A 57,671-nucleotide genomic window follows, 5' to 3' on the forward strand; every position below is an offset into this window, starting at 1 on the left:
AGAGAAGCGGCTACGTTTCATGTCCTGGTCCTCTCGATGGGCCAGAACGAACTTCAAACCGGATTAGATCAGAGGGGCAAGGTCAGGACGTCTCGCGAAGTTGGTCTGATATTTTCAGGCATCATGATGGTTTCCTAGTTCACAGCAATTGCCGGCTGACGGCCGCAGTGCGACCCATCAGGGGCGAGCTTCTCTCGTTTGGGAGGCTATGGATCACCATATGGTGTTGGCAGCACCGTCAATGAAGCCCGACGCCCTGCTTCTGAAGCCAATAGTTTGCGACTTAAGGCCACACCCATAAACGCATTGGCGATCTACCATCGTGTCCCCGAGGCACTCGCCCGCCGCGGTTTGCCGGCGGCGGGGTGGCACTGGCTTGTGGGGCCCTAGGCCCACTCGCGGCGCTCGCACTGGATCTCGGTGCGGGTTTCCCTTGTCTCATCGCCCTGTCAGCGCCTTGCAAATGAGCGAAACCAAGCTGTCGCGCGCTCGCTCGTGGAGTGCGCCTTTCGGCCGCCATGCAAGGAAATCATCAACGCTCATCCAATCAGCCGGGTTTGTGTCGGCGTCTGGCTGGCTGAATTCCACATACAGATGCAGTTCGTCCGGCACGAAGACGACCCTCCACAATCCTTCGATGTCATTGGCAAGGTTGTAGGCGAGGACGGTCATGGCGGGGCACTCCTTTCGCCGTGGAGCGTGCCTATCTCACGGGAAAATTCCATCACCAGAAGTTAGTATTGACGCTCGCGCTTTCTCACAAATCCAACGTCCGCGTGATGCCGAAAGGTGCAGCCAGCTTTTTGTGTATCTCGATTGGGAACACGGGACCGCCGCGAAAGTTCGGTGCACGCAGCGAATCCTCCCCCTCCAGGTATTGCTGCAGATCGGTATCCCGATCGGCCCGCGCTCCCCGCAAGGGCGCGGGCCTCGGCCTGTGGTGCTCATGCCATCTACTTCGATCCGCAAGATGGAATATGATCTGGATAGAAGGACCCTCTCGGTGTGGTTCGTCGCCAGCCGTAAACGATACGAGTTTGAGGGGGGTACCGCCGGAAACCTTTGCCGCGTTCCGGGCCGCGTTCGCCAAGGGCCGCTATTTCAACGACCACATCCGCAACAATTTCCGCTACCGTCTGGTTGCGAGCGATAGCGACCCGGGATGACCTGACCTGCCGGCGGCTCAATCGTCCTGTCGCTCCAACCGGCGGTTGGTGGACGCGTTGCCGCTGTTGCGCTTAGGGTTGGTTACGGTCCGCGCTCACCTGGCAAGCCCAACCCCCCGCATCCCCCCGCCTGGTGCAAAGCGTTTGATCGGTCCCGCCGTTCTGGCAGTGCGGCGGGACTTTTTGCGGTCCAGGTGGAACATCGGCGCGCGGGGAAGGCGCGGTGCACGCAGCACCCTTTCTCATCCAACGTACGTCGCTGGCGCTGAAGGGTCTCAACGTCGGTTTGCCGCCGGAGCTCAACTAGTGGACTATTGCTCGACCGGAAGCGGCTCGTGCTGCGGCTCAGCGTGGTGGAAGACCTGTCCAAGATCGCGCGCGTCGAACGTTTGGCCGCAGACTGGGCAGTAGACCAAGTGCTTCGACTCGTCCTCTACCGGCCCGTCATGCGGCCTGCCCTCATAGCCCGTCGCGATGTTGTCGGTTCTAATCCGGGGCAACGACAAGTGCCTTTCGTCGGTTTGGCGGCCGATATTTCTCGCTTGTCACGGTCGACCGTGACTAGTGGCCCGAGGTCGATCGTCGCGGTGTCCTCGTCGATGCGCGTGACCTCGCCTTTCAGGTCAATTTGCTGGCCTCGGTTCACCTTGGTGTGGTCGATGATGGAATGTGGGAACTCGTAACCTGGGATAGAGACGCTTACGCGGTCCTCTGTTATCCGCCTTCGAACCGTGGCAGTAATCGCCACTTGGTCACCAATGCCTATTCCCCGAGCCATGCCATGGATTCTGGTGCGGGCAGTGTCTTCTTCAAGAGGCTTCTAATATACGCCGGCCATCCTAAGGCTGACCTACGACCAGAGTTACAAAAGTTGAACTTCATCGGGGAACACTCCTTCTGTCTGCCTGTTCGATTTGGCCAGGCGCATCCCGCGCATTCAGAAAGGAGAAAGAAGATGAAACGCATCCTTTTGGCTTCGGCCGTGCTGGCGGTGTCGGCGGGGCTTTCCTTTGCCCAGACGACGAGCGGAACTTCGAGCGGAACCTCGACCACCACAACCATGCCCAGCACGACGGATCAGGGCACCGGCACGACCAGCAGCGGGACCAACATGTCCGGCGATCAGGGCACCGACACGACCACCACCAGCGGCACCACAAATCCGAACTCGGCCAGAGACTGCGCGCCCGGCCAGCAGACTGGCAGCGCTCAGCAGGCGGCGCCTGGTCAGCAGGACACGACAGCCAACACCGCCGCGCCGGGCCAGGTGAAAAAGACCGACGAAGGTTGCTGATTGGCACATCGGCTCAGGTTGGGAATCACCAGCGTGTGGCTGGCTGATCTCCCCCGACCACCGCCTGAACTCAACTCGGCTGGCGAGCAAGTTCCCGCCAGCTCAACGTTCTGATGCTGAAAATACTGGACCAGATCTATGCGGTCTCACCGTTAGCGCCAGCGAAGCGACGACACCGGGGCGGGACAGGCGGGGCCGCTACAGCTCCAGGCTTGTCTTCCCGGTGCGCACGGCGTCGACGACTTCGCGCATCGAGTCGAGGACGAGCTGCCGACGATCCGCATGCGGATCAGCAACTCAGGGTCGATCGAGGGACGGCCGACCGGGCAGGCCGCACCCTAATACCCAAGCGGAAAGGCCACGCCCACGCCTGGACACGGCCAGTGTATATCGGCGGGCTGCTTGCCAATGAGCTCTAGTGATGTCGAGCGCCCGCTGCGCCGATATGAGCGTGGAGGCCAACAACAGGCGTATCAAAGGTCTGGCCTGATCGCGCCGGCTGATGATGCGCATAAAGGCCTGGGGGCCAGGCATCAGCGGCTCGGCCGTCGCCACGATCTCGGCCTGCCGCCACTTGTAGAAGGGCGCCAGATACTGGCGGATGGCCTTTAGCGTAGCGTCATGCTGGAGCGCCAACGGATCGGGATCGATGCCGTCAAAGGCGACAAGACCAAGTACCCAGGACGGAAGCCAGCAGCGATGGGGAAGCGCGACAAGATCGTGAAGTTGGATGCCGAGGGCATGACCAGAACAGCGATAGCCAAAGGAACTGGGGGTCAGTGAGCGGAGCGTTTATCCGGCGCTTCAGGGGACCGGTGAGCGCCGATAGGTGACCACTAGGACTACGAGGCGAATTAGGCCCCACCAGACTATGAAACGCTCCTCTCCCAAGCTGACCCGCGCTCTTCCGTATCTTGACCCTCAGCTTCAGACGCCTGTCGAGGAAGTGTTCGACGCTGGCCATCACCCGTGCGCCCGCACGCTCGCTGCGAACATAGAGGGCAGTCGTCGGCGTAGCGAACGAAGCAGTGCTTGCGTCGCTCCAGTTCCTTGGCGAGTTCGTCCAGCATTCCGACTTTGAAACATGGCTGATTTCCACACAGTCGCGGCGGGGCAAGACCGGCTTTTAAGCGGTTGAGACGGATCATGGATGGTCGCTGGCTCTGGATGACGGAAACGGATCAAAACGACGGCTGGATGCTCTGCATAGCCAACGAGATCACAATCTGCGGCTTCGGAAGCGAGGCTAGTCTCCATGACGTCAGGGCACGCCGCCGCTTCCGGTCTGCCAGTCTGGCGCATGTGTCAACAGTTCCGAGCCGAAGCACTGCACCGCCCTCCCAGCCAAAGAAAGTTGGCTCGCCCGACTGGCAGAAGAAGGCCTCGATGCTTCGCGCCTTCGCGGGGCCGTCAGCCAGACCATCGCCGGTGAGCCGCCGAAGGAACGTGGCATCCTTGCCGCGCTGCGCCGATCCCGCTGCCGGAGCCGATCTCCAGGTCAAGATCTGATGCGACATCTGCTCGATACAAACCGCCTCGGAGCCCCTGCTCTAAAGGACGGCCCAACGAAACGACCATAATCTTTTCATCTCCTCCCTCACAGCCGTCGAATTCGTCGCGGTGTGCTTGAGAAGCCGTCGGGCAAGCGGCGTGACGAGCTCGAAAAATAGTTCGCGGCGTCGGACGGTGCACAGATGCTTTTTGCCGGCCGGGTCCTGTTGTACGACGAGAGGATGGTCCGGCTAGGCAAAGTGCCGGGCCCAAGGAGAGCCAGCTCAGCCTCAATCGAATCGGCCAGCGGTTCTTTGAATTCGCGGTAATCCACATTCATGCAACCACTGCCCTTGTCTTCGCGTTTAGCTGCGTTCAATCGTGGGGAGCGACAAGAATGCGGGCCTTCAGTCCAATTACAATCTGCCTCAATCGCAACCTGACGGTGGTCGCGTCCATAGCCGACGCAATGAAGGTGCTTCAGCAACCATGGCCTAGAATGGGAAAGCCGGGGCGGCTCAACGCGATCCGAATGGTCGAGGAGTCCCTCGCCGGGCATTGCAGCCAGCAAGCTGCGCTCGAGGCCTTCAAGGCGGCCGCGGCTGAACAGGGACTCCTTAGAACAAGAGGGACCACCGCAGGTCTGGGGAAAATTGCGCGGATGGTTGAAGATCTGATGTGAGGTCATGCCGGCCTCGCTAACACTGAAGAGCCGCCCCACTTGAAGCCCGAAATACTGCCTTCTCCCGCGGCAGCCGAAACGCCTCAAAACGGGCTATTAGCCTGGACGTGAGAAGGCCCTGGCTTCGTCCGGGACAGCCAGGATGCGGATTCCGACGTGAAGCCGGCCGCCATTCCGATCAAAGACCGGCCACCATTCCGATTTGAAGCCGGCCACCATTCCAATCAAAAGTCGGCCAGTTTTCGGCACTGAACATTACCTCCTGGGTCAGCAACTTTGGCATCAAATGCCCCGCGATGAACGGGGAGATTTTGATGCCGGCAAAGAGAAGGCTGACCATGAGACAGTTACGACAAATGCTGCGGCTTGCCGGAAGCGGGACCAGCTCCCGCGAGATTGCCGTCGTCTTGGGAATAGCGCGCAGCACGGTGCAGGATAATCTGCAGCGCGCAGCGGCGGTTGGATTGAGCTGGCCCTTGCCGGGCGAACTGACCGACGATGCGCTCGAGAACAAACTCTTCACTCGCAACGGCGTCAAACAGGGCACGAGAAGACGCACAGAACCAAACTGGGCCGATCTTGCCGTCGAGCTCAAGAAGCCCGGTGTCACCTTGCTCATCCTCTGGGAGGAGTATCGTGGGTCGCATCCCGAAGGATACGGCTACAGTCGCTTCTGCGAACTCTTTCGCAGTTTCGAGCAGCGGCTTTCGCCGACGATGCGCCAGGAGCATGCGGCCGGCGACAAGGTCTTCGTCGACTATTCCGGCAAGAAGATCCCGATTGTTGATCGCAAGACCGGTGAGATCCGCGAGGCAGAGATCTTCGTGGCAGTGCTCGGCGCATCCAGCTTCACCTATGCTGAAGCAACATGGACACAAACACTTCCCGACTGGATCGGCTCGCATGTTCGGATGTTTCGTTTCTTCGGAGGCGTTCCCCGGTTGGTCGTTCCCGACAATTTGAAGTCTGGCGTCAGCCGCGCCAGTTTCTACGATCCCGAGATCAACCGCAGCTACGGCATGATGGCATCCCACTATGGTGTCGGTGTCCTGCCGGCACGGCCGCGACGGCCGAAGGACAAATCCAAAGTCGAGAACGGCGTCCGCTTCGCCCAATCATGCATTCTGGGGCGGATGCGCAATCAGACCTTCTTCTCGCTGGCCGAGGCCAATGCCGCCATTCGCCAGGCACTCGATCGCATCAATGATCACGTCATGCGCCGGCTGGGCGTCAGTCGCCGGCAGCTGTTCGAGAGTGTCGAGCGCCCGGCTTTGGCCAGTCTTCCACTGGAGGATTACGAGTTTGCCGAATGGCGTTTGGCCCGCGTCTCGACGGATTACCACGTCGAGTTCAAGACCTTCTTTTATTCCGTGCCGCACAGCCTCATTCGCCAGCAGGTCGATCTGAGAGCAACGGCACGCACCATCGAGATCTTCCACCGCGGCAAGCGCGTCGCGGTGCATCAGCGCCGCTATGGCGGTCCTCGCCATGGAACCGATCCGGATCACATGCCCAGCTCCCACCGGCGCTATGCCGAGTGGACGCCAGATCGCTTCCGTCGCTGGGCCGCATCCGTCGGCCCCGAGACGGAAGGCTTGATTGTCGCAATCCTCGCCAGCCGCCCACATCCTGAACAAGGCTTTCGAACATGCCTGGGTGTCCTGCGCCTGTTTCGCGATGTCACACGCGATCGCGCCGAAGCTGTGTCAGCCCGCGCTGTCGAGATCGGTGGCCTGAACTGCAAGAGCATTGCCTCGCTTATCGCCAATCACAAGGCCGCAAGGCATTCCACCGAACCGACCGCCATCGTCGATCACGCCAATCTGCGTGGCCCTGATTACTTTCATTGAGGAGACACACCAATGCTTATCCATCCCACCATCGACATGCTGCGCGAACTCGGCCTTCATGGCATGGCCACCGCCTTCCAGGAGCTCGACGCACAATCCGAAGCACGCGGCCTCGAGCATGGCGAATGGCTTGCCATGCTGCTTGAGCGCGAGGCTACCATGCGCCGCCAGAAGCGTTTCGAAGCCCGCGCCAGGGCTGCAAAGCTGCGCCATGACGCACAGATCGAGAATGCCGACTTCCGTGCCGCACGCGGTCTTGACCGCAATCTGTTCATGGCGCTCGCCGGCTGCGACTGGATCAGAAAGCATCACAGTCTTCTCATCACCGGGCCGGCGGGCGTGGGCAAGAGCTGGCTGGCCTGCGCTCTCGGCCACAAGGCCTGCCGCGAAGACTTCTCCGTCGCCTATCACCGCGTTCCCAGGCTGTTTGCAACTCTTGCCCTTGCCAGAGGCGACGGACGTTATGGCCGGATCCTCAAGCAACTTGCCAAAACCGACCTTCTCATTCTCGATGACTGGGGACCGGAAAAACTCAATGATGACCAGCGGCGTGATGTGCTTGAGATCATTGAAGACCGCTACGAACGCCAATCGACAATCGTCACCAGTCAGCTGCCTCTGGATCGCTGGTACGAGATCATTGCAAACCCAACTCTGGCCGATGCCATCCTGGACCGCCTCGTTCACAACGCCTATCGCATCGATCTCACCGGTGAAAGCATGCGAAAACAGCGCTCGCCAAGAGCGTCTGAAACAGCTCAAGCTTGACCTGAAACGAAACCCAATCCAAACATCAACGAGACCCAGGATCAGTCCGAAAAATGGCCGGCTTCAAATCGGAACACCGGCCGGATTGAAATCGGAATGACCGGCCGGCTTCAAATCGGAATCGATGGCCGGCTTCGTCGGAATACGCAGCCAGGACCCAAGTCGCGGCGGTGGCAACTAATCTGGTGGTGGCCGTCAGATGGTTCAGCCAGGTCGGCACGAGAACCGAAGATAACCGGGACTGTGCCGGCGTCGGCATTCGCAAAGAGGGGCACTCTGCATCGTTCTCGATGGCTAATCAGCAGGAAGGAACGTCTTGGCCTCTTTGGCAGCAGCCTCGAAGGCCTGACGGACCTCCACCGGGGTCAGCCGCCCCTAAAATGCGTCGGCGCAGGACTGGATCGCCAGCTTCCACTTCGGTCCCCTCTTCGGCCACTTCATGTTCCTCGGCGGCTCCCTTGACGTGGCTCACCCCGTAGGTGAGCCCAGGTCGGTTGGCCCTGACGTAGACCGGAGGGGATAACCAGTGGAGTGCCATGAGGGGGAACTTAGGCGGGAAGAGCCCGTTGACCAACCCAGCTGTAGGCGCGGATAGGGGAACGATGTAGGCCCCTCGCGGGTTTAGAGGTTGCAGCGGTCGTTCTTCGGATGTGCAGCCGCTGTGGCGGGGGTCCGTCCTTGCTGGCGGCGGGCTCCGCAAAGCGCGGTGTTGGTCGGAGACAATAGAACCTTATACCGCAATCCAACTTAGCTAGTTGTAATGTCCCCTCCTCTTTTGCAGCAGCCAGGAATGCCCTGCAGGCCTCCTCCGGCTCCATCTGACGCTGCCCCCAGTTTCTATTCATTTTTGAGTTCCTCAGCCCTCCAGGAACGCCAGAAGCGCCGCATTCACCTCGTTGCTCTCTTCGCGTTGAACCCAATGCGTCCCCTTCTCGAAAGTCTGCAGGCGGCCATCGTCGCAAAGGGCGAGACTGCGCTTGGCCAGCCCGGATTCCAGAGCCTGGTCCCGCATCCCCCAGATTACAAGAGTGGGCGTCGTGATCCGCTCCTTCAGGCTCGGGCGAAAGCGCAGGGCGCGATACCAGTTGAGCATGTTGGTCAGCGCCCCCGGCCGCTCCCAGGCCTGCCGATATTCTGCAATCTCCTCTTCTTCGAAGGCGCCTGCCCGGCTGGATGTCCTGAGTGCTCGTGCGAGCAAGGCCGAGCGGCGCGCACCCAAAACGGCTTCGGGCAGCAAGGGATCTGGAAGAAAACCGCGTAACTGCTCCGCAGAAACTGCGTCGGAGATCGCAGGGCATGGGTAAACAGCACCTCGGGATGGGGCGCATTCAGGATGACGAGCTTGTCCAGGCGATGAGGCAAGTTTGCCCCGGCCGCCCAAGCGACGATGCCGCCCCAGTCATGGCCGACGAGGTGAAACCTTCCGATGCCGAGCGCGTCGGCCAGGGCGACGACATCGCCGAGGAGCTTGGGGAGCGTGTACTCGTGGATGCCCTCGGGCTTGTCGCTGGTGTTGTAGCCCCTCTGGTCGGGAACGATGACCCGATATCCGGCGGAAGCGAGCGTACGGATCTGCCGTCTCCAGCCGATCCAGAAGTCCGGGAACCCGTGCAGGAGCATGACCGGCTTACCCTCGGCAGGCCCGGCCTGAACGACATGAAGCCGAATGCTTCCGGCGTTGACGAACTGATGTTCAGGCGCGAGTGAGATCATGGCTGGTAACGTGGGTGTCGTTAAAGTGATCCAGCGCAATGAGGATTTAGATCAGGCTGCGTCGTCCCGACAACATGCACGCTCAGCCGTCGCATCCTCCGCCAGATGGGCATGGGAGCCGAAGGGCCAAGTGGGGATGGCGCAGGTGTTGGTACAGGCGGCGGATGTTTATTTGTAAGCGCAGGTCTGCACCTGCATCCTTTGGCGCTATTATACGTTTGCCCCGCGAAGAAGATGCTCCGGACCGGCGGCCATGTCGAAGAAAACAACCGAGGACGCTTACGAAGATCAAGTGCAACTTGAGCGGCGGGCCGAACGGGAGAGCCGCGGACGCAATGCCGAATGGCCGTCAGAAATTCCCGGCCGCGGCTGGAAGGACGTGCTGTGGCGGGTCTTTGCTGAGGTAACCGAGGACCGTGTTATGCTGATCGCGGCCGGGGCCGCATTCTATCTGCTTCTTGCCCTGTTTCCAGCGCTTGCCGCGTTCGTGTCCATCTATGGTTTCGTCGCCGATCCTCAGACCATCGCTCAGCACATTGCGTTCCTTGGCGGCGTACTGCCTTCGGGAGGTCTGGATATTATCAGATCTCAGCTTGCTTCCTTGGCCGCTCAGAAGGCTGGCGCGCTCAGCTTCGGCTTCATCTTCGGCCTTGCCGTCGCACTGTGGAGCGCCAGTAACGGCATAAAGACGCTATTCGAAGCCATGAACATCGCCTACGAGGAGAGTGAAAAGCGCGGTTTTATCCACCTGAATCTCCTGGCGTTGGGCTTCACACTTGGCGCCATCCTCATTGGTATCGGCTTTATCGTCTCGGTGGGGATTGTGCCAGCCATGCTTGTGCTGCTGAACCTCGGCGGCTGGACCGAAGCCCTTGTGCGGATCCTTCGGTGGCCGATGATGCTGATCATGGTCGGCGTCGGGATCACGCTGATTTACCGCTACGGACCCAGCCGGGAAAGGGCAAAGTGGCAATGGGCGACATGGGGCGCCTTCCTCGCGGCTGTGGTCTGGGTCGCAGTTTCGATAGGATTCTCCTATTATCTTGAAAACTTCGCCAACTACAACGCGACGTATGGAGCCCTTGGGGCAGTCATCGGCTTGATGATGTGGACCTGGATCTCCGTGATTATCCTGGTTGTAGGTGCGGAGCTGAATTCCGAGATGGAGCATCAGACAGCGAAGGACACCACCACAGGTGCGCAGCAGCCGATGGGTGCGCGAGGTGCCACGGTCGCCGACACGCTGGGCGAATCGGCCGATGCGGCCGACCAGCAGTCGCGTTCGAGCGAGCGCAACACTTAGCGCGCAGATCACTTTGCACGCCATCGTCAAGCGGCTGCAGCCGAGCGTGGCCCAGCAACGGCTCAAGTCGCTGGTCGCCGGCTTGCCCAATGACTGGCGATCTCACCATCCAGAAGCAACGCACAAGCACCGTCGCCGATGCCGAAACCTCGCCAGCCTCGACGAGGTCATTGTTTTGCTCAAGCGTCAGAGCCGCCGACTTGAAGGGCGAGATCGCCTCGCTAATCGACGACGATCCGCTGTGGGCCTGTCTCGATCAGGTCTTCGGTTCGGTCAAGGGCCCCGCGTACTCCTGATGGCCGAGTTGTCCGAGATTGACACCTTTCCAATAAGGCCATCGCCAAACTCGTGGGCTTGGCGCCGATCGCCAATGACAGCGGCAGGCGCAGCGGTCGAAGACCTGTGCGCGGCGGCCGTAAAGGTCCGCGCTCCATCCTCTTCCTCATCGCGCTCACCGTCGCCAGATATGATCCCCCCGCGCCTTCAGGCAGGAAAGGAAAAGATGATTATTCGCATTGCGCCCGCCCGCAAGCTACCCATCATTCCCAATGCAAAAGCACGCGATGCGCGCCACGAGTTCGCAAACGCAACTTGACACCCCAGATAGTCACTCATTGGGAACCAACGGGCCTTACCTCCGTTTGCTCCTCGAATGGAGGAAACCATGAACAACCGGAATTCTGAACGGCATCCCCCAACTGCGCTAAGAGCTGGTGACGGTACCCCGGAAGACATAGGAGCGACCGTAAGCGGCAGGTTATCCAAAGCGTCCGACATAGCGCAAGGGGCAGCGGAAACCGCCAAACGGGCGGCCGTTGGTGGCGCGTCCACCGTGACCAATCAGGTTAAGGAGATGTTGGACCGTCAGGTCGGCAGCGGCGCCGAGGTGATGGGCCAACTGGCGAGTTCGACTAAGCGTGCGGCCGAGGACCTCGACGCAAACGCACCGATAGTCGCTGGGGTCGTGCGCACTTTCGCGAATAGGCTTGATGGATACGCAGACGACCTGCGAGACAGGTCCGTCGATCAGCTGGTTCTTGCAGCGTCCGATTTGGCCAGGCGCAAGCCGGGTTTGGTGTTTGGGCTGGCCGCAGTAGCGGGCTTTTTGACGTTCCGCACACTGAAGAGCGCGCCTCCCGCACCAGAGTCCATCAAGGGAAGGCGGCAGGGAGCGAACTGATCTGATGGCACAGGAACAACTGAAGAATTCGCCTCTCCCTCAAGCACTGTCGGCAGTGTTGGCGGACGTCGCGGACCTCTTTCAAAAAGAGTTGCGCCTGGCGCATGCGGAGCTGTCCGCCAACGTCTCAACGAAGCTCCAAGCAGGTGTGTGGATGTCTGCTGCTGGCGTGCTGGGAGTGGTCGCCGCTCTGCTTCTAGTGCAAGCCCTCGTACTTGGAATAGCCAGCTTAGGGATGGCCCTGCACTGGTCGTGTCTGATCGTCGCGGCCGCAACGGCCGTCGCCGCCGCTTTCGCCTACTATCGGGGCCGCGCTGATGCGCAAAAAGAACTTCTGCCGACACACTCCATAAGCCAAATAAAGCAGGATATTGCGACAACTAAGGAGCAATTAACATGAGCCGCAATTCACAGGTCCAGGATTTTGGAACGAAAGAATGGCTTCTCAGCTCCGCTAGGAACAATCCCGAAGGCCTTCTGCTCGTCGCAGCAGGGTGCGCGTTGCTAATGCGCAGCCGCGGTTCAAGTGCCGGGCATCGCGAGCAATCCCGTGGAACCAACGGGCGCCAAAATGCTGCGCACGTACGCACCGCCAGCGGCGGGGCGTCAAAAGCGCAGGAAGAGGCTAGCGAGACAGCAGAGGCCATGCGCGACAATTTAGCCGGCATTGGGGAGAAGGTGAGTGAAACCGCAACTCAGTACGCATCATCCGCCGCGTCATACGCAGAACAGGCCGGTCGCTCCGTATCCGAGAAGTCAGGGCGCGTGGTGCAGCAAGCCCAATCAACGTTCCAAGACACGATTGGCCGCATGGTGGAAGAACAGCCATTGGCTTTTGTTCTGGCCGGCTTCGCAGCCGGTGCCGCTATAGCTGCTGCTTTGCCGGCCAGCGATGTCGAGAGGCGCACGCTCGGCCCAGCAGGAGAGCGATTGACGGATGCTGCTGAAAAAGCTGGGGAACGCTTGAAGTCCTCGACAGCAAAGGCGGGCGAACGGCTCAAAAGCGCCGCCGAGGAACATGGGCTGAATTCGGACGGCCTCAAGGAGGTCGCAAGGGACGTTGCGGGTGCCTTTGGGAGTGCCTTATCAGAAGAGCAATCAAGTGAACCCGTGCAGCCGTCTTCGCCAAGCCCAAGTGGATCGAGCGGTCCATCCACCGCCAAGCTGCAACCGGGCAGCGCCACCCCTTCGGAAGGAATAACGGCCAAATCGCAGCGGTCGGACAACCCTCGGTCGAGCAAACCTGCCCGCCCCGTTGGCAAGAGAGATTTATGATGGCCGATCCGCAACTTGAGCATCTTGAATACGAAGTTGAGGCTGCCCGGGCTAAGCTCGCCGAGGATTTGTCGACACTTCGGTCGCCAAACACGCTCTCCGAGTTTACCGATGATTTGAAACACGAAGCGCTTGAGGCAAAGGATGCGCTGGTAGAGAAAGCAAGAGCCTCAATGCAATCGGTGGCGCAGGCGACTATTGACGATCTCAAGGCCAAGGCGGCTGCCAATCCGAGCGCTGCTTTGGCGATTGGGGCCGGTTTGGGGTGGCGTTTCCTCCGCCATCCGCCGATCGCAACCGCACTCGTCGGAGCGGGATTGATCAGCTTGTTGCGGACCAATTCAGCCCGGCCACCCGGCGAGCAGCAGGTGGATCACCTATCGTACGCCAAGGAGCGCCTGAAGGAGCAATCTAGTGATTTGGCGGAAAGCGTCAGTGATTTCGCTCTTGAAACGGCTGGTAAAATAAAACGCGAAGCTGCCGAGTTGACCGGCGTGGCCAAGGAAACTGTTAAAGAGAAGACAGAACGTCTGGCTGCCGCTATCCGCCGTAGCGGCGATGGGCAGCACGAGGGCGAGACTGCCGCAAGAGCATCCGCGCCCTTCGATGAAGCGTCGTTAGCTCGCCAAGACGCATCGCGCGATGAGCATACCGAGGACAAACTCCTTCTGGCGGCAGCAGGTTTGGCAGTCGCCGCGGCTGTCGGCTTTGCCTATCAACGACGTCGGAATGAGCAGATGGACACCGACCGAACTGGAAGGGCGTAGACAGAGGTCATTGCAGAGAAACAGTCGTCCTGAAGGCAAAGTATGATGCCGCGCTCACATTTATCGAGTCCCGACGAGTTCAGCCATCGGGTTGCATATTCTGGAACCACGGACGGCGCGATGACGATGCGCACGGCGGAGAAGATCGGACAAAGGGGTCAAGCCCTTCGAGCATGATGATCGTCGGCCGGTCGGTCATGGCCCTCAGCGAAACCGCCAGCGACCGGCTGAAGCGGAATTTCACCCCGAAAACGATGCAAGTGCTGCCGACGCCATAACGTGAGCGCAAGAATTGGCAGTTTAATTGTATCTTTTGCGAGCGAAAACATCTGCACGCTCCCGCATTACGCGATGTTAACGCCAGTTTTCCATTGTAAGTTCCCTCGCTGGGCTGGGCTGACAGGAACCTCTGCCCGTCGCTGGCGCGCTCTGTCCCCTGTCAGGACGAACTTTCTCGGATCCGGCTTGGCGCTGCCGGTGCCCGCGCACGCAACTGCTCAGTCATCAGGGACGAGTGTTCTCGGGCATTCCGCTATCGCGACCTCGTTTCCAACGTTTTAACACGCCCACTCGAGCTTGATCTCGCCGAGCGTTGCGCTAGCCCTTCCGATCTGGCTATTGCCAATGTGTATTTGACCAGGCTTGCGCAGGCGAACGCTTCGACTCGCTAAGTGACGACGCCGCAATATTAGCATCGCTCGTCGTTGCAATTTCTCGAATGCGCAGCTCGACGACCGCCTGCTAGGCGTGTTCGTTGCCCAGCGCTCACGAAGGGGACGCGCTAGCGGACGAATCCCGATCACCCAGTTCACGATCACTACGTTCCTACCCGATCACCGCTTGGCGCTGTCGCTGTCCGCTTCGGCCCGCGCAAGGAACTGCTCGGTTGTCGAGGGAAGATGGTCCTTCAACCATTCCGCCATCGCGACCTCCTCTCGCAAGTTCTCGTCGCAAGCCCGAAGAACCTCCGTTTCGCCGAGCGATCGAGCAGCGGCAATCAGGATCGTGTAGGAGGCGATTTCCATATGCTCGAACGTGTAGCTCGCGAGCGATCCTTTCATCACCTCGTCTCCAGCGAAGACGCCGCTCAGCGATTGCGCCATCGCCGTCAGCTTACCGCCAGCGTCCTTCATCGTGGATGAACCCTCGTCCATCTGATCGAGACAAGTCTTCAGCCGGGCAGCCTGCTGCTTCGTTTCGTCGAGGTGCTGTCGGATTCGGTCGCTCAGCTCGGGATAGTTCTCGATGCGACCCAACTGCCCGTTCAACATCGTTTCGGCCTGCTCTTCCATGGCATGAGCATCTCTAAGCCATTGGACAAACCATTCGCGGCTTTCTGACATTTCGAATCTCCTTTGCGATCTAAGGAAACTTTCAGAAGAGGACATTGTTCCGGAGTAGAGCCCGCCGAACGGGCCTTGACCGTCGCAGAGATCAGCGTCATGGCGGGTCTCAATTCATCTCGCGAAAATCCTGCAGCGATGCGTGGGAAAGGCCAAGATCGCGGAAGATCGGCGCAAGGAAAACGGCCCGTGGACGCTCGCCGCTGCGCCGCTCCATTATAAAGTCCAACTAGCACTCGCCCGCTTCCTGGCCATCCGACGCGGCGACATACGGCGACATGTTGAAGTGCCGCGCATGGCATACTGCGACCGCTGCATGTCGTTCCTGGCAAGTAACAACGGCAAGCAGATGAAGCTACCAGCGCTCGGCGAAGCTGAAGTGGATTGTCGACGAGGCGCTGATCGCGGCGGCTGGCGCTCCGCATTGAGCCTTGTGCCTCACCGCACCACCGCAGTCACAAGGAACGCGACGGCCTCTCCGCTCGTTGATTGGTTTTCGAATCGAGCCGTCGTCATGAGGTTTCTAATATACGCCGGCCATCCTAAGGCTGACCTACGCCCAGAGTTACAAAAGTTGAACTTCATCGGGGAAGACTCCTTCTGTCTGCCTGTTCAATTTGCCAGGCGCATCCCGCGCATTCAGACAGGAGAAAGATGATGAAACGTATCCTTTTGGCTTCGGCCGTGCTGGCGGTGTCGGCGGGGCTTTCCTTTGCCCAGACGACGAGCGGAACTTCGAGCGGAACCTCGACCACGACAACCATGCCCAGCACGACGGATCAGGGCACCGGCACGACGAGCAGCGGGACCAACATGTCCGGCGATCAGCGCACCGACACGACCACCACCAGCGGCACCACAAGACCGTGTGCAAGGATTATTTTTCCCACCTGACGCTCACCAAGTTCTTACGCAAAGTGAGCATTGGAGAAATTGAGCTTCCGCTAACCCGAGCAGAAGAAGCCAGAAGAGTGCCAAAGGCGTTCATCTCCAGCGACCTAGCTTCATACCTCGATAAGCGGCGCAAAATGGCACTGTCTGAAGTGCGCGCCTTCCGACGTAGCTAGCGCTCCCATGGCTCCTTTGCGCTTGGAGTTCAGCAGTCTCTAGATGACTGCAGGATGCTACCTCCCGTCCGCCATTCGTGCCCCCCTACCCCGAAATACGCCGACGGCTCGCGGGAACCCGCCAACTCCGAATTCCCGTTCGTGTCGAAATGGCAGAAAAGCGATGGAGGACTGCACGATGGACCCGCAAAACGACCCTTTCGAGATGTGCTGTCTTCTAATGGGGTCGTAAGCTGAGTTCGAAGCTATTGGACATGGTGTCAACAGCCTGAGGGTCGCCAAGGTCAGAGCGGCCGGCCGGCGCCCATCATTATGCGCGCGATCGCGATCTGCGCCTCGACCTTGGTGCCGGCAGGTGGCTCGCGTTACCTGCGGGCACATTAAGCGCTTCTCCAACCCTCTCGAACTCCGAGAAGAGACCGGAACCTTGATCAGGTGCGGGCAAAGGTCCGTTGCGAAAAATGCGGCCGCAAGGACTCGATGACAGCGGAAACCCTTCAGGCAGACGATCCTCATTCCGGAACTTCCGCAATGGAGCGCAGCCGAGATGCTCAAGCCGCTGCTGGCGCGGCGGACTGAAATCAGCGGTCAACCCGACCGTCGCTCGCTGTTGGCCGCCGCTGTGCCGTGGCGAAGGAACAACAAGAGACTGGTCCAGTTAGAGCCATGCATGCGTCGATACAAATGAAAGAGGAGATGACAATGGCGATAAAAAAAAGCTCTCAGGGCAGCTCCAAGGGCTTGGAAGACCTTTTCTATGATGGTCTGAAAGACATCTACTACGCCGAACGCAAGATTCTGACGGCGCTCCGGAAAATGGCAAAGGGCGCGGAGTCCGAAGAGTTGAAGGCGGCGTTCGAAAAACATCGTGACGAGACGGAAGGTCAGATCGAGCGTCTGCAGCAAGTTTTCGACGCCTTTGGCAAGAGAGCCCAAGGGAAAACGTGCCCGGCGATCGACGGCATCATCGAAGAAGGACAGGAGATTTTGGAGGAATTCGAGGAGGCTCCGGCATTGGACGCGGGTCTCGTGGCTGCAGCCCAGTCCGTCGAACATTATGAAATAGCGCGCTACGGGACTCTTGTCACATGGGCCGGGTTACTTGGCTTGAAAGACGCCGTCCCGCTACTCGAACAGACGCTCAAGGAAGAAAAAGCAACCGATGAGGCGCTCACCCGACTAGGCGAAACAGGCGTCAACGAACGGGCGATGCAACAGGCCGCATAACTTCGGATCGAATCGACGCGACCGCGGCCCCCAGCAGACGGGATTGGAGCTTGGTTGTATTCGCCAATCCAGGCACACGTGTACACCGCAGCCGCCGAGCCGTCGACGTGGTGGTGGCCGACCGATTTCGACTAGGCCACCGGAACTGACGATGGGGGACTGCGAATGCGATTACTTGCGCACGCCTTGGGCGACAGGATGTTGGTATGAACGAGAACACCGCTCGTCGGCCCACGGCAGGCTCTTCCGGGTTCGACAGCTTTTTCATGGCTGGTTTCGAGTGTTCCTCGCATCGTCGTGCCGACGGGGTGCGCCTTGATCTGATCCGTGCGACCTCACATGACACCCATGCATCCGGCGACTATCGCCGCTGTGCCGAGCTTGGGCTTCGCACGATCCGCGACGGCTTGCGCTGGCACTTGATCGAAACAGCGCCGGGAGTCTTTGACTGGTCGAGCTGGATGTCGGTGATCGAAGCAGCCCAGGCGGCCGGGGTGCAGATTATCTGGGATATATTCCACTATGGCTCGCCAGACCATATCGACCAAGGTGGCCCGGGGTTTATCAAGGCCTACGTCCGTTTCGCCGCGGAAGCTGTTCGGGTTCATCGCTCCGCTACCGGGGTGGCTCCCCTGGTGTGCCCGATCAACGAGATTTCGTTTTTTGCATGGGCGGTGGAGGTCGGCTATTTCCCCCGCGTCGGGCCCAACAAGCGTCGATGGTTCAAACGACACCTTGTCAGGGCAGCGGTCGCCGGCGTGAGGGCGATGCGGGAGGCTGAACCCGGCTGCAGGTTCATCTGGGCTGAACCGCTGATCCATATTGCTCCTCGTGACCGTACTCGCCCCGAACGGCGGCGCGCCGAAAATGCTCGTCAGGGGCAGTTCGAGGCGTATGACATGCTGATTGGGCGCGTGGAGCCGGAGTTGGGCGGCAGCGAGGACGTTGTGGACGTCATCGGCCTAAACTTCTATCCGCACAACCAATGGTACTTTAATGGCCCAACCATACCGATGGGGCACCACGAATACCGTGCACTTTCGGAAATGCTGGTCGAGGTCGCCGAGCGATACAAAAAGCCGATGTTCATCGCCGAGACCGGCGCCGAAGGGTCCGGTCGGCCGGCCTGGCTTCATTACGTTTGCGACGAAGTGCGCGACGCGACCAGCCTCGGGGCACCTATCCAGGGCATATGCCTTTATCCGGCGACAGCCTACCCAGGTTGGGACAATTCGCGCCACGCCGAAGTCGGCTTGTTCTCCACCATCCATGCGGACGGCTCGCGCGCTCTTCGCAAGCCCCTTGCCGACGAGTTGGAGCGCCAGCGCCAATTGTTCGTGGCCTTCGAAAAACAACAAGCAGGCGCGCCATAGCCTCGCTGATCAGAACAGTGCGCACGTTTCAGCTGCATCAACAGCACAGCTAAAGCTGTTCGCCGAGAAAGATCCTTGGCCTCTTTCCCCGTGGGTCGCCCTAACGCCGGTCAGCCCGGAGCATCATTCACTCGGCCGCCTCGCGCTGCGTCGGCGTGACGAGCATCCCCTTGCCGGCAAGGCGCGCCTGAATGCGTCCGAACGTAGCCAATGCCTGGCCGACGACCTGATCCATATTGTAATAGCGATATGTTGCCAGACGTCCGACGAACCAGACCTCCGGGCAGGCCGCGGCCAAAGCTTCATAGCGCTTGTACAACGCCTCGTTTTCGGCCCGCGGCACCGGGTAATAAGGATCTCCGATGTCCGTGGGGTATTCGTAGGTGAGGCTGGTCTTCGGACTCTCTTGACCGGTCAGATGCTTGTACTCGGTGATCCGTGTGTATTTTTCCGTCTGCGGATAGTTAACGACGGCGACCGGCTGGAACTGCTCACAATCAAGCGTCATGTGCTCAAAGCGCAGCGAGCGGTAGGGCAAGTGACCAAGCTTCCAGTCGAAATATTCGTCGATTGGCCCGGTGTAGATCATCCGCTGAAAGGGAATCTTGTCGCGAATTTCGCGGTAATCAGTCTGCAGCAAGATCTTGACCTTGGGGTTATTCAACATGCGGTGGAACATGCGCGTATACCCGCCTGCCGGCATGTTCTGGAAGCTGTCACCAAAATAGCGATCGTCACGATCGGTCCGGGTCGGGACTCGCGCCGTCACTGACTTGCTCAACTGGGAAGGGTCGACACCCCACTGCTTCCTCGTGTAGCCGCGGAAGAATTTCTCGTAGAGCTCTCTGCCGACAGTGCTGACCACGACGTCCTCGGCGGTGCGGACTTCTTTGACCGTTTCGCGCCGGGAAGCGAAGAAGTCCTGCAGCTGCTCGGACGTTAACTCAAGGCCGTAGAGGCGGTTTATGGTGTCGAGATTGATCGGTATCGGCAGCAGCTTTCCATCGACAAGCGACAGCACGCGATGTTCGTAAGGCCGCCATTCGGTGAATTGCGACAGATAGTCGACGATCGATTGCGCGTTGGTGTGAAAGATGTGAGGCCCGTAACGGTGAATTAGGATTCCCGCCTCGTCGTAGCAGTCATAGGCATTGCCGCCGACGTGATTTCGTCGGTCTATGATCAGGACGCTTTCCTGCCGTTGCGATGCGATACGCTCGGCCAGCACACTGCCGGCGAAACCGGCCCCTACGATCAACCAGTCGAACACGCTCACGCCCTCCTCAGGAATGGGACGACGCTCTTCATCGCATGGGCGCGCTCGATGTGGGCAGCCATCGCGCTCCAGGTCTTCTCCCAGGACATGTCGGCGAGGTAGGCGTCGGCCTTCTTGACCAGGAAATCGCGGGGGTGGGCCAGGATCGACCGAAGCTTGGCCTCGATATCCTCCGCCTCGACAATCTCGACAAGGCCTTCGACGCCGTAGGTACGCACAACGTCGACGATCGCCGTGGACAACACCGGCAGTCCTGCCGCAAGAAACTCGGGAGTCTTGGTCGGGCTGATGTAGCGGGTCGCTTCGTTCAGCGCGAACGGCATCCAGCCGGCACTCCAATGCCTGAGATAGTTCGGCAGGTCTGCATAGGACTTGCCGCCCAGCCAATGCAGGTTGCCTGCCGTGGGAAGGCTCGCCCGATCGATCTTGACGACAGGGCCGAGCATGACAAAATGCACGTCTGGCATTGCCGCAGCCGCCTGCGCGATAAGTTCAAGGTCGAGCCGTTCGTCGATGACCCCGAAGTACCCCACCCTCGGGTGAGGTATGTCGGCCTGATCGAACGGGTCCTCACCTGGCGCCCTAGCCTGATGGAAATGAGTAGCGTCGATGCTGCTCGGGAAGGGAAAGATCGCCCGGTGCAAGCTGCGCTTGGCCTCATAGAGGCTCTGCCCGCCCGTGAAGACGACATCGGCACGTTGCAACAGCGCCTTTTCCAACTGCGTCAACTCTGCGGGAGCGTCTTTGAACGCGGAGAGTTCATCCATGCAGTCGTAGACGCAGACGTCACAGGCGAGATGATCGCTGAAGCGTAGCGCCATGGGCGTGTAATACCAGGTCGTCAATCGGTCATGCGGCGTCGAGGCGAGGATCTGATTGACGAACCTGCGCTGGATCGCGTCCGCCCTGGTCGCGGAGGTACCAACTGGGATCAGCGGCGTCACTATTCTGATCTTGGGGGTAATATTGTGCACCCGCATCGAAGGGTGGCGCCTCTCATCGAAGATCGGCTCTTCGAAGTAAATTAGCTGTTGCTGTTTTGACGCCAGGGTCAGAATGTGTTGTGGTCTCTGATATACGAAGTTCCATCGGAGGTGTGAAAAGCAAATGAAAATAGACGGTTGTACAGGGTTTTTTGGTGTTTTGGCCCGGCCCGCCGCCATTTCCATGTAGATTATCCTTCGATATAGTTACAAAATGCCTCGACTAACAAAAGTCAATCGAGGCAGCTTTGACATGAAGTTCGCAGCCTTCTATATAACTTCCATCCCGATAAGTTGTTCCATAGCTCCAAACTGTCTCGGGCGAGACCAGCCGTCCGCTCCACTTGCGACGGCTCGACAGAGAAGGGGCGAGCCGGCCGCCCCCATTCGATCCACATGATGAAGCCCCTCGCGTCAGGTCGGGCTCCCCAAATGTGGCCCTTTGCCACAGAGCGGTTCAAATCCTTCAATCGTTCAACAACCGTTCATCAGCGGAGCTATAAATACGCTTGGAATCGATTCATCTGAGTCGCGCCGGTGGTTCATTTGAATGGAGACCGAGACGAATCGAGGGATGGCTGGCGAATGAAGATCGACTTTGAAACCAACGTCTTTCCATTGTTTCACCCGCAGGTTGTGGATGATCTGAAGGACCCTTGTCCGGTGTTCGACGGCACGCTCTGGCACGTCTTCGGCTCCAGCGGCACCGTCACAACAGAGAGCTGGAAAATCCTCCACGCCACAGCGCCGGATCTTTATGGACCCTGGACAGAGCACGAGGCGATCGTTTTGCCGGTAACCGGATCTGGCATTGCGGCGCCCGGCGTCATTCATGAGTGCGGCGTCTTCCACATGTTTATCCAGACCGAATTCATGAAGTCCGGCGGACGTTGCGAGCACGCGGTGTCCAATGACGGCTTTCATTGGGTGGTGCTCAATCCGGCGATATTGTCGCTGCCCGACACCGATGAGGACGGCATCTACGATCCCCATCCCGCAATCGTCGGAGGCAAGCGCTATATCGTCTATTCAGGCATGCCCAAATTCACCAGGGTGCCCCAGCCTGATGTCTATCTGGCGCGCAGCCAATCCGATTCCTGGTTCGGGCCATGGAAACGTCTCGGCAAGATACTCGATCATCTCGACGTGCCACATCACAATGCGCGCGAGCACCCCGATTACGAATGGGGGATCGAAGGCGCGCAGCTCGTCGAGCTGCCGGACGGTCGTGTGCTTCTCAACGCCACCTGCTTCCTCCCCGAAGGTCCGCGCGGCAGCCGGCAGCGCGTCTTCTTCGCCATCGCCGATGACGTCAAGGGTCCCTACGTTTCCGTTGGCCCCGTTCTCGACCCTGGTGAGCCCGGCGAGAATGGCCATTCGACGGTGATGATCGACGGCCGGCAACTGACCTTGTTCTACCAGAGCAGGCGTGAGGCGACGAACCATCGCTGGCGGTTCGGGTTGGCAAAGTGTGACCTGGATCGGCATATACTTTCGAGAGTTGCCTAGCTGGTAAGTTCCGGCATTTGCCGGAACGGAGGATGCTCTGGCTGTTGGTTGGTGGGACGGATCCCTTTGTACTGGTGATTGAGGGTAGCAGGGGATTCGCAGCCAGTGGGCAAAGCTTGCGACGAGGGATCTATACACGTCAGGCAAGCCGGTCGCCTCATGGACGGCGGTGCCAGCTGCAAGCCTAGCCTAGCCTAGCAATGAACTGTAACTGAGCGCAGCAACGCGGCCAGTCGATTCACGCGGTTTTGATCCTGAGCACAATGTCCTGATCGTAATTTCCAAAGCCCTTGCCGAAAATATTGATCCCGCCGGGGCGCTTGGCGTCGTCCTTGACGCCGATACGGACGCGGATTGAATGATGGCTCTTCAGATCGAGTGCGGCGAGGCCGGTTTCGGAAATCCTGAGGCCGTCGACATAGGTGCCGTCATTGGCAATTCGCCAGTTCTTCAGCTTACCGTATTGCGAGCCCTTGAGCTTCCACCAGGAGGGCGTGAAGACGCCGCGCTTGTCGCCGAAATCCCCCGGCGACGTCCAGGTGCCGACATCGACACCATTGATCGTCAGCGTGATGTCCGAGGGCCAATCGGCGCTGGTGCCCGGCACTTCCGAAGACAGCTCTATCGCAACTTCGAGTCCGGTGATCTCGGCATTGGCGAGCTTGGCATTGTTGGGGAACTGGTATTCGACAAAACCGCGCGTGAACCATAGCAGACCGGCCTTCATGCGGTCCGGATCGAGGAAAGTGTTCGGCACATCGAGCAGACCGATGATGCCGTCCGGCGAACAAAGGCCGCAGGGCGCGGTAACCTCGAAGCCGGTATAAAGCCCGATCGGCATCGACACTTCGATCGCGTCGTTCTTGACCGCACGATATTCGCTCTTGAACACGACGAGCACTTTTTCGGCGGTCGGATAGCAGATTTTCCGGTTGCCTTTCTTCGCTCTCTCGGTGCGGATCAGCCCCGCATCCTCCAGCACCTGGATGTTGGTCGAGACGGTCGACTGCGGTAGCGACAGCACGGCGGCGATTTCGTTGATATTCATCGGCCCCTTCTCATGCAGCAGTTTCAGCATCGAGATCCGCGCCGAGGAGGCAAGCCCCTTGAGCACGGCAATGCCTTCCTCAGGTTCAATCACCAGAAAATTGCGACTCATGAAATCGCCAGTCTATGCTCGTGACAGAGGTTATGGCTTCGCTCATTGCAACGGCGCTGACCGAAACGCCGAGCCGTTGATTTGGTTACATTAAGCCCTCGACCGTCAGTATGCATCGCAAGCCGTACCCGCAAGGATGGTGCGACATGTCTACATTTGTTCTCCGACCGCCAGCTCCTTGTAGTGCGGGGGTGCTTGTCAGTCCGTGGCCTCGATTTGCAGACGACTAGATGCTGGCAGCCACAAAGAGAGGCAGAAGCCGAACACGGAATTGGGGCCGTTCCCCTGGCCAAATCCCCAAGATACGGGACCTCGACGTCGATGTTAGCCGAACCGGCGCGGATGGATGCACAGGATGCGGTTCGCTGAAGTGCGTGCCGCCGTGAAGTAAATCATCGGATTCGCCACCCGATAGAGTCGGGACGGGGTTCTACCTATTGCTTTTGAGCATGATCTTTTCCGAAAATCGCGATTCCACTTCTTCGGGATCGCGCCAGTGCCGGCCTACTTCACTGCTGGCCGCGGCAGCGACCCTGTCCACCATGGCGAGAACAGCTAGCGGTGCGGTGTGGTGGACCATGTGGCCGGCCTGCGGGATGATATCGACAAAGGAACCAGGAATCTCCGATTGTAGTCTAAGAGCCTCGGCGTTCGCATCGAACAACCGGTCGCCGGCCCCGGCAATAATGCCGGCAGGCATCAACAGGGTGAAGCGGCCGCCGGCCAGCGCGTCGGCCAGCATCAATCCCGATTCGGCCGCGATCGACCGCAGCTGTGAGGCCAGCTGGCGATGTCCTTTGCCGACGAAGCAAACCCCGCAGAGACGATGCCGGGGCGAAATACTTGCCCATGGCGAGCGGCCAGGTGAGCAGCACAAGCAGCGGCAGCAAAATGTGGGGGAAACACCACCGGCGACAGGCAAGGCCGGCAGCCCGCCAGTGCAAGGCCCAGGCGCGGCGGCAAGAACGGACCGATGAAGACTCCCGATCGAATCGTCGTCCGATCGAGCTCATCGACTCGCCCGCCTGCCATCGAACCCAAATCTCAGGCGCTGAGCGGCCGAGTAGTAGATGCGACTTCGCTGCTTCATGGCTCACACTCCCTCTTTCAGAAAAGAGCGTGTGTTGCTGCGATCAGTTGAATCCGCCACCCAAACCGAACGCGGCTGCTAGGCAGGCCGAAGCTTGTGCAAGTACAGCTGTGCGTCACAAGGCAAGTGAACTAGCACTACTTTGGCAGATTTTTAGCGGAGAGGGTTCTGCGGCAGTGGGGACAACGGATTGGGGGCGGCTGCGCGAGCGCGGAGAGGATGGCTTGCCTGACGGCGGGTAGGCTCGGTTGGGGCGGTGGGCCGAGGATTCTTTTTTCCCCCTCCCGCTTGTTTGAGGCGGCGAGATTGCAGGAACGCATAGGCGATCATCGTCATCAGCGCGTGTCGGTGCAGACCCGTCCATGAGCGCCCCTCGAAGTGGTCGAGGCCAAGTTCCTCCTTGAGCTGCTGATGCGCCTGTTCGCAGACCCAGCGCGCCTTGATGGCGCCTGCGATCTGCTTGAGCGGGGTGTCGGCGGGCAAGTTGGAGAGGTAGTATTTGCGCTCGCCGGTCGAGCGGTGCTCGCCGATCACCCAGACCTCCTCGCCGGGCAGATGCTGAGCGCCCATGTCGCGGATGCGCTGGGGTGGGCCATCTGCAACCCGGACACGGACAGCGGCGAAGCGCGCCGAGAGGCGGCCTTTGGTGCCACGCCGCCAACTGACCGTCCGCCATTGGGCTTTTTCCAGCATCGCCTGCGCGGTCATCGACTTCACATCGGGGATATGCCGGCGGCGCGGGCGGCCGCGTCCGGCAACCGGGAAGATCATCGCCACGTCGGCGGCATAGACCTTCTGCTTGAACGGGATACCGACGGCCCAGGTAAGGCCGCGCTCGGTGAGCGCCTGCCGGAAGGGGGCGCTCAAACCATATCCGGCATCGGCGAGCACGCAGCCAAAGCGTAAGCCGGCTGCGCGAGCCCGGTCGATCTCGGCCAGCGCGATTTCGGGCTTGGTCCTGTAGGCACGATGGTCCTCGGGCACACCGGCACGGTCGAGCCGGGCGGGATCGGAAGTCCAGCTCTCGGGCAGAAACAGCCGCAGCCCCACCATGACCGGCACTTCGCCAGAGGCCAGCGTCAGCGACACCAGCGTCTGGCAGTTGGCGTTCTTGCCAAGCGCCGAGGCATATTGCGGCGCGACGCCGACCGAGTGGCGCCCCTTCTTGGGGAGCGCGGTGTCGTCCACGATCAGCCACGCATCGTTCCCGCCAACTTGTCTGTCGGCCTCCGCGAGCAGCACCTTCTCCAGCGGCGCAGCATCCCACACGCCGCTCGCGATGAAGTGGTGCAGCTGGTCATAGTTGATGCCTGCATGGCGCGCCGCCATCGGTTGGACGCTCTTGCGATCCCCAGGGCCAATCAGGCCAGCAATATAGGCCGGACACATCCGCGCACGCGTCTTGTGCCTCAACGCCGAGACGAACGGCTCAAGCCACCGCTCCAGATCGAGTTGCCAATCCCTGTTCATGGCCGGCCCCTCCAACAGCCGACCTCTCATGAATCACGCAAAACCGCTCTTGGGAATCCTCAAAACGCTCCCAGAACTAAAAAACTGCCAAAGTAGTGCTAGGTCGTGAACTCATAAATGCGGAATGACCGAGATTGTTGGTATGTGGTCATTCCGATGCCGCGCGAAGATCGGCGACAGCCTGTTTTGTTTCCTTGGTCATGTCAGGCAATCGGTCATCTGAGAGGGCTGCGGTCATAATCTCGGTCGCAAGAACCGTCTTCTCTGCTGGGTGCTCGGTCCAGTAGCTGGAAGGAACGCGCGCAAGGCTCGCCAACAGATCCCCCTCGAAGAAGTCGCCGGCGCGAAATGGATTTTCAGCCAAGCGTTGCAGCATGAGCGGGACCAGCCATTCCAATCCTATGCCTTGTCCGACAGCCAGCCGTAGCTCCTCATCGGTCAAGGTGTTCAGGGGCTTGCGCCGGAGAGCATGACAGGTGCGAACGACATACGAGTCGAACGTCGGCTCGCCCCACCTCTCGCCGTCAAGTTCCTCCAGTGTGCGATCACCCATTGCTTTGGATCGGCGCTGCTTGGCAGATCGTCTCATCCGAGCCCTCCACTGTCACTGCCGTTTGAGAGCCTACTTTGCGTGGTGGCACAATGTCGAGCGTCCGCAAAAGGTCGCTTTTCGAATGAGGCTTTCATGTTTTGGCGGAATCTGATTCAGGCTCCGCATGAGCCGATATGACCTGACTGACTTCGAATGGCGCGCGATTGAGCCGCTGTTGCCCAACAAGTCGCGAGGCGTGCCGCGCGTTGACGACCGCAGGGTGTTGAACGGCATCTTCTGGGTGCTGCGATCGGGTGCGCCATGGCGCGATCTGCCGGAGCGATACGGCCCGCGCACCACCTGCTACAATCGCTTTGTCCGATGGCGGAAAGCAGGTGTGTGGGACCGCCTCATGGATGCCATCACCAAAGCCCACGACGGCAGGGTGCAGATGATCGACACCTCCATTGTTCGCGTCCATCAGCAGGGCGCGACGGCAAAAAGGGGGGTCGAGATCATTGTCTCGGTCGATCCCGAGGCGGGCTGACAACCAAAATCCATGCTCTTGTCGACGCCCAAGGCAGGCCGATCAAGCTGACGCTTACGGCAGGCCAGAAGAGCGACATCGCCTCCGCAGCGGACTTGATCAAGGATTTGCCCGAAGGTGCCATGCTGCTTGCCGACAAGGGCTACGATGCTAACGCATTCCGCACTGCCATCACCGAGCAGAATGCTTGGGCCAATATCCCGCCCAAGACCAATCGCAAGGACCCGATCTGCTTCAGCCCCTTCCTCTACAAGGCGCGCAACCTCGTCGAGCGCTTCTTCAACAAGGCCAAGCAGTTCCGGAGGATCGCGACCCGCTACGACAAACTGGCTGAGAACTATCTCGCCGCCCTCAAACTCGTCGCAATCCGAATCTGGCTACGCGGTAATGAGTCTACGTCCTAAGAAGCTGCACGAACCGCGGGTGATCGCGAATGGCGTCGAAATGACTTCGTGACGGATTCGTTCCAATTCGTTCTGACTCACGCTTCCTCCGACGGCTCTTTCCAGGTACCGCACCGCTTCCTCCACTTCCCCGAGCACGGAATACATGCAAGCGGCGTTGTACTACGTCACGAAGTCGTCCGGATCGATCGCCAGCGCTCTGGCCAGCCAGGAACGCGCCTTCTTCCGCTCACCGATATACGCGAGCGAGGGCGCCGCGATGCAGCGGTGCCGCATTTTCAGGATGGCGGCCAGTTGAGCGTTCGGCGCGCTCGAAACAGACCCTTGGTTCGCGAGCGGATGAAGGCGATCGCGCAGGAGCGTCCCCCCGTGTAGAGTTGCCACCCTGGATCTCGCCTTGGCCGGCTGCATTCCTGGCTGTGTCCCCTAGGATACATTGTCGAGCAGGGTCGACTTATCCAAACCATGTGTCGGCTCAGGCGGCCATTCACCATTCGGCGTCATCTCGTTGACTGTCTCGGGTAGATCCCGCGCAATCCTTCTGATTAGCTCCTCGCGCGAAAGACCCGTCTGCATCGAAATGGACGTGAGTGTACCTTCGTCCATTGCCGCTTGGACGTCCCTTGGCTCAATCGGTTGGTTTGGCCCGCTGCCAACCCACGAGTCGACCTTCGATCCTGCCCCCACCTCCCTGAACCGGTCGAGGATCTCACCAAGGTCAGCCCTCGACACGCCATTCGTTATCTGAGCCAGAATTCTGCGTTGCGGGTCGTTTGGGTTAAGATACCCCGCTCCCGGAATCAATTCACAGAGCTTGTCGGGGTTTTGGTGTGCCAGAACGCCAAGCATCGCGATCGCCAATCTTCCCAGATTTGCCATTTGGTCTCCTCCACGGTTTTGGCCGATGAGCGAATCAAAGCCAAGTCTTGGCGGATGCCGACGCGTGTGGACTCGAACAACTTCTTGCCGGTCGGCTCGCGGGCGGACAGGACGCGTCCTTCGGGTACTCGTTTTCCATCTGACGTCTTCTCCTGACGCAGAACTTCGGGGCGCTTGGCCGCAGTCGCCCTGCGCCGATCGAACGCCCTAACCCGGCGCCTCCCGGGTTTGTTCCGCTTGTCAGAGTTTGTCGGCGACGATGGGGCGCGCGACCCGACGGGTAACTCTACCGGCTCGAGAGACAGAGTCTGCCCAACTTGACCATACTTCAGAACGACGACGGCTCGGTTAGCCTCAGCTACCTTGGACTGCCGCCGGCTCGCGCACGAATTTCAATTTCGGCGGGACGGCGAACACCCTGAACCGCTCAGCCAGGCTGTCAAGAGCTTGACGCATGCCCACTCCCGCAGCAGCCGCACCGTGTCCACTGATGACCATCCGCGGGTTCAGGGCAGCCAGGTGCTTCACGGATCTTTCCGCCGCATCCCAGTCCGGCGTGAAGTAGCGCGGCGGACCGTGCATCTCAAGATCCTGAACGGCGACCTCATAGACTGACTCCTGACCGGTGGTGATGAAAGCGTCCCCTACGATCAGCGAGCGGTCCTCCTCGCGCCAGAGCGAGATATGCCCAGGAGCGTGCCCGGGTGTGTGTAGCCATCGCCATCCGGGCATTCCGGGGATCGATCCGTCGGCAGGTAGGAGTTCCAAACGGTTGCCAAGATCAATTGGCCCCCGTGGAAAAAGCGGCGAAAGCAGCGCCATCAGTCCACCCCCGACCCAGGGATCCGGTGGCGGATAGGACGCGGTTCCGTCCAGATAGGGGCGCTCGAGTGCATGCGCGAAGACAGGCACGTCCCACCTATTCGCGAGGCCTAGAACCGTTCCCACATGGTCGAAATGGCCGTGGGTCAGGATGATCGCGGCCGGCCGTGCGTTCGTGCCAAACCGCTTTTCCGCGACCGCAAGAATGCTGCCGCGGGACGTCGGCAACCCGGTATCGATCAGCATCCAGTTCCGATCTCCGCTGCCCGGTGCGCCGACGAACACGACATTGACGATTGCTAGGCGCAAATAGCCCAAGTCCGGTGCGATGCTCCAAGCGCCGTCGCCACGATCCTCGCGCCTGGCGTGGTCGATCTCGGAAAGTCGAATCTGAACGGTCATGTGATCCCGTGCCTCTCTTGTTGCTGAGCAGCCGCTCGAGTCGATCGGCGGCGGTGGTATATCGCCCCGAACTTGGCACGGCCCTCCTTGTTCCTCCTTCGCCACCCAGCTCCGGACAGTCCACCACAGGAACAAAGGCTCGACCAAATCGGTTCGGCATTACCCGGTCGCGCCAGGACGAGCTGGACTGAGCAACGAAGATGGCGCGCGCCCCATTGGATGCGGTATTTCGCCAACGCGGTTCCCGGTCCTAACAAGGCGGCCGAGTTCGAAGCCGACTGCTGAAAGAAGACTTCGAATGAGCGAAGTGGGGCGTATGGACGAGCACCAGGTGGAGGCTCCGGTTCCGCAAGCTTCGCCTATGACTGGTCAAGTTGGGCGCCAATGGTCGAGGCGGCCCGATCGGCAGGTGTCCAGGTTATCTGGGACATCTTCCATTACGGATCTCCAGACCATGTCGATCAGCGATCGCTGCATTTCATCGATGCCTATGCCTCGTTCGCGGCAGAAGCCGTGAGCGTACAGCGTTCGATCGCCGGAACACCGCCTCTGTTGTGTCCCATCAACTAGATCTCCTTTTTCGCATGGGCTGTTGAGGTCGGCTATTTCCCGCGTGGGGCCGAACGAACGTGGATGGTTCAAGCGGCATCTCGTGAAGGCTGCCATCGCGGGTGTTCGTGCAATGCGGGAGATCGACCCCGCCTGCAGATTTGTCTGGGCCGAGCCCCTTATCCAAATCGCTCCTCGTGACCGGACCCGCAGCGAACGGGGTCGGGCCGAAAACGCCCGTCAGGGGCAGTTCGAAGCTTACGACATGTTGCTGGGCCGCGTCGAACCTGAGTTGGGCGGGAGCGAAGATGTTGTCGATGTCGTGGGCCTGAATTTCTAGCCGCACAATCAATGGTAAATAAACGGGCCGACGATATCGATGGGACACTATGAGTACCGCGCTTTGTCGGAAATGTTGCTCGAGGTTGCTTATCGGTACGGTAAGCCGATGTTCATTGCCGAGACCGGCTCAGAGGGATCCGGGCGGGCCGGCTTGGCTCCACTATGTATGCCGCGACGAGGTGCGTGCCGCTATGGGTGTCGGAGCATCGATTCCGAGGGTATTTGCCTGTACCCGATAACGGCCTACCCGGGCTGGGACAATTCGCGTCATAGAGGTGGGGTTATTTTCGGCCATCCACCCGAATGGCACACGCCGCCTCCGTCAGCCCGTCGCGGACGAACTGGTGCATCAGCAAGATCTGTTCACGGCAAACCGGACGCGCTGATTGTGTTGCGACACACCGCAAGGGCGAGCACCGAAGACCAGGGCAAATTACGGTGTATTCCTCAGCCAAAATCGGCGCCACGCGATGCCAAGTGGCATGGGTGCGAGGATGACCGTGCAGCATCAGGAAGCGGTGGCCCCTTCCACCAACCCGCACTCTGAGCGTCGCTTCCGGAAGTTTGATCTGCTCCAGCGAGAAACCTTCAAACATGCAACTCCCTCCATTCGCAACATTTGCCAAACGTGTAAACGGAGAGGCAGTTCAATGTCGGCTTCCGCGGGATCTGAACTTGCCTTGTATTCCGCGAAGAGGTCGTGAGCCGAACGGCGGCTTTAACTGGTCCCTCGGCAATAACCGGACGGACAGCAAACGGCCCCCAAAAAGCCGCCAGGCGGCGACGCGCCTGATATCGCACTTCGAGATCAACTCTGCCGTTTCCTGTTAGCCGAAGTTGCAAACGGCCCCGCTCACAATCGTGGTTGCGCCTTTGGGCATCGTGGTTCAGACCGCTGGCGGATTAGAACTCATGTTGGCTTTGCGATCGGCTCATCGCTGCCGACAATCGGTGACCTATATAAAGGGGCATGTCCACGCGCCGTAAAATCAATGCAACAGCGAAGCTGATTGGAGAGTGGCCTTTAACCCCGGCTGCAACGTTTGGATCGTCCGTCAGAGCGAGGGGTATTTTTCTCGAAATACGCGCCCGCCTTCCAACGGACTTCAGGAAACTGCTCCATATCGAGTCCCGCGTGCTTACCCTGCGCCTGTCTCAGGGCGCCGAGAATGATGTGCAGGTGGTATTCGGGATCGTATCCAAAGCACTGCAGAATATCGAAGACCTGCCCGTAATCCCCCGTGAAATCGAGGACATTCTGACGATCTCGACGGCCGAACGGCACCGCTGGTTGAAAGATGGTCGCTTGCAGAGCGCCGGGACGAAAACGGTGAAACTCCGCGGGCGGGCAAGGAACATCACCTTTCACGTGTTCGACCCGCAGCACGTGGAGGATGTGCTTGACCGCGACCTGGTTACGGTCTGGCGCGAACAGGACGCAGCGACAGCTGTAGAGAATAGGCGGCGAGCCGCGGGGAAGGCCGCTATGAAACGTGCTCAAAGAAGCGGTCGCGGAACTGCAGCTTCAGGTGGCTATTGCCACGATGAGAACTCACACTCCAGTTTGCGCGGCTGGGAAGATTTTGAGAATGACGGGCTCCTGCGCTGATAGGCCGGGCGCACAAGCAGGTTAGGACGTTTGCCTGCGCCGAGCGAGATGCGCAAGGAGGGCGGTCAAACGCATCGCGTTCAGGACCCGCTTCGCAGGGACACCGCCCTTGCGCGCCATCTCGACACCCCAATGCATGTGGTCGAGCTCGCGGATCGAATGAGCGTCCGGATTGATGCTGAAGATGCAGCCCTGATCGAGTGCCTTTTGATGCCAGCGCCAGTCGAGGTCGAGTCGCCACGGATGTGCGTTGATTTCGACAGCGACGCCGTGTTTCGCACACGCTTTGAGGACTTTGTCGACGTCGAGATCATAACCCGGCCGGCGCAACAGCTGGCGACCGGTCATGTGCCCGATGATTGTCGTCCGGGGATTTGCGATCGCCTCAATGATACGCTCCGTCTGTTCCTTCTTTGGCAACTTGAAGCGGCTGTGCACGCTCGCGACGACGAAATCGAACTGCTCCAAGATATCATTCGGGTAATCGAGCGAGCCATCCGCCAGGATGTCCGCCTCGATGCCCTTCAGTATGCGAAATTTTCCATTGTATGCCTTGTTCAGCCGGTCAGCTTCGCGGTGCTGTTCAGCAATCTCCTGCAACGAAAGGCCGCCTGCGTAGTGAGCGGACTGCGAATGATCGGCGACACCATAGTATTCGAAACCGCGCTTGCGCGTCGCTTCAGCCATTGCCTCAAGCGTTTCGGTGCCATCGGATGCGGTCGTGTGAGAATGCAGGATGCCATGCAGATCTTCATCCCGAATGAGGGCGGGTAGCTTTTGCTTTGCCGCTCGCTCAATCTCGTCCCTGCCTTCGCGCAATTCAGGCTCGATAAACTGCAAGTCTAGAGCTTGGTAGATTTCTTCTTCTGTCGCTGACGCGATCAGCTTTCTCCCGCGATGAAGCCCGTCGGCGTTTAGGGTGAATCCCTTGTCGGCCGCGAACGTCTTCAGTTGCTCAAGGTGATCTGCCGAACCGGTTGCTTCGAGCAGGCTCGCGCCAAAGTGCTTCCTGTCCGTGACAACAAGCCTGAGGGTCGTATCCTCGATTCCAATCGACTTTCTGCCCTGCGCTACCAGAACGAAGTCGGAAACGAGCTCGCAACCGCGCCGGAAGTCACCGGCAATTTCGACGCGCGAAAACTCTGGATGCTCTTGCTTCACCGATATGACCGCATGTTCGAGAAGAGCGGCGGCCTTGTGCAGGTGAAGTTGCGTTTCGCCGCTTCGCACGATGGCCAGGTTCTGCAGCAGCTTTGTCTGAAGCGCGGCGCCGAGGCCTTTCACTGGGCGGATGCGGTCTTCTCTCGCTGCGGCCTCGAGCTCCGCCAACGAGTTCACGCCGAGCGCCTGATGAAGCTTCAGTATCTTATCGGGACGAACCCCGGGTATGGCAAACAGCTCCATCACGCCCGCTGGAACATCCTCGCGCAGCTTCTCAAGGCCTGGGTGCGTGCCGGTTTGGTAAAGCTTGGTCACGATGTCTGCGATCGCGTCACCGATCCCCGGGATCTTGGTGAGGGCGCCGGCGGCGATGATCCGATCAAGCGGCTGCGACAGCGCCGTCAGACTGTCTGCCGCGCGCAAGTATGCCTTTGTGCGATAGGGATTGTCGCCGCGCATAGACGCCCGTTGCGCGTATTCCCTCAAAAGACTGGCGACGGTCCTCGGATTGATTTTTGCCATGGCTTCAGCCAAACGACACCGATCTCCGCAGGTTCCAATCAGGCAAGGCCATGAGCGCCGCGTTGCCGTTTAAATCCCGGCTTTACTGCCTTCTTCCCGCGTCGGACGCTACAGATTGGGCAAGGATTGGTCAGCGCGACCCCATCCCGCCAGAGCTTTGGAGGCTGCGCGTTTCTTTAATTCAGGAGCATCGCCCACGTGGAAATGAGAGGGCGCATCTATTGTCTTCATCTCCGCCCACGTGATCGGTGCCGCGACAGGAGCGCCCGGACGTGATCTTGCGCTGTAGGGCATGATCGCGGTCGCCCCGCGCTGATTGCGTAGATAGTCCACAAAGATGCGACCCTTGCGGCGCGCCTTTGACAAGACGGCCGTGAAATGGGCCGGATCGCTCTGGGCGACCGCCTGCGCCAGGCGAGACGCGAAGTCCTTCACCTCTGGCCACTCGGCGCCAGGGGTGAGGGGCGCGATGACGTGCACTCCTTTGCCTCCCGTCAGCATCGGGAAAGTCGTAAGTCCCAGCGATTTAAGGATAGCACGGAACTGAAAGGCAGCGGCGCGGACGGCCTCAAAATCGAGGCCTTCATCGGGGTCGAGGTCGAACACGAGGCGGTCGGCCTTTTCGACATCCTCGATCCGAGCTCCCCATCCATGCACCTCAATCGTTCCCATCTGGACGCAAGTCATCAGTCCATCGGCATCGTCGACATAGAGATATGGTTCCTCGTGCCCGTCCTTCTCCGTGATGCCGACGTGGTGGACTTTGTCGCCAAAGCTGCCGGCGTCGTGTTTTTGGAAGAAGCACTTCTTCGCGCGGCCCTGTGGGCATCGAACCAGACTGATCGGCCGGCTGCCAACCCAAGGAAGCATGATCGCCGCGACCGCTGCGTAATGGTCCGCAAGCTGTCCCTTGGTGATGTTGGACTCCGGATAGATGACGCGGTCACGGTTACTTATCGCGATGGCGGTTGTCGCAGACGCGGCGAGATCGGCTGCATGACGTTCCGTCTCGAGCACGACCGCCTCGGGGTTCTTGTCTTCGCGGAGACCAAGATAACTCGGATGTCGCAACGTCCCTTCGTTTGTCATTTCGGTGAAGGCAATCTCCGCGACCAGTTTCGGACGGAGCCAGTGTGCGCCGCGCACTTCGGCGCGTGGTGCGTCGACGGTCGCGGCCTTCTGCTCAAGCGGCGCCATGATCTTCAAAAGACGAAGAAGTTCAGCGGTATCGAAGCCGGTGCCGACTTTCCCGGCGTAACGCAGCTTGCCGCCGTCATGAACGCCAAGGATCAAGGACCGAAACGCGCGGACCTTGTCGGACGGCGTCCAGCCGACAATCACAAATTCCTGCCGCCTGATGCATTTGATCTTCAGCCAGCTTGCGCCGCGGGCCGCCACATAACTCGAATCCGCGAGCTTTGAGATGACGCCCTCAAGGCCGGCTGCGCAGAAGCGATCGAGCAGCTCTTCTCCGCGGCCGAGGATATGGTCGGAGTAACGAAGGACCGGATTTTTCGCAGGCAAGATCGCCTCCAGCTTCGCCTTGCGCTCAACAAGAGGAAGCCTTGCCAGATCTTCGCCGTCGAGCTGCAGCAGATCGAACGCATAAAAGTCGATAGTCGCCGGGGCACCCTTCAATGCATTCTGAAGCGCCTGGAAGTTAGATCTTCCTTCCGCATCGACAACCACGGCCTCGCCGTCAATCAGGGCGGAGCGCACCTTGAGCTTGCGAGCCTCGGAGAGGATCGAGGGAAAACGGCTAGACCAGTCCAGACCAGATCGTGTGTAGGCTCGCGCCTCGCCCCCGCCGACGGCAACGAGAATACGATAGCCGTCGTATTTCATCTCATGGATCCAACGATCGCCGGCAGGGACCGTGTTCACGAGCGTTGCGAGCTGGACCGGCCGGAAAGCGGGCGGCGCTAAAGTGACCTCGTCACGAGCGGGCGACTTCGCTTGATTAGCGCTCGACGCATTGATTGCCTTATGCGACGTTGGCTTGACCACTCTGTCCTAAATCATACTCAGAGATGAAAACAGCGTTATCCGCGTCCAACGCGCGACTACTTCTTTAGTTTCGCTGCAGGCCGTATTGAGCTTTTCGCGATCATTGCCGACGCGCTTGATTAGCGCCTCGGCCTGAGGCCGTGCTTCCTGCCTCCGGCCCTTCCATTCCCGATTTTCGCGCACAGCTCACAGGCAACAATCAAGAGCAGGAACGTGCCCTCAAATGCCGCCACAGCGTATCCGGTTTCTGCCATCGGCTTTAGAAGCCTCATATTCCGGTTCCGGTCCATATAGTGTGCGTTCGGTTTTGAATCTTCTCGTCGAACCCATATTCGATTGACGATTAGTCGACGTGACCCATTGACGCCAAGTACCTCGCCCAGAGCAGCTCCGATGCCAGTTTCAAGAAGTGCAAAATGGCCCATAAATGCGCCGACCAGAGTGAATGCTCTCGTATCCGGGTCTATTTCGAGCAGCGCGGACTTGGTCAGCATTAGACAGCCTAACGGGTCCTTCCCAACATAGCCATGGGCACCGGCCTGCTACTCACGCAGCACCCTCTCCTCCTTGGCAGCAGCCTCGAAAGCCTGACGGACCTCTTCCGGAGTCACACGGTCCTGAAGGGCGTCGGCGCACGGTTGCACAGCCTTCCGCCACTTAGGTCCCATCTTGGTCCACTTCATGAGTTCCTCGGCGGCACCCTCGACGTTGTTGCACCCGTAGGTGACCCCAGGTCGGTCGGTCTTGACGTACACCGGAGGGGAGAACCAATGGGTTGCCACGACAACTCCTACTCAGGGGAGAGATACACGTTGGCTTCCTTGGCGGCAGCCTCAAAGGCCTTTCGTATTATGTGGGGGTCAATCGAATCGCCCTCCAAGGCTGACAGGCAGAGGGTCACCGCCTTGTGCCAGCGAGGCCCTCGCCGGGTCCACATCTTGAGCTGCTCAAGGGCTTCCTTCGCATTGTTGCAGCCATGCCTGACACCGGTTTCAGTCTTCACGAACACCGGAGGGACGAACCAGATGGGCGCCATGATACCTCCTACTCAGGGGAGAGATACACGTTGGCCTCTTTGGCAGCCGCCTCAAAGGCTTCACGCACCTCATGGGGGACATCCTGCCCTCGAACGCGTCGACGCAGGATTGGACCGCCTTCGTCCACCTCGGGCCCTTTGTGTCCCACGCCATGAGTTCTTCGGCGGTTCCCTCGACGTGGCTGACCCCATTGCGAATGCCCGGACGTTTCGTCTTCACGTAGACCGGGGGAGCGAACCAGAGAGGACCCATAAGGGGGAACTTAGAGCGGCAAGAGCCCGCCGACCAACCCCGCTTTAGCCGCAGCTAAGGGAACGATGTAGGCCCTCGCGGGTTTAGAGGTTGCAGTGGTCCTTCTCGGATGTGCAGCCGCTGTGGCGGGGTCCGTCGCCTCTCCCTCACCGGCGGCGGGCTCCTTTCGCGAAGGCGGTGTTGGTCTGAGACACCTAGAACCTTATACCGCAATCCAATTTAGCTGGTTGTCATTGGGGGGAGTAATGTCCCCTCCTCTTTTGCAGCAGCCAGGAATGCCTTGCGGGCCTCCTCAGCTTCCATCTCATCGAAAATCACGGCCATGCAAACGCGCACCGCGAGGTCCCACCAAGGGCCACGCTTGGTCCACTTCATCAGCTCCTCGCCGGCTGCTTCGGCGTTGTTTACGCTGCGGATGATCCCGGGACGCTCGGTCTTGACCGGGACCGGAGGGTTGAACCAGTGGAGAGCCATGCGGTCACTCTTTGTCGGCCCGATCAAGTTCCTCCAGCAAATACTTTTGCTCAGCCCAGTTCCCGTTCTACAGGCAGAGTGAGCAGGTTGCGAAGGTAATTACGGATTACCTCTGACTATTGAAATGGCGCAGGACGGCGCGCTTCCGTTGCGATGCCACAGCGGCTGAAGTTGGCTGACAGCTACTCGCGACCGTCGATAGCCACGCAGAGGCCCATGGCAGTTGCTGCCTCGACGATCGCCTCGGTTAGTTCTTCGTTGGAGGCCACCAAATAAGACGCAGTCTCCCGAGCTTCGCGTAGTGCCGCTTTGATCGAGACCGTGTCGCCACGGTCCGCCCTGTTGAGGAGGCGGTTATTCGCGAAGATCGAACCCGACGAACAGGCCAAAGGCTGGGGCAACATTGACAATAAGCCCACCAGCTCGCAGTCAGTTTCCGCCAGATGTGGCCCGTCTCGGCGCACCGCTGCAATAGTCTCTTTGACGGAGATGATTTGGCCGCGACGGACTTGTAGGATCAGCTCGTGAACAAGGTGTTCGGCAGTCACTTTGTCGGGTCGGCAGTTCGTCCAAACGTTCATACAAGGCCTCCCACCTCAGCGAGAACCCAAGGGAACATTCATGACCCTCTGTCGAGAAAAATCAAGAAGAATGTTTGATAACTTCTGAGGGGGAATCAGGGGGACAAGCCACGAAGCGAGCCTCTATACTCTTTGACCTGACGCTCAGCCAGCCCGCTAAGGGACTTCTTCCGTCGGCCCCTGTTTGGCCCGATCAATAGCCGCAAGTAATGACTGTAGGGTTGGCGGCAGTTCTGGTTCGACCTCCAGATTTAAGAACGTTTGTACGTGATGACGATAGCCTTCGGAACGGATCAGTTTCCGAAACGCTCCGGAGACAGACTGATGGTCTGCTTTGTTGCTCGTTGTCATGTTCGGGAAGTCCGTCCCCAATGAGCCGTAACTCGCCCGCAACGAACGGGTTCCATCAGGAGGTCGGAATATTTTGGCTGAAATTTCTGAGCGGGAGATCGGCTAACTGGCTCGCGCGAAGACCCCCGTGCCCCCTTCGATCCGCCGAGCATTAATCCCCGCTGTTTGAACAGAAGATCGTGTCGATCTAGCGTCGGTGTTGCACATAGCGACCGTTGAAATGCTTCTGTCCAATGTTTGCTCACGCTGTGATGCCAACAGGGCAGGCTCTTGCGGCAGGATGCCGCAAGGTCGCGACGATGAAACGCCGGCCCAGTTCAATCCGCGCGACGTCCTTCAAAGCTGGGGGGATCGATCTTCACCAAGCGGTCTGCGGCCTCGACCGCAGTTCGTATCCTGCTGCACAGCGCGAGATTTTCGGCCAGCATTTCTTCAGTGCGTTGAATCGCGAGCTCGGTCCGGTGGATGCGCTGCCTGGCATTGGCAACTTCCGATGTCAAAAGATCGGCCGCCATCCCGTGGCCGTGGGGTTCCATAGTGTCCATGGGTTTCTAATACATGGGGGAAGATACGTTCCCTGATGTCGGGCGAAACGGCGGGCCGCAGAAAAGCGCGATGGGCCGAACGACCAATGCGCGCCCTGTCAAAACAGCGCCGGCAACAGGCGAACGGCTTCGGCCGCTCTACATCCCACGGGCAGAGGCGATCACGGTCCAGAGGGCGATTGATCTGTTCAGGTACGACTACAACGTAAGCGAAGACACACTCAGGCGGCTGGTGATCAAGCACCGTCTTCACAACCAGACAATGCCCGGTGCTCCGTGGAGAATAAGCGCTCCCGGTTTGGCTATGGCGCTCGCCGGCGATGATGACGCGCTTGCGCGGTTGAGGCGGGACGATCGCGAGCATCCGGACGTAACTCGGTATTTCAAGCGGCTCGGCATCCCGCGACCCTGACCTGTTATCAAAAGTTGTGGTCGCGGCGACTGTCTAAAATAGACATTAAGTAGATGTCGCGGCCCGACAGGGCTCCAAGAGCGAACCGTTGCTGCCTTGCGCATCGCCCTCTAGGCCGCCGGCGTCGAGTTCATCCCGGAGAACGGCAGCCGCGCCGGCGTGAGGCTCCGCAAACCTTAGGCGTAGACTCGTTACTGCGCAGCCACACACCTACTTTTGCCATCGGACGAAGCGGTTGCAACAGGTGGTGCGCGGGCCATAGCGCTGAGGCAGGTCGCGCCATGGAGCACCGGAGCGCAGCACCCAGAAGATGCCGTTCAGCACGCGCCGATCATCAACACGTGGCACACCTCTTGGCTTGTTGGGTAGACGCTTTATTCCATTGCTGACCATTGTCCAAAAGCGCTGTTAACCAAATTTTCTCACCCGCCAATGCTTATTCGCGCGACTGAAGGGGTGAGGTGATCGATGTGTGATTCAAACATAAGCGCGTTTCCGCTGCATCGGCGGCGGAAGTTGGTCGAAGGGATCGCCCGGGTCCTGGAATCCAAGAACGGGAAGGACGCGAACGCCTTCTGGCGCAACACCGCCAAGGCAATTCTCGTTCAACTGTCCGAATCAGGAATTGCACCCGGGGTCGCCGAACAGGAAGTTGGAACGCTTCTTCATGCTGTCTTGGCCGATATCGCCACCCGCAGTGCTGCGAAACTTGCACAATAGCATCGGCTCACGATGAAGGATTGCCGCATAGAGACGCCCCGGGGCTCCACAAGCGTAGCACCACTGCATCCGTCAAACGCAGGTTTCTCACTGCGGATGAAAAGATAGGCGCGTTCGTCGAAATAATGCGCGCGAATGTGCTCTCGGGCGAGATACGGCTCCGCCTCGCCTGTCCGGCGGTCATCGACCAAATCGAGGTAGGCGATGCGGAAACCCGCATTCACGAAAGGCCGACGGACCTTTTCCACGAGCTGAACCCGCAAAACCAATGAGCCGCCGTTGAGTTCCACACTGCCATTTTATGCGACTTTCTAGGCACAAACCATGAACACTGCCGCGGCGTGGTTATTGACTTGCATGTTCCGAAATGACCGCATTTGGGGCCGTGAGCCGCCGTCGAGGAAGGGTTTCATCAACGGCGGCTTGGCGCCGACATTGTTGAAAAAGTCCGACGCACCGCAAAGTCGCCACCGATATTAGAATCCAGTTCCACCCCGGCGCGTTGCACGGAAACAGGATTCAATTTTGGGGTCTCTGCGGAACGCCATTCTACGAAAGTGCCGCAGGCGACCGAGGCGCGGACTTTTTTCAACACTATCGAGCGGACTTTTCCTTGAAAGGAATGGTGATGGCCGCTTCTGATGCGAGCTGATCGGGAACATCGAAACATCCCGTTGGCTTCACGCAGCTTCATTGGATCGGGAGGCCGTTCTTTAGGGACCGGCCCTGCTTCTACCGTTGAGTAGGATCGGGAGGCGCTTCCGGTTTGTGGGGGATAAGGTTGCCGAGCCGGAATAGCTTTTGTTATTGTTTTGTCCTTTTGCAGTTTGGCGGGCTAAATGCCCAAATCTGTACGGGCCTTGTGAATTGGCGTTCCAGCGTGGATCGTCCTTGTTTTTGGAGGAGCATTGCCGGTTTACATCCCCCGCTCTCTGTCGGTCGAAGACCGTACCTTCACCGAAGAAGCGCTGCTTCGTGAAGGGAGAGTTTTTGTTGTCTTGGCGGAACCGGGCGCGGGGAAGACCGAGCTCTTGGACAAGCTGGCTGAGCTCCTTCAGACGACCCGTGTCAGGGCTAGCGTCTTCAGGAACAAGCCAGCCGCGACAGGCAACGGTCCGCTCGTTATCGATGCCATGGATGAGGTTGCTCGCATCGACACGCTTGCAACCGACAGGATTATTGCCCTGGCCAGTGAGAACAGCATTTCCACTATCGTCTTTGCCGGGCGCTCTGCTGAATGGGACAAGAGCCGCACCGCCTATGTCGAGGAGTGCTTCGGCGTAAAGCCGGTCATTGTTCGGCTGGAGCCGTTCAACGAGGACGAGCAGCGTCTCCTGTTCAACGCAAGGTTTCCGGGAGAGGATTTCGGCGCGTTCGCGCAGGAGGCACGCCGGTTCGAACTTGAGCCGCTGTTGGGAAACCCGCAATTTCTGCAGCTGCTCGGCGATGCGTACCTCGAAAGCGGCCGTGTCTTCATCTCGAAGGCGAAGATATTTGCGGACGCAGTGCGCAGGCTGGCGCACGAGACCAATGTCCAGCAGCCAAGGCAGAAAGATAAGCCACCCACCGATGAGATCGTGGCCCTTGGCGAGGAGGTGTTCGCGAAGCTGATGCTCTCCGGCGCCAGCGGCATCGCGACAGTCGAGCCTCTGGCGGATCGCGACTACCCCTATATCAACAGCCTTTGCGGTGAGGGCGCTTCTGCCTCGTATCTCATCGACACGCGCCTGCTGAAACCCTCCGGGGATACTGACAGGCACGAACCGGTGCACCGGATCGTCGCGGAATACTGCGCAGCGGGTCATCTGGTGAAGCGGATCGAAAACCCTGCTGATCGATTGTCGCTAGACCGCGTTCTGGCCATAGTGGCGCCAAACGGCGTCATCCGCGACGAACTTCGTGGCATGGCAGGTTGGATGGCTGCCATGGGCCACGAGCCATTGCAGCTTACTGTGATCAAGCTCGATCCCTACGCCGTCCTGGCGAACGGCGATCCGAGTCAGCTGACGCCCAGATCCAAGAAGGAGTTGCTGGTGGCGCTGGATGCGCTCGCCGACCGTGATCCGTTGTTTCGTCGCAGCGATTTGTGGCGCCGATTCAACGTCGGACACTTCTTCACTGCTGATATCCTCGACCGCGTGAAGACGATCCTTGCAAAAAAGAGCACGTTGCAGGCCTTAGTTCTGGAGCTGCTGATTGGGACAGAGGCGGCTACAACACTTGCTCCCGAGCTTTCCGCGCTGGTCACCAATGCCGGTGTTGACGTGGACACGCGAAGGCTTGCGTCTGAAGCCCTTCTGAGTGTCACAACTTACGATCCGACCTCGGATTTCACTGCGCTGCTGGCGGAAGGATCGCCCGCATCGCTCGAAGTTGCAGCAAGGACCGTGACCAGACGCGGTGTCCAGCCGGTCGGTGCGACGTTTGTAAGTTCGCTTCTTGAAAAACTCACCGCGCTCTATCCGCGGCCGAATGTGCGCGACCGCGATGGGATTTCGCTCTATTTCATTGACCTGCTGATCCGGTCGTTCGAGTTGGCCGATGTAGAGCGTTTCCTTGATGATCTGACGACAAGTCTCAAGTGCACCTGCACCCCAAAGCATGCGTATAGCTGCACATGCAGGCACGGGAAGAGTAAGGTCGCTGCCAAGCTGCTGGATCGGAATTTCGAACTCAGCGAAGGCAGAACGCAAGATCCGGCTCATATCTGGTCCTGGCTGAAGGCTCTGCATTTTCAGGGCCAGGTCGGAAGTGATAGTAGCGTGGCAGTCAAGCATCTCTCGCAGGATACCGAGCTGCGTAGGACGATGCAGCGCATGGACGTGGATGGGGTCACCGGCGAAGATGCAGCCCACGAAGCGGTCATGCGGCTATATTCAAGTCATGTGCATTCCGGACTCCGCATGCATGAAGGCGATGCGGAGGCCTTGAGCCAGCACGCGTTCGATATCGGGAACGCTGATCTTTGGGGTGCGCTTCTAGTCGGTTACGACCGCTGGAGCAAGAACAAGGGCCCGAACCCGCTGCGAGCCCTGCAGCGACAACAGAGCCGAACCGCACGGGCTTTTCTCGCCGCACGCTCGCTCTTAGAACGGCGACGCCAGAACTACAACCGGATCGAGCGAAGAGGCCTCCATGTGCGTAACCGGAAGCGGTGGCGGCAGCGTGAAGAAGACGTTGTAGGCCAGAACCGTGAGCATTTGCGTGCGAACATCGCCGCAGTGGAAGCGGGCCGAAACTGGTTTTGGCTGAGGCAATTTGCGCAGAAGTATTTGCTGGAACCGGATGAGTTGAACGGTCTGGTGGATGATCCGGAAACGCCTCTCAAGGCTTTGCGCAACTGCTTCCCGTTGCTCGACGCATACATTCCTACTGTGGAGGCGCTGGGCCTGCGTAAGCGTCCGGACATAGCCGAGGTGCTTCTCGCGGCATGTGTCGTGCTCTATCGCGACGGCAAGGACCTGAAGGAAATCGATCCGCGTATAGTAGCCGCAGCGAAGGCGGAAGCATCATCCTATCCGACATTTGCGGAAGGGGAAGCTGAGGAATTTGAGGCCGCGCTTGATGCCGCGCTGTTCACCGCGGACGGATCGGCCGAAGCTTTTGTCCGAGCTTATATCGAGCCGCAGCTTGTCGCAGGCGAAAACCATCCTCAGCGTTGCTACAGGCTGGATCAGACGCGAGCGTTTCAGAATCTGCGCAAGACATTACCGCTAGAATGGCTGGAGCGCTTTCCGCAGACGTCATTCGAAGCGGCAAGCACCCTGTTCAACATGGCGTCGAAACACGGTGACGACTCCGAGCTAATCGCGCTGATCGACAAGCGTCTTGCTGATCCGGTCATTGAGAACAAGGAAGACCCGGAAGTTGAAAAGCGCAGCAGAGCCCGGCACACCTTCTGGCAGCTCAACGCTTTCCTCTACGACACGCCGGGCCGAGCGGCCGCGTGGGACGAACTCAGGCGCGATCCCAAGACCATCTTCGCTCTTGAGCATCGATTGGGACGTTTTAACGAAGACAACGACGTCGACAAAGCGCCTGTGACGGCTGAAATGGTGTTCAAGATCATGGACGCCTATGTTGGGGTCTGGCCCAAGGTTCATCTTCCGAGCAGTTGGGGCAGTGACAACCCTGAAGAGGAAACCGCTTATCGGTTCCTGCGCGACCTTATCTGGAAAGTGGCTGAGGACGCTCCAGCGCGTCGCATCGAGGTGCTGGACCGAATGATCGCCGATCCGCGATTTGTGGACTTCAGGGGGGCCGCCCTTACTCTTCGTGCCGAAGCCGGACGGAAACTTGCCTTGCAAGATTTCCGGGCTCCATCGCCAGCCGATATCAATGCGCTTCTCGATCGTGGCGACGTGGCCTCCGTCGAAGACCTTCGTGCGTTGATGGTTGAGCAGTTGGGCCAGCTTCAGCAATGGCTGATCGGTTCGGAAACCAACCCGCTGGATTCCTTCTACGACGGTGGCAAGCGGCTGGATGAAAATACGGCTCGCAACCGTATTGTCGATCAGCTTCAGTCATCGATGAAGGCACTCGGCCTTTCGGTCAACATCGAGCGATATATGGCTGGCGGTAATCGCTGCGATATTACGGCGTCTGCGGTGTTCGGCGGAGCCAATCGCCTTCTCGTAACCGAGGTGAAGGGACAGTGGAACGACGAGCTTTATACGGCTGCATCGGCGCAACTCGATAAGCGTTACGCGATCCATCCGGACGCAGCCAAGCAGGGTGTTTATCTCGTGCTGTGGTACGCCAACGGGGAAAAGGTCGCGAAAGTCCTCGATCCGACCATTACGACCGCCACCGAGCTGAGAACGCGAATCCTCGAGAAAATGTCCGACGATCTCAAAGCGAGAATCGATGTCGTTGTGCTCGATCTGTCGCGACCCCTGGCGGGGCCTAAGCCCGCAAAAAAGGCCACAGGCAAGACCGCACCCCATCGCAAAGCGACGCCGAAGTCATCTTCGCCCCGGAAGAGGTCGGTTCCGAAGCCTGCCGGGGATAAGTAACGTTCGTTGGCCTCGAAGCGCTCAGCGCCTTGAGCGCTTCGCAGGCAGCGGTATCCGGAGAGCGCCCAAGGAACGCGGCGAAGCGCCGGACATGACGAACGTGGTCCTGCTGCGTACGGCCGCGAAGCGAGGTTCGTGCATGAGGCGCAAAGCGGATGCCAAAGCCGGCGCTTGGAATGTCGATTTGTCTAGCTAAGGGGAAAATATCGAACAGCACGGTATTTCAGCAACGCATCAAGTAAAGTCCAATCTCATCCGAGCTCATGGATCGCCACGCCCGGCACTACAGTCTTGGCGATCTCGCACAGGTGCTGGTGATGTGTCAGGTAAATAACCTGTCCGGCACTTGCCATCTTCCCAAACAGCCGGAAAACCTCCTCGGATCGGAAATGGTCGAAGGTTTCCATTATGTCGTCGGCGATGAATGGAACTGAGGGTCGAAACTGAGCAAACTCGTAGTACCCGGCCAGCCTGAGCGCCAGGTAGAGTTGAAAACGCGCACCCTTTGACAGCGCGTCGGCAACCTTGGATTGCCCATCGCGCTGTAATGCGATGAGTACTTCCCCACCCTTCACCGGTTGAGTTGTCAGGCCAGAGTACTGGCCGCGCGTCATGAGAGCGAATGCCTCTGATGCGCGCTCCATCATCCCGGAGCGATGACGCTCGCGGTAGACGCGCAGAGCATTTCCAGCCGACAATATTCCCAGTTTCAGCTCGATATAGCGGACGGCCTTTTCCTCGATTTCCAGAAGGACGGTGCGCCGTTCGGCATCTATCCGGGCAACAGCGCTGTCGCCGCCAATGGCGTCCAGCTTGTCAGTCGCGCGCGTCTGCCGAATGAGCTGTTGCTGTATCGCCTCGTCAGAAGCGCGAAGCCGTTGCTCGGCTTCAGCCTTCTCGACTGCGAGGCTGTCGAAATCGACAGCATCCAATATTGAACGCGCTTGCTCGAGCCCTTCCGCAGCGAGCTCGGATGACATTTGCTCCTCAAGTTCGGCCACGGCTGTGCGCAGGCGATCCCTGTCGCGCAGCAGTTCGTCACGTTCCACGACCTCGGCTAGGGTGGCCACGTTAAAAACACTCAGGACCTCGTTCTTGCGGCGCTCATGTCCGGAAATTTCAGCATCGAGGATCTCGCGACTATCCTGCAATCGCTTCAGGTCATTGACGAGGCTTGCCTTGGCCTCCCGCGTGCGCTCGGCGCGCTCCAGGCGCTCGGCAAGCCGAATCGCCAGCTGTTCCGGGTCGTGGTCATCGGCTGCCTCGCCCGCTTCGGCTGCAACGGCGGTAACCTCGACCAGGAAATTGTCCCTGTCGGCCTCCATCTTCTCGATACGGAGTTGCATGGCGTCCCGGTCCTGAAGACATTTGGACAGTTCAGCCAATTGATCGAGGACGCCGCCGACGCCGGGCGCCGAGATGCCGCTCTCGAGCCAGGTGCCCTTGAGCGCTTCGGCAACGCCGGCTAGCCATTCATCCCCATGCCGCTCTGCGACTTCGATGGCTCGGCGCCTGGCGGCCAGATCCTCTTGCCTTGTGCCAACGGTATTGAGCGCCTCGGCACGCTCAGCGTCCACCTTGAATTGCCTGTCAAGGAACAGCTCTGCCACGGCCATGACCGTCTCCAGGCTGTCACCAGGATCCGAACCAACGCCGACGCTCGCCAGCGCGCTGCTCAGCTCCCCGTGTATTCGGCCTCCCTCATCAACTGCCCGCTCGGCCTTCTTGCGTGAAAGCTCGACCTCCTCCCAGGCCGCGAGCCCATCGATGTAGGCAGCAATGCGATCCTCGATCAGTTCGATCAGCTGTTCGGGGGATTTCTCCGGAATTTCTCCAACCAGGGGTCTTGCGGCTGCAAGAATTTCCGAGAGCACGGCCTCCCGATCTGACCTGTTGCGTTCAAGTTGGTCGCGCCCATGCGCGATGGTGGCAGCGGTTTCTGCGAGGTTGCGGTTTGTGCTGCGAATCTCAGCGAGCTCCCGGGCGTTGGCCAGACGGCCTGCTCCGGCAGCGTCGTCTCGGGCCAGTGCTGCCGCGAAACTATCCGCCGTTTCGCAAGTCAGGTCATCGCGATGTCTTGCCCAGGCCTCGTCCCGGGCACGCCGAATGGCGTCCGCCGCGTCATCGTCGGTGACATCGACTGAGGCACGAAGCGCATCCAGCCGCGCCGCAAGCAGGTCGTGGTTGCCGTGGTGTTCGGCAAGGCGTTCGGAGAGAACGCCCCTGCTCTTCCCGAGCTCTGCTGCCAGCGCCTTCCATGCGCCAAGTTGTCCGGCATTCGGAATGGCGAGCCTGGCCAATGCCTGAGGATCGCCCGACCAGGGATGCAAGCGCGCGATCGCGGCCTCCCATCGAACTGCACCCGCATCCGCGGCCTCGCGTGCCGCCTTGGTTTCCCTCATGTACCCGCTGGCCCTTGCCGTCGACAAAGCCGAAACCAGCCTTGCCCTGGCAGGCTCGGGCACGGCCCGTTCTTCGCCGACCCGCTCGCGTGCCGCATGAAGTGCATCAGCAGCAGCCGCAGCCTCCTCGCGCGCAACGCGCACGCTAGTAACGATCCCGGATCGCTGCTCGACCATGATGCGCACAGTGCCAATGGTTGCAGCAGGCAAGAGCAGCTTGGCAGGATGTGGCTCCGAGGACCTTCCAAGCGCGGCAAGGCAGGTCGCCACGGCATTGTCGAGGATTTGCAGCTCCGTCCTGCGACTTGGAAGGTCCAGGCCGGCCGAGACGTGGCGCACCTTGCGGTCAGTCAAGCCGCGAACCCGTTCGGAAATCGCAAGTATCACCGCGTCCACATCGACCGAGGCGATTTTCGTCGTCACCCGCGCGAGCTCGTCCACACTTGCGGATAGCCGCGTTCTCAGACTGGCATCGGTCTCGATCATGTCGGCGACGCTGCCCGTCCAGGTCCGTGACGGGGAAGCGATTTCAGGCAACTCGGCTAGTTGGGCTTTCTTACGTCGGATATCGGCAAGGATCGGGATCGCGCGAAGATATTTGGCGATGGTATCGAGCCGAGCCGACAGTACCGACCGTTCGGCGATGCTGCGGTCGTATTTTTCTGTCGCGTCCAGGCGCTCTGTCTCGAGAGTTTCGAACGTCGACGCCAAGGTGTCGATCGCCTCCTTCCCGGACTTCAGTTCCGCAAGCCGCTTCTTGAGCAGTGCAAGCTCGGTTCCGTGTGCCTGCTTGCGATAGAGCCGGTCTGCTTCGGCCTCGAGTACGCTCAGTATATCGCTTGCGTGCCCGAGCCCGGCGCTGGCGGTGAACAACAGCTTGCCCAGGTCGCCGCGCGATTCCAGGATTGATTTTCCACCTGCTTCCAGCGTTTCGTCGTCCAACGAGAACATGGTCTCGTATGCATCGCGAGACAGCCCGGCGAGATGTGCTGATATCGCCATTTCGCTGACTGGTTGGCCATTCGCGTTCAACAATGAGTTGGTGCGCTGTTTCGTGCGTGTGAACGTGTGCTCCGCGCCGCCGAGTTCGAGCACCCCGCCGATCCGCATCGCGCTGTACTCGTGCAGGAAATTGTAGCGGCTGCGTTCCTCGATGCCAAACAGCAGGTCGAGATAGCCGGAAAGCGCGGTCGACTTGCCGGCCTCGTTCAGGCCGAAGACGATATGCAGGTCGGGACCGGATTCCGGTTTCGGCCCGAAGTCGATCGCTCTGTCGGTGAATTTGCCATAACGGATGAGCTCAAGTCGCCGGAGCCTCATTGTGATCCACCGGCCTTCAGGCGGGCGGTGACCAGGTCGGCGCCGTTGGCAAGCACCCTGTCGAGGAACAACTCCAGCTCAGCCTCGTCCTTACCCGCGAAATCGCGCCCGTCAGGCGGAAGATCCGCGATCATCTTCTGTACCAACGCCCTCGCCTCGGCACGGAAAGCTTCCGAGCTGGCATCGGCACGCATGGATTGAGCGAGTTCGAAAATCGGATCAGCGACGCCCTCAGATGTTTCGGCTGCGGGTGGCGAGACGTTAAGTTCGAGCTTCTCCACCCAGGTTTCGCCTACCTGTTCCGCGACCTGCTCAGCTTCCGCGAGCAGCAGATCCCGGTCGCGGATCAGTGCCCACGACAAAGGCGACATGCCGCTCAGACCGAGGCGCACCACGGCATGGCGGGATCTGACGGAGGCCCGGATAGCTTCGAGCGCGGATCGGACACGCCCGACGACTTCGGACCATTCCACCGTTACGGTCAGGTCAACGCTCACCCGCTCGAATTGCGCGATACTGGTCAGCCTTTCCTCGATCTCGATGGTGCGGTCGTCTCGTATCGTCACCAGCGTAACGGATTTCTCTCCGTCCTCGTTGATGTCCCTGCCCTGCGGAATTCCTGGCATCACCACGGTGCTCGCCCCAGTATGGACGTGGCGGACATGGATGTGCCCGAGCGCCCAGTACTCGAAGCCATGACTGTGCAGGTCGGCGACGTTGCAGGGCGCGTAGACGTCGTGGCCGGGCGATCCGGCCAGGCTCGTATGCATGATGCCGACATTGACCGCGCCTTCACGCGGAGCTGAATACTTGGGAAGCAGACTGTCCGGCGCCTTTGGGCTCGCGAAGCTCAAGCCGTGGAACATGACGTCAAGCCCGCCGGCTGTCTGCAGCGCTGACTGGGGACGGCCGCCGAAGATCGTGACCGTGTCCGGGAACACGAGCTGTTTCGATATCCGCGACATTGCGTCATGATTGCCACGGATCTTGAAAACCCTGATGCCGGCCTGGTGAAGTCGTGTCATCTGTGACCCCAGAAACCGCGCCGTTTTCATCGACGTCTGGTCGCCATCATAGAGATCGCCGGCAATGACCAAGGCATCGACACGTTCCGCAAGGCAGAGGTCAACTATGGAGATGAATGCCTGACGGCTGGCGTCTCCGACAAGTTCGGCAAGGTCGGGGTTTCGCATCGCCAGCGAACGCAGTGGCGAGTCGAGATGAATATCGGCCGTGTGTACGAATCGAAATGCCATCGAGCGGTCTCCGCCCACGAACATATCGATGTTCGATCGCGGTCCGATAGAAGAATTTCACGACACGCGGTGTTGGGTGTCCAGACCAGGTTACTGTCAATGGGCGCTTCCGCCGCTATCGTGTTAGAGGGTGCGGTGGTCAAAATTCGACACGCTATCCCGGCAACAGCGAGCGGAGTACGGCGGCGAGCGTTTCCTATGGACACCATTCTGGCTCAGCCAACTTCAAGACGTCCTCTTCGTCCTTCCCGTCGACCAGGAGGAGCGCGACGAATAAACTATCTCAAACCTCTCTCTTTTAGGGGGATTATTTTGTAGAGGGCTAGTAAATTCGGCTCCTTTAGTTGAAAGAGCCATATAGGCGAATACTGTCGCGGGCAATCTGCGTACGCTTGTTTGATCTACCGGCAATATGTCCCGGCGCTGGTACGCTTGGCTAGGGAGGGAATATGAGCTTTGCCTCATGGAGAAAGTGTGATTTTCAAATTCATACGCCCCGCGATCCTGCTTGGGTCGGGGTAAGGACTGTTGGGTTAGGCGAACCCACAAAGGGAACTGGCGCCCCAGCAACGGCGCAGGACGTTGATGTAGCGCGCAAACAGTGGGCGAATGAATTTCTGGATCAATGCTTCGCCGGAGGTTTGAATGCCATCGCCCTCACCGATCACCATGAGATGGTGTTTGTCCCTTACGTTCAGCAAGCAATCGCGGAACGAAAGGCGGCCGACGCCCAATTTGACTTCTGGCTTTTTCCAGGAATGGAGCTCACAGCGGCTGGTGGGAAGCAATGCCTGATCATCTTTGACGCCGACATTTCGGAGGATTGGCGCAGACAAGCACAGGGGAAGCTTGGCATCGTCTATGCCGATCTTGACGAAAAGCACGCCAAAGGTCCAAAGGTCACCCAACTCGCCTCCCACTACGCCGATATCGGCGCCGAGTTGGATAAACTCGAAGGGCTTCGCGGCAAGTACATCGTTCTACCGAATGTCTCCCAAGGCAACAGCCACACAGTCTTGACCGACGGGGGCCACGCGGATTTCCGTCGTATGCCTTATGTCGGCGGCTATCTTGATCAAGGCCAAACGCACTCCACGCTGGGGAGCAAAAACCAAAAACGGCTTTCCGGTCTCGACAAGACTTGGTGCACGCGGGAGATTTTCCCGCTTCCAACTTCGGACAGCCGATCGGCCGATTTTTCGATGGTTGGGTCAAACAGTACCTGGATAAAGCTCGCAGCTCCGACAGCGGAGGCAATCCGCCAAGCATTCCTTGGTCACAAATCCCGTATCACCATCAAGCCACCCCAACTCCCTTCCCTCGTGGTGTCTGAGATCGAGATCGACGGCTCCGCAATTTTGGAGAAAACTAAATTCCCTTTCAGCCCCGAGTTCAACTCCGTCATTGGCGGACGGGGCAGCGGGAAGAGCTCATTCCTTGAATATGTGTCCTTTGGCTTAGGCCGCAGCTGCTATGATGTGGAGCGCGACCATTATTCGGGAACACAACGCATGCGTGATCTGATCAACGACACGCTCATTGCAAAGGGTGCACGGGTCAAGCTAACTGTCACACAGGACAATGCGGCTTTTGAGATTGTTAGGGGTCCTGCCACCGCCTTTCAGCCGACGATTACCTATCCCAACGGCTCGAAGCAGACTGCAACGGTCAAAGAGCTTCGGGCACTATTCCCTGCCGTAGTGTATAGCCAAGGCGAGCTCGCAGAGATTGGAAAGCAGGCAGGCAAGAAAACCCAGCTTTCGGACTTACTCCAGTTTGTAAATCCGGATTACAAGCGCGAAGACGACCGCCTGACCCTCGACATTGAAGCTGCCAAGGTCACGGTCAAGGGCGGCGTACAAAGCCTCGCTGCGCACTGGATATTGCAATCTCAACTGCGCAAGCTCACCACGACCAAGGCGTCGCTCACTCAGCGCGTCGAAGCACTTGAAAAGACGCTTCCGGCCCTGTCCGAAGAAGATCAGTCCATTGTCGCGTATTTCGATAAGGCGAATGACTTTGAATCGAAGCGGCTCCAGGCGTCAAAACACGCGGACCAGATAGTCGAAGAGCTGGACAAATCGATCAGGGAGCTCGTTAACGAACGCGATCTAGCGACCGATTTGGCAGATGACTCGGCGGCAATCCGCAAAGGCTATGGCGAATTGTTTTCAACGTTCAGCGCCGGCATAAAACAGTTCAAATCCGATATGAGAGCCAAGCGCTCAACATTGGCTGCTGCTGAAACCGAATGGGCGGCAAATTTCAAGGTGGCAAGGACAGCAAGAGACGAGGTTCTCGAAAAGCTGGGTGCACACAGGACCGCTACAAGCCAGATCATCAAGCTTCGCGAAGAGATCACCGACCTGACCAACCAGATCGGCGATTTGGACGCGAAAATAAAGGCCAATGGAGACCCGGCCGCCGGTTTAGATGAAAAGCTCGTTGCCCTCAGAGCACTAAATGATCGTCGTACGGAACGGACGCAGGAGTGGGCGAAAGAGATCGAGCGTCTGTCGAACGGGAAAATCAAAGCGATCGTAGATGCGGCGGGCGACGTTTCGGAGATCAAAGACGCAGTCGATCTTCTCGCCAATAAAACCGGATCACAAGAGGCAACCCGTCTCAAAGAATTGGATGATGCGGTTGCCAAAGACACGCCCATAGCGTTCCTCGACAAAATGCGCGCCGATAGCCTTTCGCTGTTGTATTGGCGTCAGATAGGCGCGGCTAGCGGTGAGAAGCAGCCAGATAGTGCAGTCTTGTTCGGAGTGCTTGGTGACACAGATCGCATTCGCGCGGCCTTGAGCGAAAAACTGGACACGACACGGGTAGAAACAGTTGCGGCCGCACTTCCGAAGCCCATGATTACCCTCTCCTATTCAGATGGCGCTAAGGAAATTGCCTTCGAAAAGGCTTCGGAGGGCCAGCGTGCGGCGGCGTTGCTCTTTATGCTTCTAGAGCAACCTGGGGGGCCGTTGATCATAGACCAGCCCGAAGGCGATCTCGATAATCGCATCATTGCTGAGCTTACTGACAAGCTGCACACTGCAAAGCAAAACCGGCAGCTCATTTTTGCCAGTCACAATGCAAACATTGTCGTCAATGGATCGTCAGAGTTGGTTGGCCATCTTGACGTAAAAGATACAGGCGAACGCCAGTTTGAATGCGCGGGTGCAATCGATACGCCATCGATTTGCAAGGTCATTACCTCCACCATGGAGGGCGGTGAGAAGGCATTTAAAGACCGCCAAAACAAATACGGGTACTGATTTTGGAGGCCGCCGTTCAGGTGTGTCTGGTGTAATCCGAACTCACCTGTTTCCCATCGGCGATATACTTCACTCGGCTCCATCACCTTCGTTGCTTGAGCAAGAGGGCGACGCAGAAGCAACTGATAGAAAAGTGCCTCAGCTATTGCGAGGAAGATGGCCCTCGCCTCGGAGCTTTCCTGACCATGACCGACTTTACAGTTTTTCCTCCTTCACGTGGTGATCCGCCGTCCTTCACAGGAGTGGCATTGCTGCAGGACCGGTGGAACGACTACAGTTTTATGACTCAGTACCACCTTGTGGTTTCGGTGCCGGAGTTCAGCGGCCTGATTGGAGCAGTGAAGATATTACGCCGCAGTCAGACCGAATCTGACGATCTGCAACTTCCAACTGGGCCTCTCTCGCCACTCGGTGACGACTTCGTTTCGCTCGGACAAGAGCTTGACTACTACGAAAGACTGGCCGGGTTGCCCGAGACGCTTCGCCAGGAGATTCTGGCCTTTCTCCGCGATGCGCTAGCATTCCCACAGCACGCTGAGACGTTCGCTACGGAAAAAGGATGGAGTACCTCCATCCTGCGATATGTTGACTGGGACAGCTTCCGCCGTGACGCTGCGGTTCTGCTGAACCGCGACTACGATCGCGTCGCGCGCCTTGGCCTAGAGGTTTCCTTCCACGTTGAGGGTTGGGTCGATCCGCTTCGGATCGATTTCAAAGCGCCCGGTGGTCATTTGTTTTGGGACACGAGCGTGCTGCCCGAGAGAGTTGCGGTACTGATAGGTCGTAATGGTTCGGGCAAGAGCACACTGCTTTCGCGGCTTGCGCGCGTGCTCCACGCCTCCCAGCGCGAACGCGCGAGCGAGCCGCTGAAAGCACTCGGTGCGATCTCACCTCTCGGGATCGGCTTCACGCGAATAGTCAACGTCGCCTATAGTGCGTTCGATGCGTTTCAGCTCCCCGGGGTCGATTATCGTGAGCGGAAACAGATTGTCGACGACCTAGAGCGTGGCGTTGGCCGCTATCACTATTGTGGCCTTCGCGACATTGCATCGGAAGTTCGTCAAGCGGAAGGCATAGGTGACATCGATGGCACGCCCATCCAACCGCAGGACCTTGATCGGCAAGAACGTATTATTCTCAAGACGAGTGAGCAGCTGTCTAAGGAGTTCGGAGCCATTGTTCTTCGCATCAAGGAGAGCGGCCGGCAAAACCTCTTCAACGAAGTCTGTCGCGTTCTGGGTTCAGACTCATCGTTCTTCGATCTCGGCTCCGATCCTGCTGCCTCAATTTTCGAGTACGCTGTTCCTTGGTTTCGTGTCTGGAGCACCGGCCATAAGATAGTTATGCATGCCGTCGCGTCGCTCGTCGCCTATACCGAGCCTAAGTCAATCGTCCTAATTGATGAACCCGAGAGCCATCTCCATCCACCGCTACTAGCAGCCCTCATGCATGCGGTACGCATCATTCTACGGCAGAACGATGCGTTCGCTGTTGTCGCAACACACTCACCTGTGGTGGTACAAGAAACGCTCGCTCGCCATATTGCGATCGTTCGGCGGTCGGGAGCGGAAATAAGGATATTCTCACCTCGCATAGAGACTTATGGCGAGAGTATCGGCGAGGTCACCAACGAAATCTTTGGCCTCAACGTCGACGCGACGGATTTCCATAGCGTGCTGTCTCAGCTTGTAGACACCGGGCTTTCCCTCGAAAGCATTGAAGGCCTGTTCGAGCGTGGGTTGAGCCTGCAGGCTAGGGCCTTTGTGATGACGAAGCTTGCGAGCAACAGGACCTGAAATGTGGGTCATCACTCCCCAACAACTCGGCGACGTTGATGAAGCGCTAAATGCCGCCCTAACACTGACGAACGGTGCCGCAGTCTACGCGATGTCACCTGCCGAGCGTGCAGCATTGCATGAGGTCTACCAACTATACGACGCGTGTCTCGGTCAACCACATTTGGACCTTACTCCAAACGTGCTCGATACCGCTCGTCCCCACATGCGCTCGGCATACGATCAGGTCCAAATTGGTGGGCGCCTGGCAGCGCTCCGTGAGCAACTCTTAGCGTCGACCGATCAGTGCCCCTATTGCGGCTTTGGGGAACCGCGCGACCTAGATCATTACTTACCCCGCAGCGTATATGGTGAGCTCGCGATATATCCTCGCAATCTGATTCCAAGCTGCAGTCCATGTAACAATGCAAAGAGAACGATAGTTCCTGGCCTGGGCCCAGCGCACGGCCCTGGATTAATACACGCGTATTTTCAAGATTTGCCCGATATTGAGTTTCTGAAGGCGCAGATAACGTTCGAAGGTGGTGCTCTAGAAGTACGGTTTTGGATCGACAGCCCTGATTTAGAGGCGGATCTCGCAGCTAAACTCGAATTTCAACTCGGTCGACTAAAGTTGAATGAGCGGTTCCGCAGCCAAATTAATAAATTCCTCTCAGAGCAGCGTACCGCTATGCGCATGTTCAACGAGATCAGCCCTGAACTTTTCGCACAGTACCTTGGTCGCTGCGCAAATAGTCTATCCGGATCGTTTGGGCGGAACGATTGGCGGGTTGCACTGTTGCGCGCGCTATCCGAACATCAAGAATTCTGCACTGCGCCAGAGCTGTATATTGGAGTATGAGTTCCTCATTGTCGTCGGACGCATCCGGCTAGGTTGCTACAACTCACCTGCAGCATTCTTCATCCGCTCCAGATGCTCCACACAGATTTGTTCCGCAGACTTCTGAAGCTCCTCCGTCCGCTCGCCCAACTAGACAAGCGCTTCCTCGGTTATCTCGGAGTGCTCGGAATACCGAGCTTTGACATAGGCCTCGTTTAGGTTGTTGAACCGCGCTGGCGCATTTTCACAATCGCATGCGAGCCACTGACGATGAAGGGCTATCGCAGCGATTTTGATCTGCTGGCAGTCGTCAACAACAACAAGCTCGCCGACTTCGCTTACTGGTACAAGGCAGTCGACGTGTCCGTTATAGCAGCCTTCGACATATACGAAAGGCTGCCAGATCCGAGTGCGAGCTACCGATCCCGGCGGTTACGCGACTTCATGCGGCGTATGACTTCCCAGTGTGTTGGAGGCGATCAGGGGCAAGTCCTTGGCGCTGATTCTTTCCACCATTGTGACCAGTGTCATTAGGTCGTTTGTGAGGAAGTTGTCGAACTTCGCCAATGCGGGTTGCGCTAGTCGTACAGCCAGGTCTTTTCCGTGTGGCGCCGGCGAACCGGCTATGTCCTGCAGCGTTTGCATGGCCTTCTCCGCTTCGCATTCCTGAAGCTCAATGGCATGCCCGAAATGCGATGCTCTAACCTCGCGCGACAGCAGTGCCAGGGTCAGCGTCTGCAGTTTCCTGGTTCCGACCCAAGGGAAAATCAGGACCCCCTCTCCATGCGTAATGATTGAACGACGATTCAGCTGCAGGTCCAGGAACGAACTGCGCGCCTCATCCAGCAGCCGCTTTGCGGCGGGATCGAGATATGGATAGGCCTCGTCGGATGCGAGAACCGTGCGCATCGTTGCCACCACATGATCGTGGATCGCCGCCCCCTTGCCATTGAAATGCGGTGGCTTTCCCGCCCGTGTCGGCTTGACCATGATGACCCGAGCGCGATCGTCGATTTCGCTGACTTGCCAGCGGCGCCCCGCAAAAATGATGGTTTCGCCACGTGCAACCGGGGAATTCAGCGGGTAGGTGCCGAGTGTGCGTGCATCGTGAATGATGCGGTACTCTCGTTCCGTGGCGAAAACAGCATAGAATTCGTACGATTCCGTGATTTTTTCCCCGGTCGATCCGATCATGAGCAAGCCTTCCGGAGACTGCTCAAGCAACTGGTTTTCAGGTGTGGCCATGCACCGGAGCAATTCGGCAAACAGCCTCCTGTCCACGGCTCGGAAGGGGCCGCGCTCGCATAACAGTTTCCAGGCGACCGTCGGGCTTACGCCCCCCGTCTGTGCTATCAGTGCCATCACTTGATGGAGGAGCGTTGAAAGATGCAGGCCAGCTGGCAATGGCGGCTCACACCATCCCCCCCGCAGGCACTCAACCATTGCAATCGACTGAACCAGATCCAGGCGTAAGCGATCAATTGGGTGTCGTCCCTTACCAATGGGGGGCTCGATGACGAACATGCGCAGCGTTGCGGGCTTTCCGGCCCTGCGGCCGGATCGGCCAAGGCGCTGGCGAAGTGATGCGACCGAAAAACCGGGCCCGATCTGGGCGATTGTCTCCACCTCGCCAATATCGATTCCGAGTTCCAGGGT

The 57,671-nt window shown here is 59.1% G+C and carries 47 protein-coding genes and 8 pseudogenes (1 of these 55 running past the window's edge); 27 read left to right on the forward strand and 28 right to left on the reverse strand.

Annotated features, from left to right (window positions below; translation table 11 throughout):
- Nucleotides 1-438: 438 nt before the first annotated feature.
- On the reverse strand, nucleotides 439-672 hold the full coding sequence (locus tag NKG60_RS16975) for a hypothetical protein (RefSeq protein ID WP_352508341.1): 234 nt from the start codon (nucleotides 670-672) through the stop codon (nucleotides 439-441).
- 305 nt (nucleotides 673-977) lie between these two features.
- Between NKG60_RS16975 and NKG60_RS16980 the strand changes: the two genes are divergently transcribed.
- From NKG60_RS16980 to NKG60_RS16995, 5 genes and pseudogenes are all read left to right on the forward strand, one after another.
- Nucleotides 978-1,166, forward strand: a complete 189-nt coding sequence (locus NKG60_RS16980; protein ID WP_352975199.1) for a KTSC domain-containing protein — start codon at nucleotides 978-980, stop codon at nucleotides 1,164-1,166.
- 955 nt (nucleotides 1,167-2,121) lie between these two features.
- On the forward strand, nucleotides 2,122-2,460 hold the full coding sequence (locus NKG60_RS16985) for a hypothetical protein (protein ID WP_352457937.1): 339 nt from the start codon (nucleotides 2,122-2,124) through the stop codon (nucleotides 2,458-2,460).
- Nucleotides 2,461-3,530: 1,070 nt separating this feature from the next.
- Nucleotides 3,531-3,684, forward strand: a pseudogene (locus tag NKG60_RS16990) (diguanylate cyclase); the annotation flags it as partial.
- A gap of 143 nt (nucleotides 3,685-3,827) precedes the next feature.
- The gene (locus NKG60_RS32270) at nucleotides 3,828-4,040 is read left to right on the forward strand and encodes a hypothetical protein (protein WP_502895030.1); all 213 of its coding nucleotides are present in this window, start codon (nucleotides 3,828-3,830) and stop codon (nucleotides 4,038-4,040) included.
- A 308-nt stretch (nucleotides 4,041-4,348) separates the two neighbouring features.
- Nucleotides 4,349-4,633: a DUF982 domain-containing protein gene (locus NKG60_RS16995; RefSeq protein WP_023680323.1), complete on the forward strand. Its 285-nt coding sequence runs from the start codon at nucleotides 4,349-4,351 to the stop codon at nucleotides 4,631-4,633.
- 178 nt (nucleotides 4,634-4,811) lie between these two features.
- Here NKG60_RS16995 and NKG60_RS17000 read toward each other — a convergent pair whose 3' ends face one another.
- Entirely contained in the window at nucleotides 4,812-4,973 is a 162-nt protein-coding gene (locus NKG60_RS17000) for a hypothetical protein (RefSeq protein WP_189556919.1), read from the reverse strand.
- Between NKG60_RS17000 and istA the strand changes: the two genes are divergently transcribed.
- Nucleotides 4,972-6,483 carry an IS21 family transposase gene (gene istA / locus NKG60_RS17005; RefSeq protein WP_502901966.1) on the forward strand — a complete coding sequence of 504 codons (1,512 nt, stop codon included), beginning with the start codon at nucleotides 4,972-4,974 and terminating at the stop codon, nucleotides 6,481-6,483. The two genes, NKG60_RS17000 and istA, sit on opposite strands and share 2 nt — an antisense overlap.
- Before the next feature lie 12 nt (nucleotides 6,484-6,495).
- Nucleotides 6,496-7,251 (forward strand): IS21-like element helper ATPase IstB, encoded by a 756-nt coding sequence (gene istB / locus NKG60_RS17010; protein ID WP_352975200.1) that lies wholly within the window; start codon nucleotides 6,496-6,498, stop codon nucleotides 7,249-7,251.
- Nucleotides 7,252-8,107: 856 nt separating this feature from the next.
- Here the strand turns inward: istB and NKG60_RS17015 are convergent.
- Entirely contained in the window at nucleotides 8,108-8,488 is a 381-nt protein-coding gene (locus tag NKG60_RS17015; RefSeq protein WP_352975201.1) for an alpha/beta fold hydrolase, read from the reverse strand.
- Between the two features lie 53 nt (nucleotides 8,489-8,541).
- A pseudogene (locus NKG60_RS17020) lies at nucleotides 8,542-8,964 on the reverse strand (alpha/beta fold hydrolase); the annotation flags it as partial.
- A 253-nt stretch (nucleotides 8,965-9,217) separates the two neighbouring features.
- Here NKG60_RS17020 and NKG60_RS17025 point away from each other — a divergent pair.
- From NKG60_RS17025 to NKG60_RS17055, 6 genes and pseudogenes are all read left to right on the forward strand, one after another.
- Entirely contained in the window at nucleotides 9,218-10,267 is a 1,050-nt protein-coding gene (locus NKG60_RS17025; RefSeq protein WP_352975202.1) for a YihY/virulence factor BrkB family protein, read from the forward strand.
- A pseudogene (locus NKG60_RS32275) lies at nucleotides 10,266-10,862 on the forward strand (transposase); the annotation flags it as partial. The gene NKG60_RS17025 and the pseudogene NKG60_RS32275, both read left to right, overlap by 2 nt.
- A 237-nt stretch (nucleotides 10,863-11,099) precedes the next feature.
- The gene (locus NKG60_RS17040) at nucleotides 11,100-11,447 is read left to right on the forward strand and encodes a hypothetical protein (RefSeq protein WP_156948222.1); all 348 of its coding nucleotides are present in this window, start codon (nucleotides 11,100-11,102) and stop codon (nucleotides 11,445-11,447) included.
- A gap of 4 nt (nucleotides 11,448-11,451) precedes the next feature.
- Nucleotides 11,452-11,847, forward strand: coding sequence for a phage holin family protein (locus NKG60_RS17045; protein WP_023721682.1), 396 nt, complete (start codon nucleotides 11,452-11,454; stop codon nucleotides 11,845-11,847).
- Nucleotides 11,844-12,722 carry a hypothetical protein gene (locus NKG60_RS17050; RefSeq protein ID WP_352975204.1) on the forward strand — a complete coding sequence of 293 codons (879 nt, stop codon included), beginning with the start codon at nucleotides 11,844-11,846 and terminating at the stop codon, nucleotides 12,720-12,722. Before NKG60_RS17045 ends, NKG60_RS17050 begins: the two co-directional genes overlap by 4 nt.
- Nucleotides 12,719-13,489, forward strand: coding sequence for a hypothetical protein (locus tag NKG60_RS17055; RefSeq protein WP_352901927.1), 771 nt, complete (start codon nucleotides 12,719-12,721; stop codon nucleotides 13,487-13,489). The genes NKG60_RS17050 and NKG60_RS17055 overlap by 4 nt, the downstream gene beginning before the upstream one ends.
- Before the next feature lie 833 nt (nucleotides 13,490-14,322).
- On the opposite strand, the gene NKG60_RS17060 is transcribed toward NKG60_RS17055, so the two are convergent.
- Nucleotides 14,323-14,832 carry a ferritin-like domain-containing protein gene (locus NKG60_RS17060; protein ID WP_352901924.1) on the reverse strand — a complete coding sequence of 170 codons (510 nt, stop codon included), beginning with the start codon at nucleotides 14,830-14,832 and terminating at the stop codon, nucleotides 14,323-14,325.
- A gap of 142 nt (nucleotides 14,833-14,974) precedes the next feature.
- On the opposite strand from NKG60_RS17060, the gene NKG60_RS17065 reads away from it, so the two are divergent.
- From NKG60_RS17065 to NKG60_RS17085, 5 genes are all read left to right on the forward strand, one after another.
- Nucleotides 14,975-15,490 (forward strand): hypothetical protein, encoded by a 516-nt coding sequence (locus NKG60_RS17065; RefSeq protein WP_352975205.1) that lies wholly within the window; start codon nucleotides 14,975-14,977, stop codon nucleotides 15,488-15,490.
- Entirely contained in the window at nucleotides 15,490-15,726 is a 237-nt protein-coding gene (locus NKG60_RS17070) for a hypothetical protein (protein ID WP_352975206.1), read from the forward strand. The genes NKG60_RS17065 and NKG60_RS17070 overlap by 1 nt, the downstream gene beginning before the upstream one ends.
- A gap of 23 nt (nucleotides 15,727-15,749) precedes the next feature.
- A complete protein-coding gene (locus tag NKG60_RS17075; RefSeq protein ID WP_352975290.1) occupies nucleotides 15,750-15,899 on the forward strand; it encodes a pyocin activator PrtN family protein in 150 nt (49 codons plus the stop codon).
- A 702-nt stretch (nucleotides 15,900-16,601) separates the two neighbouring features.
- Nucleotides 16,602-17,126, forward strand: a complete 525-nt coding sequence (locus NKG60_RS17080; RefSeq protein ID WP_352975207.1) for a YciE/YciF ferroxidase family protein — start codon at nucleotides 16,602-16,604, stop codon at nucleotides 17,124-17,126.
- 206 nt (nucleotides 17,127-17,332) lie between these two features.
- Entirely contained in the window at nucleotides 17,333-18,499 is a 1,167-nt protein-coding gene (locus NKG60_RS17085; RefSeq protein WP_352975208.1) for a beta-glucosidase, read from the forward strand.
- A gap of 127 nt (nucleotides 18,500-18,626) precedes the next feature.
- Here NKG60_RS17085 and glf read toward each other — a convergent pair whose 3' ends face one another.
- Both glf and NKG60_RS17095 read right to left on the reverse strand, forming a co-directional pair.
- Nucleotides 18,627-19,769, reverse strand: a complete 1,143-nt coding sequence (gene glf, locus NKG60_RS17090; RefSeq protein WP_352902011.1) for a UDP-galactopyranose mutase — start codon at nucleotides 19,767-19,769, stop codon at nucleotides 18,627-18,629.
- Between the two features lie 2 nt (nucleotides 19,770-19,771).
- Complete coding sequence (locus NKG60_RS17095) at nucleotides 19,772-20,944, reverse strand: glycosyltransferase family protein (RefSeq protein ID WP_352975209.1); 1,173 nt, start codon at nucleotides 20,942-20,944, stop codon at nucleotides 19,772-19,774.
- Between the two features lie 399 nt (nucleotides 20,945-21,343).
- On the opposite strand from NKG60_RS17095, the gene NKG60_RS17100 reads away from it, so the two are divergent.
- Nucleotides 21,344-22,267, forward strand: a complete 924-nt coding sequence (locus NKG60_RS17100) for a glycoside hydrolase family protein (RefSeq protein WP_352473704.1) — start codon at nucleotides 21,344-21,346, stop codon at nucleotides 22,265-22,267.
- 238 nt (nucleotides 22,268-22,505) lie between these two features.
- Here NKG60_RS17100 and NKG60_RS17105 read toward each other — a convergent pair whose 3' ends face one another.
- From NKG60_RS17105 to NKG60_RS17120, 4 genes and pseudogenes are all read right to left on the reverse strand, one after another.
- On the reverse strand, nucleotides 22,506-23,426 hold the full coding sequence (locus NKG60_RS17105) for an ArsR/SmtB family transcription factor (RefSeq protein ID WP_352975210.1): 921 nt from the start codon (nucleotides 23,424-23,426) through the stop codon (nucleotides 22,506-22,508).
- A gap of 430 nt (nucleotides 23,427-23,856) precedes the next feature.
- Complete coding sequence (locus NKG60_RS17110) at nucleotides 23,857-24,171, reverse strand: alpha/beta fold hydrolase (RefSeq protein ID WP_352975211.1); 315 nt, start codon at nucleotides 24,169-24,171, stop codon at nucleotides 23,857-23,859.
- Nucleotides 24,172-24,669: 498 nt separating this feature from the next.
- Nucleotides 24,670-26,023, reverse strand: a pseudogene (locus NKG60_RS17115) (IS701 family transposase).
- Nucleotides 26,024-26,134: 111 nt separating this feature from the next.
- A complete protein-coding gene (locus NKG60_RS17120; protein ID WP_352838479.1) occupies nucleotides 26,135-26,575 on the reverse strand; it encodes a contact-dependent growth inhibition system immunity protein in 441 nt (146 codons plus the stop codon).
- Between the two features lie 127 nt (nucleotides 26,576-26,702).
- On the opposite strand from NKG60_RS17120, the pseudogene NKG60_RS17125 reads away from it, so the two are divergent.
- Nucleotides 26,703-27,469, forward strand: a pseudogene (locus NKG60_RS17125) (IS5 family transposase).
- On the opposite strand, the pseudogene NKG60_RS32280 reads toward NKG60_RS17125, so the two are convergent.
- From NKG60_RS32280 to NKG60_RS17145, 5 genes and pseudogenes are all read right to left on the reverse strand, one after another.
- Nucleotides 27,443-27,622, reverse strand: a pseudogene (locus NKG60_RS32280) (hypothetical protein); the annotation flags it as partial. The pseudogenes NKG60_RS17125 and NKG60_RS32280 overlap by 27 nt on opposite strands.
- 9 nt (nucleotides 27,623-27,631) lie before the next feature.
- Complete coding sequence (locus NKG60_RS17130; protein WP_352901902.1) at nucleotides 27,632-27,880, reverse strand: hypothetical protein; 249 nt, start codon at nucleotides 27,878-27,880, stop codon at nucleotides 27,632-27,634.
- Nucleotides 27,881-27,895: 15 nt separating this feature from the next.
- Nucleotides 27,896-28,348 (reverse strand): YidB family protein, encoded by a 453-nt coding sequence (locus tag NKG60_RS17135; protein ID WP_502911732.1) that lies wholly within the window; start codon nucleotides 28,346-28,348, stop codon nucleotides 27,896-27,898.
- Nucleotides 28,349-28,702: 354 nt separating this feature from the next.
- Nucleotides 28,703-29,572, reverse strand: a complete 870-nt coding sequence (locus tag NKG60_RS17140; RefSeq protein ID WP_352901899.1) for an MBL fold metallo-hydrolase — start codon at nucleotides 29,570-29,572, stop codon at nucleotides 28,703-28,705.
- A gap of 1,172 nt (nucleotides 29,573-30,744) precedes the next feature.
- The gene (locus tag NKG60_RS17145) at nucleotides 30,745-31,059 is read right to left on the reverse strand and encodes an alpha/beta fold hydrolase (protein WP_352467863.1); all 315 of its coding nucleotides are present in this window, start codon (nucleotides 31,057-31,059) and stop codon (nucleotides 30,745-30,747) included.
- Between the two features lie 374 nt (nucleotides 31,060-31,433).
- On the opposite strand from NKG60_RS17145, the gene NKG60_RS17150 reads away from it, so the two are divergent.
- A complete protein-coding gene (locus NKG60_RS17150; RefSeq protein ID WP_352975213.1) occupies nucleotides 31,434-32,072 on the forward strand; it encodes a hypothetical protein in 639 nt (212 codons plus the stop codon).
- Nucleotides 32,073-32,093: 21 nt separating this feature from the next.
- Here the strand turns inward: NKG60_RS17150 and NKG60_RS17155 are convergent, their stop codons facing one another.
- The 8 genes and pseudogenes from NKG60_RS17155 to NKG60_RS17190 form a co-directional block, all read right to left on the reverse strand.
- On the reverse strand, nucleotides 32,094-33,755 hold the full coding sequence (locus tag NKG60_RS17155; protein ID WP_352975292.1) for a DNA polymerase/3'-5' exonuclease PolX: 1,662 nt from the start codon (nucleotides 33,753-33,755) through the stop codon (nucleotides 32,094-32,096).
- 108 nt (nucleotides 33,756-33,863) lie between these two features.
- On the reverse strand, nucleotides 33,864-35,762 hold the full coding sequence (gene ligD, locus NKG60_RS17160) for a DNA ligase D (protein WP_352975214.1): 1,899 nt from the start codon (nucleotides 35,760-35,762) through the stop codon (nucleotides 33,864-33,866).
- 542 nt (nucleotides 35,763-36,304) lie between these two features.
- Nucleotides 36,305-36,544 (reverse strand): DUF982 domain-containing protein, encoded by a 240-nt coding sequence (locus tag NKG60_RS17165; RefSeq protein WP_352901772.1) that lies wholly within the window; start codon nucleotides 36,542-36,544, stop codon nucleotides 36,305-36,307.
- Between the two features lie 8 nt (nucleotides 36,545-36,552).
- Nucleotides 36,553-36,798, reverse strand: a complete 246-nt coding sequence (locus NKG60_RS17170; RefSeq protein WP_352473718.1) for a DUF982 domain-containing protein — start codon at nucleotides 36,796-36,798, stop codon at nucleotides 36,553-36,555.
- A 472-nt stretch (nucleotides 36,799-37,270) separates the two neighbouring features.
- The gene (locus NKG60_RS17175) at nucleotides 37,271-37,525 is read right to left on the reverse strand and encodes a DUF982 domain-containing protein (protein WP_352492321.1); all 255 of its coding nucleotides are present in this window, start codon (nucleotides 37,523-37,525) and stop codon (nucleotides 37,271-37,273) included.
- A 182-nt stretch (nucleotides 37,526-37,707) separates the two neighbouring features.
- Nucleotides 37,708-38,106, reverse strand: a complete 399-nt coding sequence (locus NKG60_RS17180) for a hypothetical protein (RefSeq protein WP_352975215.1) — start codon at nucleotides 38,104-38,106, stop codon at nucleotides 37,708-37,710.
- 668 nt (nucleotides 38,107-38,774) lie between these two features.
- Nucleotides 38,775-38,972 carry a hypothetical protein gene (locus NKG60_RS17185; protein ID WP_352975216.1) on the reverse strand — a complete coding sequence of 66 codons (198 nt, stop codon included), beginning with the start codon at nucleotides 38,970-38,972 and terminating at the stop codon, nucleotides 38,775-38,777.
- Between the two features lie 655 nt (nucleotides 38,973-39,627).
- Nucleotides 39,628-39,807: pseudogene (locus tag NKG60_RS17190) on the reverse strand (transposase); the annotation flags it as partial.
- 75 nt (nucleotides 39,808-39,882) lie between these two features.
- On the opposite strand from NKG60_RS17190, the gene NKG60_RS17195 reads away from it, so the two are divergent.
- Complete coding sequence (locus tag NKG60_RS17195; RefSeq protein ID WP_352541505.1) at nucleotides 39,883-40,134, forward strand: DUF6074 family protein; 252 nt, start codon at nucleotides 39,883-39,885, stop codon at nucleotides 40,132-40,134.
- On the opposite strand, the gene NKG60_RS17200 is transcribed toward NKG60_RS17195, so the two are convergent.
- Nucleotides 40,080-40,424 carry a hypothetical protein gene (locus NKG60_RS17200; protein WP_352619096.1) on the reverse strand — a complete coding sequence of 115 codons (345 nt, stop codon included), beginning with the start codon at nucleotides 40,422-40,424 and terminating at the stop codon, nucleotides 40,080-40,082. The two genes, NKG60_RS17195 and NKG60_RS17200, sit on opposite strands and share 55 nt — an antisense overlap.
- A gap of 618 nt (nucleotides 40,425-41,042) precedes the next feature.
- Here NKG60_RS17200 and eruA point away from each other — a divergent pair.
- Nucleotides 41,043-45,149 carry an NACHT domain-containing antiphage protein EruA gene (gene eruA, locus NKG60_RS17205; RefSeq protein ID WP_352975217.1) on the forward strand — a complete coding sequence of 1,369 codons (4,107 nt, stop codon included), beginning with the start codon at nucleotides 41,043-41,045 and terminating at the stop codon, nucleotides 45,147-45,149.
- Between the two features lie 251 nt (nucleotides 45,150-45,400).
- On the opposite strand, the gene NKG60_RS17210 is transcribed toward eruA, so the two are convergent.
- Nucleotides 45,401-48,871, reverse strand: a complete 3,471-nt coding sequence (locus NKG60_RS17210; protein ID WP_352975218.1) for an AAA family ATPase — start codon at nucleotides 48,869-48,871, stop codon at nucleotides 45,401-45,403.
- Complete coding sequence (locus NKG60_RS17215; RefSeq protein WP_352975219.1) at nucleotides 48,868-50,127, reverse strand: metallophosphoesterase family protein; 1,260 nt, start codon at nucleotides 50,125-50,127, stop codon at nucleotides 48,868-48,870. The genes NKG60_RS17210 and NKG60_RS17215 overlap by 4 nt, the downstream gene beginning before the upstream one ends.
- 449 nt (nucleotides 50,128-50,576) lie before the next feature.
- Between NKG60_RS17215 and NKG60_RS17220 the strand changes: the two genes are divergently transcribed.
- The 4 genes and pseudogenes from NKG60_RS17220 to NKG60_RS17235 all read left to right on the forward strand — a co-directional run.
- A complete protein-coding gene (locus tag NKG60_RS17220) occupies nucleotides 50,577-53,399 on the forward strand; it encodes a TrlF family AAA-like ATPase (protein WP_352975220.1) in 2,823 nt (940 codons plus the stop codon).
- Nucleotides 53,400-53,584: 185 nt separating this feature from the next.
- A complete protein-coding gene (locus NKG60_RS17225) occupies nucleotides 53,585-55,195 on the forward strand; it encodes an AAA family ATPase (RefSeq protein ID WP_352975221.1) in 1,611 nt (536 codons plus the stop codon).
- A gap of 1 nt (nucleotide 55,196) precedes the next feature.
- Nucleotides 55,197-56,036: an HNH endonuclease gene (locus NKG60_RS17230; RefSeq protein WP_352975222.1), complete on the forward strand. Its 840-nt coding sequence runs from the start codon at nucleotides 55,197-55,199 to the stop codon at nucleotides 56,034-56,036.
- A 237-nt stretch (nucleotides 56,037-56,273) separates the two neighbouring features.
- Nucleotides 56,274-56,375, forward strand: a pseudogene (locus NKG60_RS17235) (nucleotidyltransferase); the annotation flags it as partial.
- 72 nt (nucleotides 56,376-56,447) lie between these two features.
- Here NKG60_RS17235 and NKG60_RS17240 read toward each other — a convergent pair.
- Nucleotides 56,448-57,671: the 3' portion of a DEAD/DEAH box helicase gene (locus tag NKG60_RS17240; RefSeq protein WP_352706978.1), read on the reverse strand. The gene runs 1,107 nt beyond the window's last position; the window shows 1,224 of its 2,331 coding nt (coding positions 1,108-2,331); the start codon falls outside the window, past its right edge; it ends in the stop codon at nucleotides 56,448-56,450.

Origin of the sequence: Mesorhizobium sp. M1428 (assembly GCF_040317515.1) — a bacterium.
GTDB lineage: Bacteria > Pseudomonadota > Alphaproteobacteria > Rhizobiales > Rhizobiaceae > Mesorhizobium.

What these genes read in the sequence shown, in the direction of transcription:
- NKG60_RS16975 (WP_352508341.1), bottom strand. Translation starts at nt 672, where the DNA reads ATGACCGTCCTCGCCTACAACCTTGCCAATGACATCGAAGGATTGTGG.
- NKG60_RS16980 (WP_352975199.1), top strand. Translation starts at nt 978, where the DNA reads ATGATCTGGATAGAAGGACCCTCTCGGTGTGGTTCGTCGCCAGCCGTA.
- NKG60_RS16985 (WP_352457937.1), top strand. Translation starts at nt 2,122, where the DNA reads ATGAAACGCATCCTTTTGGCTTCGGCCGTGCTGGCGGTGTCGGCGGGG.
- NKG60_RS16995 (WP_023680323.1), top strand. Translation starts at nt 4,349, where the DNA reads ATGCGGGCCTTCAGTCCAATTACAATCTGCCTCAATCGCAACCTGACG.
- istA (WP_502901966.1), top strand. Translation starts at nt 4,972, where the DNA reads ATGAGACAGTTACGACAAATGCTGCGGCTTGCCGGAAGCGGGACCAGC.
- NKG60_RS17000 (WP_189556919.1), bottom strand. Translation starts at nt 4,973, where the DNA reads ATGGTCAGCCTTCTCTTTGCCGGCATCAAAATCTCCCCGTTCATCGCG.
- istB (WP_352975200.1), top strand. Translation starts at nt 6,496, where the DNA reads ATGCTTATCCATCCCACCATCGACATGCTGCGCGAACTCGGCCTTCAT.
- NKG60_RS17025 (WP_352975202.1), top strand. Translation starts at nt 9,218, where the DNA reads ATGTCGAAGAAAACAACCGAGGACGCTTACGAAGATCAAGTGCAACTT.
- NKG60_RS17045 (WP_023721682.1), top strand. Translation starts at nt 11,452, where the DNA reads ATGGCACAGGAACAACTGAAGAATTCGCCTCTCCCTCAAGCACTGTCG.
- NKG60_RS17050 (WP_352975204.1), top strand. Translation starts at nt 11,844, where the DNA reads ATGAGCCGCAATTCACAGGTCCAGGATTTTGGAACGAAAGAATGGCTT.
- NKG60_RS17055 (WP_352901927.1), top strand. Translation starts at nt 12,719, where the DNA reads ATGATGGCCGATCCGCAACTTGAGCATCTTGAATACGAAGTTGAGGCT.
- NKG60_RS17060 (WP_352901924.1), bottom strand. Translation starts at nt 14,832, where the DNA reads ATGTCAGAAAGCCGCGAATGGTTTGTCCAATGGCTTAGAGATGCTCAT.
- NKG60_RS17070 (WP_352975206.1), top strand. Translation starts at nt 15,490, where the DNA reads ATGAAACGTATCCTTTTGGCTTCGGCCGTGCTGGCGGTGTCGGCGGGG.
- NKG60_RS17080 (WP_352975207.1), top strand. Translation starts at nt 16,602, where the DNA reads ATGGCGATAAAAAAAAGCTCTCAGGGCAGCTCCAAGGGCTTGGAAGAC.
- NKG60_RS17085 (WP_352975208.1), top strand. Translation starts at nt 17,333, where the DNA reads ATGAACGAGAACACCGCTCGTCGGCCCACGGCAGGCTCTTCCGGGTTC.
- NKG60_RS17095 (WP_352975209.1), bottom strand. Translation starts at nt 20,944, where the DNA reads ATGGAAATGGCGGCGGGCCGGGCCAAAACACCAAAAAACCCTGTACAA.
- NKG60_RS17100 (WP_352473704.1), top strand. Translation starts at nt 21,344, where the DNA reads ATGAAGATCGACTTTGAAACCAACGTCTTTCCATTGTTTCACCCGCAG.
- NKG60_RS17105 (WP_352975210.1), bottom strand. Translation starts at nt 23,426, where the DNA reads ATGAGTCGCAATTTTCTGGTGATTGAACCTGAGGAAGGCATTGCCGTG.
- NKG60_RS17120 (WP_352838479.1), bottom strand. Translation starts at nt 26,575, where the DNA reads ATGAGACGATCTGCCAAGCAGCGCCGATCCAAAGCAATGGGTGATCGC.
- NKG60_RS17130 (WP_352901902.1), bottom strand. Translation starts at nt 27,880, where the DNA reads ATGCAGCCGGCCAAGGCGAGATCCAGGGTGGCAACTCTACACGGGGGG.
- NKG60_RS17135 (WP_502911732.1), bottom strand. Translation starts at nt 28,348, where the DNA reads ATGGCAAATCTGGGAAGATTGGCGATCGCGATGCTTGGCGTTCTGGCA.
- NKG60_RS17140 (WP_352901899.1), bottom strand. Translation starts at nt 29,572, where the DNA reads ATGACCGTTCAGATTCGACTTTCCGAGATCGACCACGCCAGGCGCGAG.
- NKG60_RS17145 (WP_352467863.1), bottom strand. Translation starts at nt 31,059, where the DNA reads ATGTTTGAAGGTTTCTCGCTGGAGCAGATCAAACTTCCGGAAGCGACG.
- NKG60_RS17150 (WP_352975213.1), top strand. Translation starts at nt 31,434, where the DNA reads ATGTCCACGCGCCGTAAAATCAATGCAACAGCGAAGCTGATTGGAGAG.
- NKG60_RS17155 (WP_352975292.1), bottom strand. Translation starts at nt 33,755, where the DNA reads ATGGCAAAAATCAATCCGAGGACCGTCGCCAGTCTTTTGAGGGAATAC.
- NKG60_RS17170 (WP_352473718.1), bottom strand. Translation starts at nt 36,798, where the DNA reads ATGGCGCCCATCTGGTTCGTCCCTCCGGTGTTCGTGAAGACTGAAACC.
- NKG60_RS17175 (WP_352492321.1), bottom strand. Translation starts at nt 37,525, where the DNA reads ATGGCTCTCCACTGGTTCAACCCTCCGGTCCCGGTCAAGACCGAGCGT.
- NKG60_RS17180 (WP_352975215.1), bottom strand. Translation starts at nt 38,106, where the DNA reads ATGAACGTTTGGACGAACTGCCGACCCGACAAAGTGACTGCCGAACAC.
- NKG60_RS17185 (WP_352975216.1), bottom strand. Translation starts at nt 38,972, where the DNA reads ATGGCGGCCGATCTTTTGACATCGGAAGTTGCCAATGCCAGGCAGCGC.
- NKG60_RS17195 (WP_352541505.1), top strand. Translation starts at nt 39,883, where the DNA reads ATGTGTGATTCAAACATAAGCGCGTTTCCGCTGCATCGGCGGCGGAAG.
- NKG60_RS17210 (WP_352975218.1), bottom strand. Translation starts at nt 48,871, where the DNA reads ATGAGGCTCCGGCGACTTGAGCTCATCCGTTATGGCAAATTCACCGAC.
- NKG60_RS17215 (WP_352975219.1), bottom strand. Translation starts at nt 50,127, where the DNA reads ATGGCATTTCGATTCGTACACACGGCCGATATTCATCTCGACTCGCCA.
- NKG60_RS17220 (WP_352975220.1), top strand. Translation starts at nt 50,577, where the DNA reads ATGAGCTTTGCCTCATGGAGAAAGTGTGATTTTCAAATTCATACGCCC.
- NKG60_RS17225 (WP_352975221.1), top strand. Translation starts at nt 53,585, where the DNA reads ATGACCGACTTTACAGTTTTTCCTCCTTCACGTGGTGATCCGCCGTCC.
- NKG60_RS17230 (WP_352975222.1), top strand. Translation starts at nt 55,197, where the DNA reads ATGTGGGTCATCACTCCCCAACAACTCGGCGACGTTGATGAAGCGCTA.